53 protein-coding genes and 1 pseudogene (1 of these 54 running past the window's edge) are annotated in these 57,671 nt (G+C 39.7%); 12 read left to right on the top strand and 42 right to left on the bottom strand.

From position 1 onward, the window contains the following. The 18 genes and pseudogenes from HT696_RS00265 to HT696_RS00180 form a co-directional block, all read right to left on the bottom strand. Positions 1-818, bottom strand: partial view of a PhoH family protein gene (locus tag HT696_RS00265; protein ID WP_173282781.1) — the 5' portion only. It extends 187 nt beyond the left edge of the window; the window shows 818 of its 1,005 coding nt (coding positions 1-818); its start codon is at positions 816-818; its stop codon lies beyond the left edge, outside the window. Between the two features lie 84 nt (positions 819-902). Further along, a complete protein-coding gene (locus HT696_RS00260; RefSeq protein ID WP_001232084.1) occupies positions 903-1,118 on the bottom strand; it encodes a YozE family protein in 216 nt (71 codons plus the stop codon). An 8-nt stretch (positions 1,119-1,126) separates the two neighbouring features. After that, positions 1,127-1,981, bottom strand: a complete 855-nt coding sequence (cvfB, locus tag HT696_RS00255; RefSeq protein ID WP_001095435.1) for an RNA-binding virulence regulatory protein CvfB — start codon at positions 1,979-1,981, stop codon at positions 1,127-1,129. A gap of 59 nt (positions 1,982-2,040) precedes the next feature. After that, a complete protein-coding gene (gene frr / locus HT696_RS00250) occupies positions 2,041-2,598 on the bottom strand; it encodes a ribosome recycling factor (protein WP_001262225.1) in 558 nt (185 codons plus the stop codon). Positions 2,599-2,618: 20 nt separating this feature from the next. Next, on the bottom strand, positions 2,619-3,344 hold the full coding sequence (gene pyrH, locus HT696_RS00245; RefSeq protein WP_000002995.1) for a UMP kinase: 726 nt from the start codon (positions 3,342-3,344) through the stop codon (positions 2,619-2,621). Positions 3,345-3,427: 83 nt separating this feature from the next. Further along, on the bottom strand, positions 3,428-4,762 hold the full coding sequence (gene trmFO, locus HT696_RS00240; protein WP_173282780.1) for a methylenetetrahydrofolate--tRNA-(uracil(54)-C(5))-methyltransferase (FADH(2)-oxidizing) TrmFO: 1,335 nt from the start codon (positions 4,760-4,762) through the stop codon (positions 3,428-3,430). A gap of 285 nt (positions 4,763-5,047) precedes the next feature. Continuing rightward, a complete protein-coding gene (rsmI, locus tag HT696_RS00235; protein WP_173282779.1) occupies positions 5,048-5,926 on the bottom strand; it encodes a 16S rRNA (cytidine(1402)-2'-O)-methyltransferase in 879 nt (292 codons plus the stop codon). Positions 5,927-5,928: 2 nt separating this feature from the next. Further along, on the bottom strand, positions 5,929-6,246 hold the full coding sequence (gene yabA / locus HT696_RS00230) for a DNA replication initiation control protein YabA (RefSeq protein ID WP_000358227.1): 318 nt from the start codon (positions 6,244-6,246) through the stop codon (positions 5,929-5,931). 39 nt (positions 6,247-6,285) lie between these two features. Then, on the bottom strand, positions 6,286-7,176 hold the full coding sequence (locus tag HT696_RS00225; protein ID WP_173282778.1) for a DNA polymerase III subunit delta': 891 nt from the start codon (positions 7,174-7,176) through the stop codon (positions 6,286-6,288). Continuing rightward, positions 7,173-7,811, bottom strand: a complete 639-nt coding sequence (gene tmk / locus HT696_RS00220) for a dTMP kinase (RefSeq protein ID WP_173282777.1) — start codon at positions 7,809-7,811, stop codon at positions 7,173-7,175. Before tmk ends, HT696_RS00225 begins: the two co-directional genes overlap by 4 nt. Before the next feature lie 219 nt (positions 7,812-8,030). Then, positions 8,031-8,828: a pyrroline-5-carboxylate reductase gene (gene proC, locus HT696_RS00215; RefSeq protein ID WP_173283023.1), complete on the bottom strand. Its 798-nt coding sequence runs from the start codon at positions 8,826-8,828 to the stop codon at positions 8,031-8,033. Between the two features lie 3 nt (positions 8,829-8,831). Next, positions 8,832-10,094 carry a glutamate-5-semialdehyde dehydrogenase gene (locus HT696_RS00210; RefSeq protein ID WP_173283021.1) on the bottom strand — a complete coding sequence of 421 codons (1,263 nt, stop codon included), beginning with the start codon at positions 10,092-10,094 and terminating at the stop codon, positions 8,832-8,834. 9 nt (positions 10,095-10,103) lie between these two features. After that, the gene (gene proB, locus HT696_RS00205; protein WP_240147146.1) at positions 10,104-11,213 is read right to left on the bottom strand and encodes a glutamate 5-kinase; all 1,110 of its coding nucleotides are present in this window, start codon (positions 11,211-11,213) and stop codon (positions 10,104-10,106) included. Positions 11,214-11,312: 99 nt separating this feature from the next. Beyond that, positions 11,313-13,196, bottom strand: a complete 1,884-nt coding sequence (gene cbpE, locus HT696_RS00200; protein ID WP_173218247.1) for a phosphorylcholine esterase CbpE — start codon at positions 13,194-13,196, stop codon at positions 11,313-11,315. Positions 13,197-13,201: 5 nt separating this feature from the next. Then, positions 13,202-14,353 (bottom strand): annotated as a pseudogene (locus HT696_RS00195) (MBL fold metallo-hydrolase); the annotation flags it as partial. Positions 14,354-14,355: 2 nt separating this feature from the next. Further along, positions 14,356-15,243, bottom strand: a complete 888-nt coding sequence (locus HT696_RS00190; RefSeq protein ID WP_173218245.1) for an RluA family pseudouridine synthase — start codon at positions 15,241-15,243, stop codon at positions 14,356-14,358. Next, positions 15,233-15,694 carry a signal peptidase II gene (lspA, locus tag HT696_RS00185; protein WP_173218243.1) on the bottom strand — a complete coding sequence of 154 codons (462 nt, stop codon included), beginning with the start codon at positions 15,692-15,694 and terminating at the stop codon, positions 15,233-15,235. The genes HT696_RS00190 and lspA overlap by 11 nt, the downstream gene beginning before the upstream one ends. After that, a complete protein-coding gene (locus tag HT696_RS00180) occupies positions 15,691-16,599 on the bottom strand; it encodes a LysR family transcriptional regulator (protein ID WP_001025693.1) in 909 nt (302 codons plus the stop codon). Before HT696_RS00180 ends, lspA begins: the two co-directional genes overlap by 4 nt. Between HT696_RS00180 and HT696_RS00175 the strand changes: the two genes are divergently transcribed. Then, complete coding sequence (locus tag HT696_RS00175; RefSeq protein ID WP_173218241.1) at positions 16,592-16,789, top strand: AraC family transcriptional regulator; 198 nt, start codon at positions 16,592-16,594, stop codon at positions 16,787-16,789. The two genes, HT696_RS00180 and HT696_RS00175, sit on opposite strands and share 8 nt — an antisense overlap. Before the next feature lie 52 nt (positions 16,790-16,841). Here the strand turns inward: HT696_RS00175 and HT696_RS00170 are convergent, their stop codons facing one another. Together HT696_RS00170 and HT696_RS00165 are read right to left on the bottom strand one after the other, a co-directional pair. Next, complete coding sequence (locus HT696_RS00170) at positions 16,842-17,513, bottom strand: CPBP family intramembrane glutamic endopeptidase (RefSeq protein WP_173283019.1); 672 nt, start codon at positions 17,511-17,513, stop codon at positions 16,842-16,844. A 41-nt stretch (positions 17,514-17,554) separates the two neighbouring features. Continuing rightward, positions 17,555-17,776 carry an SP_0924 family bacteriocin-like peptide gene (locus HT696_RS00165; RefSeq protein WP_173218238.1) on the bottom strand — a complete coding sequence of 74 codons (222 nt, stop codon included), beginning with the start codon at positions 17,774-17,776 and terminating at the stop codon, positions 17,555-17,557. Positions 17,777-18,046: 270 nt separating this feature from the next. Between HT696_RS00165 and HT696_RS00160 the strand changes: the two genes are divergently transcribed. From HT696_RS00160 to HT696_RS00150, 3 genes are all read left to right on the top strand, one after another. Continuing rightward, positions 18,047-18,856, top strand: a complete 810-nt coding sequence (locus HT696_RS00160) for a Cof-type HAD-IIB family hydrolase (protein WP_173283017.1) — start codon at positions 18,047-18,049, stop codon at positions 18,854-18,856. 141 nt (positions 18,857-18,997) lie between these two features. Then, positions 18,998-19,906: an ATP-binding cassette domain-containing protein gene (locus HT696_RS00155; protein WP_173283015.1), complete on the top strand. Its 909-nt coding sequence runs from the start codon at positions 18,998-19,000 to the stop codon at positions 19,904-19,906. A gap of 10 nt (positions 19,907-19,916) precedes the next feature. Next, positions 19,917-20,669, top strand: a complete 753-nt coding sequence (locus HT696_RS00150; RefSeq protein WP_173283013.1) for an ABC transporter permease — start codon at positions 19,917-19,919, stop codon at positions 20,667-20,669. Between the two features lie 40 nt (positions 20,670-20,709). Here the strand turns inward: HT696_RS00150 and HT696_RS00145 are convergent, their stop codons facing one another. The 8 genes from HT696_RS00145 to HT696_RS00110 all read right to left on the bottom strand — a co-directional run bounded on the left by HT696_RS00145 (position 20,710) and on the right by HT696_RS00110 (position 29,147). Then, positions 20,710-21,588 carry a HAMP domain-containing sensor histidine kinase gene (locus tag HT696_RS00145; protein WP_173283011.1) on the bottom strand — a complete coding sequence of 293 codons (879 nt, stop codon included), beginning with the start codon at positions 21,586-21,588 and terminating at the stop codon, positions 20,710-20,712. After that, on the bottom strand, positions 21,585-22,286 hold the full coding sequence (locus tag HT696_RS00140; protein ID WP_173218228.1) for a response regulator transcription factor: 702 nt from the start codon (positions 22,284-22,286) through the stop codon (positions 21,585-21,587). Before HT696_RS00140 ends, HT696_RS00145 begins: the two co-directional genes overlap by 4 nt. Positions 22,287-22,475: 189 nt before the next feature. Next, complete coding sequence (gene aguB, locus HT696_RS00135; protein ID WP_173218226.1) at positions 22,476-23,351, bottom strand: N-carbamoylputrescine amidase; 876 nt, start codon at positions 23,349-23,351, stop codon at positions 22,476-22,478. Positions 23,352-23,360: 9 nt separating this feature from the next. After that, positions 23,361-24,446 (bottom strand): agmatine deiminase, encoded by a 1,086-nt coding sequence (gene aguA, locus HT696_RS00130; RefSeq protein WP_173283009.1) that lies wholly within the window; start codon positions 24,444-24,446, stop codon positions 23,361-23,363. After that, positions 24,443-25,570: a carboxynorspermidine decarboxylase gene (gene nspC / locus HT696_RS00125; protein ID WP_173283007.1), complete on the bottom strand. Its 1,128-nt coding sequence runs from the start codon at positions 25,568-25,570 to the stop codon at positions 24,443-24,445. Before nspC ends, aguA begins: the two co-directional genes overlap by 4 nt. Continuing rightward, a complete protein-coding gene (locus HT696_RS00120; RefSeq protein ID WP_173283005.1) occupies positions 25,570-26,829 on the bottom strand; it encodes a saccharopine dehydrogenase family protein in 1,260 nt (419 codons plus the stop codon). Before HT696_RS00120 ends, nspC begins: the two co-directional genes overlap by 1 nt. After that, entirely contained in the window at positions 26,826-27,686 is an 861-nt protein-coding gene (gene speE / locus HT696_RS00115) for a polyamine aminopropyltransferase (protein WP_000366713.1), read from the bottom strand. Before speE ends, HT696_RS00120 begins: the two co-directional genes overlap by 4 nt. Continuing rightward, entirely contained in the window at positions 27,687-29,147 is a 1,461-nt protein-coding gene (locus HT696_RS00110; RefSeq protein WP_173283003.1) for an aminotransferase class I/II-fold pyridoxal phosphate-dependent enzyme, read from the bottom strand. It abuts the gene before it with no gap. A 708-nt stretch (positions 29,148-29,855) separates the two neighbouring features. On the opposite strand from HT696_RS00110, the gene HT696_RS00105 reads away from it, so the two are divergent. Continuing rightward, positions 29,856-30,551, top strand: a complete 696-nt coding sequence (locus HT696_RS00105) for a VIT family protein (RefSeq protein ID WP_173283001.1) — start codon at positions 29,856-29,858, stop codon at positions 30,549-30,551. 41 nt (positions 30,552-30,592) lie between these two features. Here HT696_RS00105 and HT696_RS00100 read toward each other — a convergent pair whose 3' ends face one another. Further along, the gene (locus HT696_RS00100; protein WP_173282999.1) at positions 30,593-32,581 is read right to left on the bottom strand and encodes an ABC transporter permease; all 1,989 of its coding nucleotides are present in this window, start codon (positions 32,579-32,581) and stop codon (positions 30,593-30,595) included. 1 nt (position 32,582) lies between these two features. Further along, entirely contained in the window at positions 32,583-33,341 is a 759-nt protein-coding gene (locus HT696_RS00095; RefSeq protein ID WP_000173372.1) for an ABC transporter ATP-binding protein, read from the bottom strand. A 427-nt stretch (positions 33,342-33,768) separates the two neighbouring features. Between HT696_RS00095 and HT696_RS00090 the strand changes: the two genes are divergently transcribed. Further along, positions 33,769-33,966, top strand: a complete 198-nt coding sequence (locus tag HT696_RS00090; protein ID WP_173282997.1) for a hypothetical protein — start codon at positions 33,769-33,771, stop codon at positions 33,964-33,966. Positions 33,967-34,103: 137 nt separating this feature from the next. Here the strand turns inward: HT696_RS00090 and HT696_RS00085 are convergent, their stop codons facing one another. From HT696_RS00085 to HT696_RS00075, 3 genes are read right to left on the bottom strand one after another with little or no spacing between them, the layout of a single operon-like run. Then, complete coding sequence (locus HT696_RS00085) at positions 34,104-34,376, bottom strand: PspC domain-containing protein (protein ID WP_049487080.1); 273 nt, start codon at positions 34,374-34,376, stop codon at positions 34,104-34,106. A gap of 58 nt (positions 34,377-34,434) precedes the next feature. Then, complete coding sequence (locus HT696_RS00080; protein WP_173283074.1) at positions 34,435-34,884, bottom strand: SprT family protein; 450 nt, start codon at positions 34,882-34,884, stop codon at positions 34,435-34,437. Beyond that, the gene (locus tag HT696_RS00075; protein WP_173282949.1) at positions 34,871-37,000 is read right to left on the bottom strand and encodes a Tex family protein; all 2,130 of its coding nucleotides are present in this window, start codon (positions 36,998-37,000) and stop codon (positions 34,871-34,873) included. Before HT696_RS00075 ends, HT696_RS00080 begins: the two co-directional genes overlap by 14 nt. A gap of 335 nt (positions 37,001-37,335) precedes the next feature. On the opposite strand from HT696_RS00075, the gene HT696_RS10835 reads away from it, so the two are divergent. From HT696_RS10835 to HT696_RS00065, 3 genes are read left to right on the top strand one after another with little or no spacing between them, the layout of a single operon-like run. Continuing rightward, the gene (locus HT696_RS10835) at positions 37,336-37,467 is read left to right on the top strand and encodes an SPJ_0845 family protein (protein WP_000268685.1); all 132 of its coding nucleotides are present in this window, start codon (positions 37,336-37,338) and stop codon (positions 37,465-37,467) included. Then, on the top strand, positions 37,468-38,373 hold the full coding sequence (locus HT696_RS00070) for a permease (RefSeq protein ID WP_173217521.1): 906 nt from the start codon (positions 37,468-37,470) through the stop codon (positions 38,371-38,373). After that, positions 38,370-39,185 (top strand): TIGR03943 family protein, encoded by an 816-nt coding sequence (locus tag HT696_RS00065; RefSeq protein WP_173217523.1) that lies wholly within the window; start codon positions 38,370-38,372, stop codon positions 39,183-39,185. Before HT696_RS00070 ends, HT696_RS00065 begins: the two co-directional genes overlap by 4 nt. Positions 39,186-39,340: 155 nt before the next feature. Here the strand turns inward: HT696_RS00065 and HT696_RS00060 are convergent, their stop codons facing one another. The 4 genes from HT696_RS00060 to HT696_RS00045 form a co-directional block, all read right to left on the bottom strand. Beyond that, positions 39,341-39,652 (bottom strand): hypothetical protein, encoded by a 312-nt coding sequence (locus tag HT696_RS00060; protein WP_050252936.1) that lies wholly within the window; start codon positions 39,650-39,652, stop codon positions 39,341-39,343. Positions 39,653-39,791: 139 nt separating this feature from the next. Continuing rightward, positions 39,792-41,579, bottom strand: a complete 1,788-nt coding sequence (locus HT696_RS00055; protein WP_050252937.1) for a P-loop NTPase fold protein — start codon at positions 41,577-41,579, stop codon at positions 39,792-39,794. Positions 41,580-41,671: 92 nt separating this feature from the next. Then, the gene (locus HT696_RS00050) at positions 41,672-41,887 is read right to left on the bottom strand and encodes a hypothetical protein (protein ID WP_173262360.1); all 216 of its coding nucleotides are present in this window, start codon (positions 41,885-41,887) and stop codon (positions 41,672-41,674) included. A 12-nt stretch (positions 41,888-41,899) separates the two neighbouring features. Beyond that, positions 41,900-42,772, bottom strand: a complete 873-nt coding sequence (locus tag HT696_RS00045) for a DUF4300 family protein (protein ID WP_173262363.1) — start codon at positions 42,770-42,772, stop codon at positions 41,900-41,902. 661 nt (positions 42,773-43,433) lie between these two features. Here HT696_RS00045 and HT696_RS10590 point away from each other — a divergent pair. Then, on the top strand, positions 43,434-43,751 hold the full coding sequence (locus HT696_RS10590) for a S24 family peptidase (RefSeq protein WP_240150229.1): 318 nt from the start codon (positions 43,434-43,436) through the stop codon (positions 43,749-43,751). A gap of 569 nt (positions 43,752-44,320) precedes the next feature. On the opposite strand, the gene pyk is transcribed toward HT696_RS10590, so the two are convergent. The 3 genes from pyk to HT696_RS00025 all read right to left on the bottom strand — a co-directional run bounded on the left by pyk (position 44,321) and on the right by HT696_RS00025 (position 50,075). After that, positions 44,321-45,826, bottom strand: coding sequence for a pyruvate kinase (gene pyk / locus HT696_RS00035; protein WP_050224194.1), 1,506 nt, complete (start codon positions 45,824-45,826; stop codon positions 44,321-44,323). 58 nt (positions 45,827-45,884) lie between these two features. After that, the gene (gene pfkA, locus HT696_RS00030; protein WP_000820871.1) at positions 45,885-46,892 is read right to left on the bottom strand and encodes a 6-phosphofructokinase; all 1,008 of its coding nucleotides are present in this window, start codon (positions 46,890-46,892) and stop codon (positions 45,885-45,887) included. Between the two features lie 81 nt (positions 46,893-46,973). Then, on the bottom strand, positions 46,974-50,075 hold the full coding sequence (locus HT696_RS00025; RefSeq protein WP_173253396.1) for a DNA polymerase III subunit alpha: 3,102 nt from the start codon (positions 50,073-50,075) through the stop codon (positions 46,974-46,976). A gap of 345 nt (positions 50,076-50,420) precedes the next feature. Between HT696_RS00025 and HT696_RS00020 the strand changes: the two genes are divergently transcribed. After that, on the top strand, positions 50,421-52,694 hold the full coding sequence (locus HT696_RS00020; RefSeq protein WP_173253395.1) for a Xaa-Pro dipeptidyl-peptidase: 2,274 nt from the start codon (positions 50,421-50,423) through the stop codon (positions 52,692-52,694). Positions 52,695-52,712: 18 nt separating this feature from the next. Next, entirely contained in the window at positions 52,713-53,183 is a 471-nt protein-coding gene (locus HT696_RS00015; protein WP_173253394.1) for an arginine repressor, read from the top strand. A 519-nt stretch (positions 53,184-53,702) separates the two neighbouring features. On the opposite strand, the gene HT696_RS00010 is transcribed toward HT696_RS00015, so the two are convergent. Beyond that, positions 53,703-57,053: a DEAD/DEAH box helicase family protein gene (locus HT696_RS00010; RefSeq protein ID WP_173253392.1), complete on the bottom strand. Its 3,351-nt coding sequence runs from the start codon at positions 57,051-57,053 to the stop codon at positions 53,703-53,705. Between the two features lie 29 nt (positions 57,054-57,082). Then, on the bottom strand, positions 57,083-57,671 hold a 589-nt coding region (locus HT696_RS10585; RefSeq protein ID WP_173282995.1), incomplete at its 5' end, for a restriction endonuclease subunit S.

Here is a 57,671-nt window from a genome sequence, read left to right as displayed (position 1 = left end):
ACATTGCGTGGCAGGTCAATCTGACTAATATCTCCATTGACAATCATCTTAGAATGAAAGCCTAAACGCGTCAAAAACATCTTCATCTGCATGATGGTCGTATTTTGGGCCTCATCGAGAATGACAAAGGCATCATCCAAGGTTCGTCCACGCATATAGGCAAGGGGCGCAATCTCGATAATTTCACGCTCCATGAGACGAGTCGTCTGGTCTTTTCCCAGAATCTGATACAAGGCATCATAAACAGGTCGAAGGTAAGGATCCACTTTCTCCTTAAGATCACCCGGAAGAAAACCTAGACTCTCTCCTGCTTCCACCGCTGGACGTGTCAAGATAATTCGTTTGACTTGCCCACGTTTAAGTGCAGTCACTGCCAAGGTCACTGCAAGGAAGGTCTTCCCTGTTCCTGCAGGTCCGATTCCAAAGGTCACATCATGCTGTTTGACACTGTCCACATAAAGTTTTTGACCCAGTGTTTTGACACGGATAGGCTTCCCTGTATTGTCCTTGATAATTTCTTCTTCGTAAAGGGCGACAAACTTGTCGATTTCATCGTTTTTGACCATGCTAATCGCAGTCACCACATCTGGTGTACCGACAGTCATCCCACGATTTACCAAGACCATGAGAGCTTGGATAACCTGACGGGCTTCCTCACAGGCAGTCCCTTCTCCCAAAACCTGGACAATCTCCGTACGAGCATGAATCACCACATCGAGCTCTTCTTCCATCAAACGAAGATGGCGCTCATTGGAACCAAAAAGATGAAACAGGTCATCTGGATGACTCAGTTGAATGTCAATTGAATGTTCCTTCAAATAAAGAACCTCTCTAATCCTTTTATTTCTTTTTATTATAGCAAAGGGGCGGAGAAATTACTAGCCCAAACCCAGTGAATCATACTAGTGTTCTAAGTATTCTTGCCAGATGGCGTCAAAGTCTCCTAGGTTAAAAGAGAAACTGGCATGCTCCTCTAAAAAGCGACTCACCTCATCAAAATCATCTGTGTGTTTTGGGAAGGCTGACTCCTCAAAAGCGAGGTCTGCCAAGATAGCTTTAGGACTATTACTTTTAGGATTGCGCTCAGTCATGAGCCAAGTGTAAAATGATTTTCTCATATGCCACCCTAAATCAACTCTGTCCCAAACTGGTCTTGCTTGATTTTGCCAGCCTTCATCAAGCCACCAAGTGCCTTTTTAAACTGACCTTTAGAAATACCAAAAGTAGCCTTGATGTCGTCTGGAGATGACTTATCATTTAAGGTCATGAAACCGCCATTGCTTTCCAAGTAGGTTAAAATCATCTGAGCATCATTTTCCAACATCTCAAAAGAACGTGGTTTAAGGGAAAGGTTCAAGGTACGGTCCACTTCACGGAACCCAATAACACGCGCATCTAAGACTTGCCCCAAACGTGGCTCTGCATAGCGCTCGCTAGGATGGATAAAGCCAAGCATGTTATTTTCTGGTAGGTAGACAAAAGTTCCTGACAACTTGAGACGGTAAACAATGGCTGGCCAGTTTTGGTTCTGCATGTTGTTGTAGGCAGGACGAGCTAGACGTTGAAAGTCTTCTTGATAAGCCAAGAGGCCCCAGATACGATCTTTCTTGTCCACTTCGAGGCGAATATAGAGTTGGTCGCCCTTCTTAGGCCAGAGTTCCTTGAGTTCAGGGAGAATATCGAGTGACACAACGATTTCCTTGTCAGGAAGTCCTGTATCCACAAAGACACCCAAGTCTTTACGAACTTCCGTTACAGTTCCCCAACCAAATTGGTCCTGAGTGGCAGTCACTTCTATGGTTGTCAGGCGGAGTTTTTGCTTCATATCCGTGTAGGCAAAACCTTTGACCGTATCCCCTACTGTATGTTGACCTTCTTCCTTAGCAAGAGCATAGGTTTGACCATCCTTTTGCACAAAGTAAAAACGGTCGTTTTCATCGATGATCAGTCCAACGATAAAACTTGCAAGATTTGTATTCATATTTCCTTCTTTCGAATAAAACTCAGCCAGCAATGCCAACTGAGTTTTTCTGTTTATTTTTAGACTTCCAAAAGTTCTTTTTCTTTGTTGGCAGTCATGTCATCGATGTGTTTAACAGCATCGTCTGTTACTTTTTGAATGTCTTTTTCAAGAGTCTTCAGTTCGTCTTCAGTGATTTCTTTTGCTTTTTCTTGTTTCTTAGCTTCGTCCATAGCATCACGACGGATATTGCGGACAGCCACTTTAGCATTTTCTCCGACCTTCTTCACTTCTTTAGCAAGGTCACGACGGGTTTCTTCTGTGAGAGCAGGGATAACCAAACGAATAACAGAACCATCGTTAGCTGGTGTGATACCAAGATCAGAGGCATTCAAGGCACGTTCGATGTCTTTCAATGAAGACTTGTCAAATGGTGTCACCAACAAAACACGCGCTTCTGGAATCGTAATTGAAGCGATTTGGTTAAGAGGAGTTTCGACTCCATAGTATTCTACATGTACACGGTCAAGCAAACTTGCATTGGCACGGCCAGCACGGATACCACCAAATTCACGAGCAAGTGATTGGTGAGACTGGGTCATTCTCTCTTTAGCTTTTTCAATAATTGCGTTAGCCATAATCTTTCTTATTCCTTTTCTTAGATATTATTTGAAACTGTTGTTCCGATATTTTCACCAAATACGACACGTTTAATGTTGCCTGGTTGGTTCATGTTAAAGACAACCAAGTCAATGTCGTTATCCATTGAGAGGGTTGAAGCTGTTGAGTCCATGATACGAAGGCCTTTATTGATAACGTCACGGTGGGTCAATTCTTCAAACTTAACAGCGGTCTTATCTTTCTTAGGATCGGCATTGTAAACACCATCGACGCCATTTTTAGCCATAAGAATAGCATCCGCTTCGATTTCAGCTGCACGAAGAGCCGCTGTGGTATCTGTTGAGAAGTAAGGTGAACCAATTCCGGCACCAAAGATAACGATACGGCCTTTTTCAAGATGACGAAGGGCACGTCCACGGACATAAGGCTCTGCCACTTGTTGCATAGCAATAGCTGTTTGCACACGTGTATCAACCCCAACTTGTTGCAATGAATCTGCCATCACAAGAGCATTCATAACAGTCCCAAGCATTCCTGTGTAATCTGCCTGAACGCGGTCCATTCCTGCTTCTGCAGCAGGTTCACCACGCCAGAGATTTCCTCCACCAATAACAAGGGCAATTTCGATACCTAAGCTATGAACTTCTTGAATCTCTTTTGCGATTGTTTGAACTGTTTGGATATCAATCCCTACGCCACGTTCACCGGCAAGGGCTTCACCTGATAACTTGATTAAAATACGTTTATACTTGGGATTCGCCATTTTCACTCTCCTTTTTTTATCCTACCTATTTTATCACAATTTCTAAGATTTTTATAGTATCATGAGCAATTCTTTGAAAAAAATTAGACAGTCAAAAATTCCTCTAAATCACTGAGGGCACGCTCTGCAATTTTTTCATAACGAGCCTTCTTATCACGGATACGCTCGCCTTCCAACTCCTTGATGATTCCAAAATTGACATTCATTGGTTGGAAATGTTTGCTGTCAGCATGGGTGATGTAATGAGCTAAGCTTCCAATCGCTGTTGTTTCTGGGAAAATAGCTTGGCTTTCTCCCTTGAAAAGACGAGCCGCGTTAATTCCCGCAACTAAGCCTGACGCTGCTGACTCAACATAGCCTTCCACACCCGTCATCTGACCAGCAAAGAAGAGATTTGGTTGTTTCTTAGAACGATAAGTCTGCTCAAGAAGATTCGGTGAATCCATGTAAGAATTGCGGTGCATAACACCATAACGAACAAACTCCGCATTTTCAAGGCCTGGAATCATTTGGAAGACACGCTTTTGCTCTCCCCATTTGAGGTGGGTCTGGAAACCGACAATATTGTAGAGGCTACCAGCAGCATTGTCCTGACGAAGTTGCACAACCGCATAAGGAGTCTTAAATTCTCCATCACGAGGTCCTGTGTAGTCGTCTGGATACTCAAGACCGACTGGTTTCATAGGGCCATAAAGCATGGTTTTAATACCTCGTTTGGCCATGACTTCGATAGGCATACAGCCTTCAAAGTACTTTTCTTTTTCGAAAGAATTGAGCGGTGCTTCTTCCGCACTGACCAAGGCTTCATGGAAATCCATAAACTCTTGCTTGGTCATGGGCGCATTGAGGTAGGCTGCTTCTCCCTTATCATAACGAGACTTGAGATAGACCTTGCTCATATCGATAGTGTTGACATCGATAATAGGCGCTGCCGCATCGTAGAAATAGAAACCATCGCCATCATTAAGGGCATGAATCTTCTCAGCCAAGGCATCGCTGGTCAAAGGACCAGTCGCCACAACTGTAATAACATCTGTCGGCAATTCTGTAATTTCATCACGTACCACTTCAATCAAGGGGTGGTGGGCCACTTTTTCAGTCACCATCCGTGAGAAACCATCACGATCCACCGCAAGGGCACCGCCTGCAGGAACACGTGTAGCCTCAGCAGATTCCAAAATAACAGAACCCAAGCGACGCATTTCTTCCTTGAGAAGACCAACTGCATTTGTCAAAGCATCCCCACGAAGAGAATTGGAACAAACCAACTCAGCAAAATTGTCTGTTTTGTGCTGGGGTGTTGACTTGACACCACGCATTTCATAAAGTTTAACTGGAATACCACGTTCTGCAATTTGGTAGGCTGCTTCAGAACCTGCCAAACCTGCACCGATAACATTGATATAAGATTGAGACACGACACTAATACCTCTTTGGGAGTGTGAAGGCAAAATTCACATTGAAAAAGCCAACCGAACTCACTTCACTCTCGAGTTTCTTGGCTCAGGCTGAAAAAGTCCCCCGGACTTACTTCGCTTTCGAATTTCCTGGCTCAGGATGAAAAAGTCCACAGGACTTTCCTCGCTCTCGAATTTCTTGGCTCAGGATGAAAAAGTCCCCCGGACTTTTTCACTCCCACAAATCTTTCTAATTTTTTCTTCTACTAGTATAACAAAAAAAGGGAAGAAGGCAAACTTCCCTGTTTAGTTATTTTCTTGATTTTCTTCCCAGTCATGGTAGGCAGCGTAAAGCTGGCTTTTATTCCACTGGTAAATCTTTGCGACTTCCTTTATGGCTTGATTTTTCTTCATGCCTTGCTGGATACGGGCTTGGATTTCTGAAAATAAGTCCTCCTCATCTTTTTCCTCCACATCCTGACTGGCACCTTCAACGATAAGAAGGCATTCACCCTTGAGTGGCATTTCAGCTATGCTTTCCAACAATTCAGAGATCTTTCCTCTTTGGTATTCTTCATAGATTTTGGTCAATTCTCTAACCAAGACCACCGAGCGGTCACCATAGACTTCTAACATATTTTCCAACGTATCTGCCACACGATGGGGCGATTCATAGAAAATCTGAGTTTCAGGATAGTCTTTTTTCAAGTCGAAAAATTGCTTTTGCTGGCCTGATTTTCTCGGTAAAAAGCCGTAAAAGATATGTGGCTGTGGCGCTAAACCACTGGCAATCAAGGCAGAAATTCCTGCAGAGGCACCTGGAACAGTCACAACCGCAATTTCTTCCTCAATGGCTGCCTTGACCAAATCATGACCAGGGTCTGAGATGCTAGGCAAACCTGCATCAGAAACCTGAGCAATACTTTGCCCTGCTTTCAGGAAACTAATCAAATCAGGAATTTTTTCCTTGGCATTGTGCTCATGAAAACTGATTTGCTTGGTAGAAATGTCAAAATGCTTGAGCAATAGGCCTGTATTGCGCGTGTCCTCAGCTGCAATCCAATCTACTTCTTTCAAGGTCTGGATAGCACGAAAGGTCATATCATCTAGATTGCCAATCGGCGTTGCCACTAGATACAGCTTGCCATAGGGAGACTGCCCCTTAAAACTTTTTTGAATCTGCATGCTTACTCCCTGTATAACAACTCGTCACAGAACATACATTCCTCGTCCTGCTCTCGACGTTGTCCATAAAAATCATTACATACGTGAAAACCATCTTTATAAATGCGACGGACACTTTCACGAACATGCTTAGCCTTGACAGGAGCGTCTGCTTCCACCTCACCCAAGCGTTCTCGTAACTTACTATTTTCCAAACGAAGAGCTGTATTTTCTTCTACCAAGCTCTTGAGATTTTTCTTGATGGCTTCCACATCGGCCAAGGTTACCAATAACTGTTGGGAAAAATCATCCAGCGCGTCAAATAATTCTTTTTTGTCCATAAAACAGCCCTTTCCTTTCTTTATCATTCATTTTTGAGTCTATATTTCTTTCAAGACCAGATATTCCATGGCATTTTGAAAGCTGACATTAGCCTGCCACATTTTTCTAGCTTCTAGCAAATCTTGTAGAATCACTCTTACTCTTGCTTGTAGGATATCTTGCCCACAGAGAACTTCAAGAATCCGTAAAACCTGATCTTGTTTTTCCTTGTCATCTGCTAAGTTGGCTAATTTAGCAACTTGCAGATAACTTTCTTTTTTCTTAGCTAATAACCAGGTTAGCAGGCGTTCACTTTCATCGACCAAGGTCCAAAAACTTGCCTGATTAGCCAACTTTTCTGCCTCAGCTCGCGATTGACTAAACTGGGCTAAGAAAGTTGCTTTCTTCTTAACTAGCCCCATTTGTTCTAAGAGCAAGATGAGTTGTTCTTCTTGCTTTTTAAAGTGGAAAATCTGGGTCCGACTGCGGATTGTTGGTAAAATCTTTTCCTCATCGCTGGTCAAGAAGAAAATATAAACCTCACTCTGGGGTTCTTCGATGACCTTGAGCAGAGAATTGGCTGCATTAGGATGCATTTTCTCAGCTTGCTCGATAATAAAGACCTGCTGCTGGTTTTCAATCCCTGCTTGGGAAAACTGCCCCACCAATTCTCGAATACGTTCTGTCTTGATGACCTGATTGACTGGCTTAATCAAGGTAACATCTGGAAACTCTTCCTGTTCAATCAGCTTACAATTTCGGCATTTCTCACATGGTAAAACACCTACTTTATCCGTACAAAAGAGACTTTTAGCCAAAAATTGCGCCATTTCCAAGCTTCCAAAGAAACCTGAAAAGAGATAGGCGTGATTGAGCTGCTCTTGTTCTAGGATACGGACAAAGCGGTCAAACTGGGCTGGTTGCCAAGCCTTTAGTTGATCTTGTTTCATCTTGCCAAGCCCATTCTGTCAAACAAGACAGCCTTGGTAGTTTCCACAACTTGCTCCAAAGGAAAACTAGCATCAATCTTGACAATACGATTTCCTTCTTTGTCCAGAAGAGAAAGGTAGCCTTGACGAACTTTTTTATGCAAGTCCAACCCTTCCAAGTCCAGACGATTGACCTCGCGGTCACTATTAGCAGCAATGCGAGCTAGTCCTTCTTCCACCTCGATGTCAAAATAGAGTGTCAAATCGGGTTTAAGGCCATCTGTCGCAAAGTGATTGAGCCAATCAATGGCGTCAATATCCAAGCCACGACCAAATCCCTGATAGGCAAGAGAACTATCGATGAAGCGGTCCATAATGACCAACTTACCAGCTTCAAGTGCTGGAAGAACTTTTTCCACCAAGTGCTGTCTGCGACTGGCGATATAAAGAAGCAACTCTGTCTTCACATCCATCTGAGTATGACTTGGATCCAAAATCACTTCCCGAATCTTCTCCCCAATCAAGACTCCGCCAGGTTCACGGGTCGTCAGCACCTCTACCCCTGTTTCCTCTAAAATTGGGAGCAGAGCCTCTAAAACACTGGTCTTTCCTGCTCCCTCTGGTCCCTCAAGAGAGACTAAAAATCCTTTTGACATGTCTAACTCATTTCTTTTTTACTACTTCTATTCTATCAAAAAAATAGGGGTTTGTGACAATCTTTTTGTTTTCTCATTTCATACTCAATGAAAATCAAAGAGCAAACTAGGAAGCTAGTCGCAGGTTGCTCAAAACACNNTGCAGATGGAAGCTGACGCAGTTTGAAGAGATTTTCGAAGAGTATCAACCACCATAAAAGAGGCAGACAAATCCACCTCTTATTTACCTAGTTCTTGTGTTCGTTTGTAGGCTTGACCAACTGCATCCATGACTGTTCCTCGAAAAGCATGCGCTTCTAGGCTTGCTACACCAGCGATAGTCGAACCGCCTGGGCTACAGACTTGGTCTTTCAATACTCCAGGATGTTGCTGACTTTCAAGGACTAATTGCCCAGCTCCTACCACAGTTTGAGCTGCCATTTTCAATGCTATTTCTCGTGGTAATCCTGTCTGAACACCTGCATCTGCCAAGGCCTCAATAAAGAGATAGACAAAGGCTGGCCCACAACCTGCAAGACCTGTCGCCGCGTCGATTAATCCTTCTCCCAGTTCAACCAAGAGACCAGCCTTAGTTAAAAGCTGACAAAAGAGCTCACTGTCCTCAACCCTGCAATTAGGAGACAAGGCATAGCTAATCACTCCTTGACCGATAGAAGCAGGAGTATTTGGCATCATACGAATCATTCGGTGTTGACTTGGAAGAAGACTAGCGAGTTTTTCCAAGGTCAATCCAGCTGCCATGGAAATCAAAAGAAGACTTTCTCGTTTTTCAAGGATGGTATGATATTGAGAAAGCAAGTCTGAGAACTGAGCAGGCTTCACTCCTAGAAAAATCACATCTGCTTCTGCAAAGATTTCGTCATTGCTAGAAGCCTGACCGCTAAAGTCAGCAATGAAAGCATCCACCTTAGCTTGACTACGATTAGCAAGGAGAATCTTATCTGACGGTCTAGCCTGCAAGACAGACTTGGCCAAGCTAGCTCCCATATTCCCCAAACCGATAAATCCAATCTTCATCTCTTACTCCCTTATCTGTCCGTCACCAGTAACCACATACTTGTAGCTAGTCAACTCTTTCAAGCCCATGGGTCCACGCGCATGCAATTTCTGAGTTGAAATCCCCATTTCACAACCCAGACCAAATTGGCCACCATCTGTGAAACGAGTCGAGGCATTGACATAGACAGCTGCAGAGTCCACTTGATCTGTAAAGTAAGCTGCAGCTTCAGCATTTTCCGTCACAATGGCATCCGAATGATGGGTACTGTGGGCTTCAATATGCGCAACCGCTTCTTCTAAACTGCTCACAACCTTAACAGCTAGGACATAGTCCAAAAACTCGGTGTCAAAGTCTTGATCATCAGCTGCGTGGCCTGAAACAAACTGACTTGCTTTACTATCTAAGCGGAATTGAATTGGTTCCAACCCAGATTCTTTTCGATCTGCAACCAGCACTTGCTCCAAGCGAGGAAGGAAGCTTGCTGCCTTGTCTTCATGAACAAGTAGAACCTCCATGGCATTACATACAGAAGGACGACTGGTTTTGGCATTGTTGATGATAGACAGAGCCTTGTCTTCATCTGCATCCTTATCCACATAGACATGGACAATCCCAGTTCCTGTCTCGATGACTGGTACAATAGCATTCTCAACTACGGCATTGATCAAACCAGCTCCTCCACGAGGAATGAGAAGGTCTAGATAGCCCTTTGCCTTCATCATGGCATAGCTGCTTTCTCGGCTGGTATCTTCCACCAGTTGAATCACATCTGGGTGAATAGTAGTCGTCTCCAAGCCCTTCTTCAAGGCTGTGACAATAGCATGTGCTGTTTGATAGGCATCCTTACCACTACGAAGAACAACTGCATTTCCACTCTTAAGAGCCAAAGCAACCGCATCAGACGTCACATTTGGACGGCTTTCATAGATTATACCGATAACACCCATGGCCACACGTTTCTTGGTGATAACCAAACCATTTTCAAGCTGACTTGTTTCTAAAACTTCACCGATTGGATCTGGTAAAGCAACCACTTCACGAATACCAGTTGCCATCGCTTCTATACGACCTGCATCCAAATAAAGACGATCCAGCATCACATCTGAGATTTTACCTTTGGCCGCTTCCATATCAAGGGCATTGGCTGCTAAAATTTCCTCTGTAGCAGCTACTAAGTGATCAGCCATGGCTAGCAAGGTTTGGTTTTTCACGTCTTCACTAGCTGTATTGATTGATTTTTTAACAGCCTGTACCTGTTCAAATTGTTCTTGTGTACTTACCATAGTTTACCTCTAAAATTCTGTAAAGAGTAGTTGGATTTCAGGAGTAATGGAAATCCAGTCATCACGGTGAATCAAGACCCCCTTGGCTTTTTGAAAACGCAACATATCCTCCAAAGCAGATGCACCAAATTGCACACGCCCTTTTCCAAGTGATTTTCCACTTTCCTTGTCAAATACTGTCACGATATCACCGTAAGAAAAGGCTCCTTCTGCTTCAACAACACCAGATAAGAGAAGACTCTTTCCATGTTGGGAGAGAGCTTCTGCAGCCCCTTTATCAACCCAAATAGAACCTTGACTCTGAGCATAAAAGGCCAGCCATTGTTTCTGGGTACGAAGTCCTTTCTCTTGAGCAACAAAGTAGGAACCATCCTTGGTCTCCTCAGCTGCCTCAATCATGGCATCTGACTTCAAGGATGAGCAGATATAAACAGGAACTCCTGATTCCGTCGCGATAGTTGCAGCTTTGATTTTGGTTAACATGCCCCCTGTACCATTAGACGAACCTGCTCCACCGGCCATATCAATAATCTCACGATTGATAGTCTCGATTTTCTCCAAGCGTTTTGCTCTTGGATCTGAATTAGGATTTCCTGTATATAGACCGTCTACGTCTGTCAAGAGGACCAAAAGATCTGCTTGGACCATAGCTGCTACCTGGGCACTTAGAGTGTCATTGTCCCCGACCTTGAGCTCATCAATGACGACACTGTCATTCTCGTTAATAATAGGAATCGCCCCACGGCTAAGTAGAACTGACAAGGCTTGATGGGCATTTTTATAACGACGCTTATCCACAAAGTCGTCCTGGGTCAGCAAGATTTGTGCAGAAACGATTTGGCGCAAGAGAAGATTGGTCGTGTATTCTTCCAACAAAAGCCCTTGCCCTACCGCTGCTGAAGCCTGCTTATCAGCAATCTTAGTCGGACGCTTTTTAAATCCTAAGGCCCCAAAACCAGCCGCAATGGCACCTGACGACACCAAAATCAATTCATGACCAGCCTCGTGCAACATAGCCAACTGCTGGGTAATAGCCTTTACCTTACTACGTGATAAACTTCCATCCTCATTTGTCAGAGAAGAAGTCCCCACCTTAAAGACAATCCGTTTGTATTTCATAGTCTCACTCCGATTCTTCATATTCATCCATTATAACATGAATGACAGGAAATAGAAAAGAGTTGATAGAAAAAGAAGGCCCTAAAACCTTCTTTTTTACTACTGTTCTGATTCCGATTTGTTTGTACTCGTCTCAGAGCTTTTTGAAGTTGATGAAGTAAAATCTTGCCTAGTTGATGAACTTGCAACACTTTCATGTTGACTCGTTTCTTGATTTTCAAGATCCTTTTTCACTACTTCTTTAGATTCTTTTATTTCTGAATTACTTGTAGTTTTAATTGTAGCAGATTTCTCTACCGGAACATCCACTAACCAGGCACCACTTGAATCAACAGTATAGCCTTCTGGTGTCTTACCGTTCACAAGCAATTGACCATTTTCTTTCAAGAAGTACCATTTATCCTTGTCCTTGATCCAACCCACAGCTCGTGAACCGTCTTCCTTATAGAAATACCAATCGTTTGCCTTTTTAAGCCAGCCTTGCTTCATAGCTCCTGATTCTTCTAGATAGTAATGTTGACCTGCAACTTCTATTTCACCTGTCTTCATAATACCAGTAGAATTCATATAGTACCAAGTTTCTTTATCTTTTACCCAGCCCGTTTTCATTTCTCCTGATTGAGCAAAGTAATACCATTGCCCCTTATATTGAAGCCAACCTGTTTGCAGCGAACCATCCTTGGATAAATAATAATTCTGACCTCCAGTATTTACCCAACCAATTTCCATCTGATTTTCTTTGTTGAAATAATACCAGATTCCATCAATTTTCTTCCAATTTTTAGAAGAAGCACCAGAGTCTGTCAAATAGAACCAATGATTGTTCCATTTTTTCCATTGATTCTGTAACAAGATACCCGTTTGGTTAAAGTAATACCATTCACCTTCGATTTCATTCCAACCGACAGCATACTCTCCTGTAGAATCAGGTGCTTGATACCACCAATTCCCATACGCACTCTTATGCCAACCAGCTTGAAAACTTGGAATCGGCTTGTAGGAAGTTGAAATGTTTACTAAACCGTCTTTTCGAATATCAAAAACTGTTGCATCATAGTCTTTGCTGGCTGCGTTGATCCTCTCAATTCCTCGTTCTTTGAGCCAATTAACATACTCACTATCAACACCATTTTTCCAAGGTAGACTATCCGAAGTTTGAACAATCAAACTCGGACTCAAATTTTTAATGAAATCCTTGGTATTTGATTTGTTTGTATCATGGTGATGATTAAACTTCATCAAATCAACTTTTCCAATAAGAGGTCCATACTTATCTTCCGCTCCATGCACATTATCTAAGTCGCCCCCAAGGTAAATTTTCTTGCCATTGACTTTCACTACACTAATCAGGGAATTGGAATTGTCATCCCAAATTTTCTTTAATTCACCTGATGAATCAGTTTCATTTTCATAGTTATAGAGTTGAATATCCATGTCCCCAAACTGAAAATGAGCATCTTCCTGTGTGATGTTTTGAATAACTGAAACACCTTTTTCTGAAGCAGTCTGTAAAACCTTATCATAACCGTACAGATTATCCCATAGACGTTCAGAATTAGTAATACGACTATCACTATATTTTTTAAGATAGACTCGGTCAACTGGATAGGTAGACAGTAATTCATCAACATTTCCAATATGATCACTGTGGGTATGGGTCACCAAAATAAAATCAAGTTTTTGAACACCCAATTCCTTCAAACGACGAAAGACACGGTCTGTTAGAACATGCTTATAAGACGTTTCAATTCCTTCTCTCCATGGATAACGAGAATCACTTCCATCTGGGAAATCATAATCTTCTCCTGTATCCACCATGGCAAAATGTCCATTGCTTTCAAGAATAATCGCATCACTGCCACCTTCTTGAACATTGATAAAGTGAATTTTATTTCCTGAACTTTCTTGAGCTTGAACATTTCCATACCATGACAAACCTAAAAAAGCGCCTGCAAGTGCTAAACTAATCAATTTCTTTTTCATTATTGCTCTATTAGAATTCCTTTTTGATTAAAATAATATCTTTTTCCATCAATTTCGTTCCAACCGATAGAATAATTTCCTGTAGAATCTGGTGCTTGGTACCACCACTCGCCATTAGATTTCTGATGCCATCCCGAAACAAACGATGGTATTTTTTTATATTGTTTACTTATATCAACTATGCCATTTTGTCTAATATCAAAAACAGTTGCATCATATTCTGTACTAGCTGCATTTATTCGCTTTATCCCTAAACTATCTAACCATGCTATATATTCAGGGTTGTCTACAATAGGACTATCATAAAAACCTGGAACAGCATCACTTGTCTGCACTATGATTTCTGGAGATAGATTTAATATAAAGTTTTTTGTATTTGATTTTTCGGTATCCTTATGATGATTAAACTTCATCAAATCAACTTTTCCAATGAGAGGACCATACTTGTCTTCTGCTCCATGAACATTATCTAAATCGCCCCCAAGGTAAATTTTCTTACCATTGACTTTTACCACGCTAATCAAGGAATTAGAATTATCATCCCAAATTTTCTTTAATTCACCCGATGAATCAGTTTCATTTTCATAATTATAGAGCTGAATATCCATGTCCCCAAACTGAAAATGAGCATCTCCCTGTGTGATGTTTTGAATAACTGAAACACCTTTTTCGGCGGCAGTCTGTAAAACCTTATCATAACCGTACAGATTATCCCATAAACGTTCAGAATTAGTAATACGATTATCACTATATTTTTTAAGATAGACTCGGTCAACTGGATAGGTAGACAGTAATTCATCAACATTTCCAATATGATCACTGTGGGTATGGGTCACCAAAATAAAATCAAGTTTTTGGACACCCAATTCCTTCAAACGACGAAAGACACGGTCTGTTAGAACATGCTTATAAGACGTTTCAATTCCTTCTCTCCATGGATAGCGAGAATCACTTCCATCTGGGAAATCATAATCTTCTCCTGTATCCACCATGGCAAAATGTCCATTGCTTTCAAGAATAATCGCATCACTGCCACCTTCTTGAACATTGATAAAGTGGATTTTATTTCCTGAACTTTCTTGAGCTTGAACATTCCCATACCATGACAAACCTAAAAAAGCGCCTGCAAGTGCTAAACTAATCAATTTCTTTTTCATTCTTACTTCCTTAATTTCTCCAAGGTTTCCTTAAATATCTCTGGGATATCTGCTGTAAATTCCAAGGTCTCACCTGTTCTCGGATGGGTAAATCCTAGAGTCTTGGCATGGAGAAACTGTCCATGCCCCTTAAGTGTCTTGCGTGGACCATAGACTTCATCACCAGCGACTGAATGGCCAATATAAGCCATGTGAACACGAATCTGATGGGTGCGCCCTGTCTCCAGTTGCAACTCTACTAAGCTATAATCACCAAAGCGTTCCAAGACGTGAAAACGGGTAACTGCAGGCTTACCTTTAGCAGTCACAGCCTGTTTCTTACGGTCTTTTTCACTACGACCAATCGGTGCTTCAATGACACCGCGATCATTGGGCAAATTTCCATGAACAATCGCCCAATATTTGCGGAGAGACTTTTTATCCTTGAGTTCTTGGGCAAGTGCTAAGTGCGCCTCATCATTTTTAGCAATCATGAGAAGACCTGACGTATCCTTATCAATACGGTGAACAATTCCTGGACGCAGAACCCCATTGATACCCGACAAGTCCTTAATATGGTACATAAGGGCATTTACCAGAGTTCCACTAGTATGACCAGCACTCGGATGCACCACCATCCCCTGGGGCTTGTTAACGACAGCAACGTCCTCATCTTGGTAGATGATTTCTAGTGGAAGATCCTCAGCCACATACTCTAAAACCTCTGGCTCTGGCACATGGTAAGTGACGACATCGCCCTCTTGGACAGTGTATTTAGCTTTCTTGACTTGGCCATTGACCAAGACCTGTCCTGATTTAATTTGTTCATTCGCGAGACTGCGTGATAATTCTGTTAAATCCGACAAAGCCTTATCTAAACGCAGGCCACCAGTTTCAATTTTAATTTCCATTTATTTCCTCTTTTAGCATTGCAATCAATAAAATAATCACTCCAACCGTCAGATAGCTATCTGCCACATTGAAAATTGCAAAATTGATAAAGTCAAGGTGGATCATATCCACAACAAATCCCTGACTCACCCTGTCAATAAAGTTTCCAAGACCACCTGCGATAATCAAGGTCAAACCCAAGACCATCCAAAGTGAGTTCTCCATGTGTTTATGTAGATACCAAATGGCACCTACCACGACAACCAGAGTAATGACAGCGAATAAGAACTGCTGATCTTGTAAGATAGAAAAGGCTGCCCCTCGATTTTGCAGGTAGGTCAAGCTAACGAAATTGGGAATCCAAGAACGAACTTCACCCAGTGGAATCTGTTGGACGATATAGGATTTAACCAACTGATCCAGACCAATCAAAAGCAGTACAATGACTGCCACTATTCCTCTTTTTTTCATGATTTCCTCTTCTGATCAAAATATTCTTGCATGACTTCTACGAAGAGAGTCCCAGCTTGACTCAGCTCCACTTCTTCACGTTTAACATAGACCATGCGATTATCTAGGTTATCCTTGAGACGAATAACTGTGATGCCATTCACACTGTCACTATCTAAAAATCCAGAACCTGTTGCATAAGCATCCGTCCGCTCCAAAATGCCATTTAAGGTGGCACGGTCTGTCACATTGAACATCTGCGAGCTCGCACTAGTATCAACAAAGTTCTCTGAATAATAAAGGTACTCATCTTTCTCTTGAGTGAAACGAACCGTTGGTAAATCCGCTAAATCCTCCATGACTAATTCCTCTTTCTGGGCTAAAGGATGACCCTCACGGAGATAAATATGGGTATGGAAAGGAATCAATTCAATGACCTCCAGACCTAGCTTTTCAACCCGTTGCATAATCCCCTTTTTATTTTGATTGTTGAGGTAGATAATCCCAATCTCACTATGCCCTTGCGCTACTTCGTCTAAGATTTGAACAGTAGTTGATTCAAAAATACGAAAGTTCTTATAATCAGGATAGCGCTCTGAAAAAGCCGTAATCGTCGGTGGCAAGAAGTCATAGTGCTGACTAGCAATGGAAAATTCATCTTTTTCTTCCTCAGGATTGGCATACTGATTTTGAAAAATATCAAATCCTTTAACCAATTCTTGCGCTTTTTCATAGAATTCCATACCACGACGGGTCAAGAAAGTCCCTGAACTGGTCCGACGAAAAATCTTAAAGCCCAATTCTTTTTCCAAATCACGAACAGAAATAGACAGACTCGGCTGACTAACATACATCTTTTCAGCAGCTTCACGAAAAGTACCGCTATTGGCAATGGCAACAACATAGCGTAATTGTTGAATGTTCATCTTCTACCCCCAACTTCTTTATCTTTTCATTATACCATATTTTAGAAGTTTTCCAAAAAGTAAAAAAGAACATCCTATTCTTCTTAACTATCTTCACTATCTGCCTTTCTCAAGCCAATCTTATTTTCAAAATCAATTCAAAAAAATAACTGGATACACACCACTCCAATATCGAAAAGAAAAACGTTGACTATTTGTGAAAAAAAGAAAATGCCGGAAAGTTCCGACATTGTTTTAGTAAGCTAACTTCCTGAAAATAGGAGTAACCATACATTCCAGAAGGCAGTGATATTGATGAGAATATGAACTAGTATTGGATAGTAGAGATTTTTTGTCATGAGATACAGTAGAGCTAAAATGAGACCTCCACTAGCATAAATGAAAAAAGCAAGAGGTGTTAAAGCAAAATTGATATGAATATAACCGAAAATAATAGCAGAAAGCAAGACATCTCCGTACCAAGGCGAGTTTTTGAAAAAGGTTGTCATAAGCACACCGCGGTAAATCAACTCCTCAGCAATAGGGCCGATGAAGCAAGCTATGAGCAAGAAATAGGGTAATTCCTGTCTCCCCATCATTTCTATCGTTTCATTCAAAGAAATTTGATTTGAAGACGAGGGTATGAAATAAGACAAGAGGAAGTCAGACATATACAAAATGATGTAACCCAGTAAAAGGTAGATAAAGTGCCTCAGCTGCCATTTGAAATGAAAAGTCTTCTTTCCTGCAAAAACTAGTAGATAGATGACCGCTAATAAAAGACCTCCACTCTCCATCCAAAGCAGAATCTGAAAAAATTCACGACTTGCTGGTAGATAGGGCTTTGCGAGGTGATTGAAAATTCCCCAAAACCAAGTTGATTTGTAAAAAATTAAGGATAATGCTAGTAAAATCTGAATAATCCGTTTTTTCATATTAAATCCTCTGTTTTCTCCATATTCCTAATAAATTTTACTTAAAATCTCACAGGACTTCCTTTGCAAAGATGATTGCCTCCTCCAATATATCCTAAATCATAGGTTCCTCTGGGACAAAATCCATGAACCGGCATAGTTAATACCGGCTCTATTTGCCAAGGAAAATAACCATTAGGTTCTTTTCCATAGGGATCTGCTCCACCTTGTATCAGTTCTAATTCTTCATTTGTTAGATTTATATTTTTTGTCATTAAAATCATGATATATTTCCTCCGTTATTGTTTAGATTAGTTGAGTAATCTGATACTCATACCTACTTACAAAAAAACTATTTTAAGCTAGTTTTTTTATGCTTGTCTAGTTGCAACATTGACAATTTTAGTATAGCATATCTTGGCCAAATATCCTCTTCAAATCATGAATTGTTATCAAAACATCCTAAACTGTAAAATCAATTAGCCCCAAGCTTTCTATCAATTTCTTCTCCAAAATATGCTATAATAATACCAAAAGATAAAGAAGGAAGTCTTATGATTAAACTACTAGCCTTGGATATGGACGGAACCCTCCTCAATGAAGCCAAGGAAATCCCACAAGCTCATATTACTGCTATTCACCAAGCTATTGAAAAAGGTGTCAAACTGGTTCTCTGTACAGGTCGCCCGCTTTTTGGTGTCCTCCCCTACTATCAAAAACTGGGGCTTGATCTCCAGAATGAGTATGTGATTGTTAACAACGGTTGTTCAACTCACCAGACAAGTGATTGGGGGCTAGTCGACTGGCAAGAACTCAGTCCAGCTGACATCGAATACCTCTATGAGCTTGCTGAAAAAAGTGAGGTTCAGTTGACACTTTTTGACGAGACTCATTATTTTGTCCTCGGTGGCAAGCCTAATGAAATTGTTCAAAATGATGCTAAACTAGTCTTTTCAGACCTGACTGAAATTTCTCTTGAGGAAGCGACTAGTGGCAAGTACCGGATGTTCCAAGGGATGTTTTTGGGCACCAGAGAGCAAACAGACGATTTTGAAGAGCGTTTTGCTGGGGAACTCTGTCAACGATTTAGTGGAGTTCGTTCACAGCCTGTTATTTATGAAGCCATGCCACTTGGTACGACAAAGGCTACTGCTCTTTCTCGACTAGCAGATATTTTGAAGATTGATTCCTCAGAGATTATGGCTATGGGCGATGCTAATAACGATATCGAAATGCTCCAGTTTGCAGGGCTTGGTATTGCTATGGGAAATGCCAGCGATTATGTCAAATCTCTAGCTGATGATGTTACAGCCAGCAACGAAGAAGACGGCGTTGCGCGTGCCATTGAGAAATATATTTTATAATCAAGAAGCCCAGTTCATATCAACTGGGTTTTGATATTTAAGAATTCCTAAAACTTTAGAAACTCTTTAGAAATGCTTGAGCTTTCTTTGATTTCTATGCTTTATACTAAAATTATCAAAATAAATCAAAAGGAGAGAATCATGAAAACAGTACTTGACATTCATGGATTGTCCAAAAACTTTGCCAAACAAGCTATTCTTCAGGATCTTCATCTAACCATAAGAGAGGGAGATATTTATGGACTTATAGGAAAGAATGGAGCTGGGAAGACCACCTTGATAAAAATTATTACGCAACTACTTTTTGCGGATAAAGGAACTGTTTCCCTCTTCTCCAGCAAAACGGAAAATGAGTGGAGCAAGTCTCTATCTCGAGTAGGTTCTGTTATCGAATCACCTGTAGCTCATAATCACTTAACAGCTTATCAAAATCTGAAATATTACTGTATGATTCGGCATATTCCAAATGCTGATCAAGTCATTCGTGAAACCCTGGACTATGTAGGTTTGGCAGATACAGGTAAAAAATTCTTTCGTGATTTCTCGCTAGGAATGAAACAAAGACTTGGGATCGCCATTGCCCTCCTATCCAAACCAGACTTCCTGATTTTAGATGAACCTATCAACGGTCTCGACCCAATCGGTATCAAAGAATTTCGACTCATGATTCAACGGCTCAATCAAGAGAAAGGGATCACTATTCTCATCTCTAGCCATATCTTGTCAGAACTCTATCTCCTAGCTAATCGCTTTGGTATTTTAGATCAAGGCAAGGTTATCCGTGAAATCAGCAAGGCTGAATTTGAAACACTAAGTGAAGATTATATTGTGCTTAAGACAGCTGATCAAGAGAAAGCTTGTCAAGTATTGAAAGAACAAATCCAGCTCCAGTTCAAGGTTGTTAATCCTGAAAATGAAATCCATATCTTTGGTCAGGAACAAGATGTCAAACAGATTCTCAAGGAATTAACCTTGGCAGATGTTGCCATTGACGAGATTTACTATGCTCGTCAAAACCTAGAAGAATACTTCACTCAATTGGTTCAATAGGAGAAAAATTATGATACATACCATTCAAGCAGACTTTTACCGTCTTTTCCGTTCCAAAGGATTCTGGATTACAGAGTTCATTCTCTTTTTACTCATGTTAATGGGGGCTATTTTTGGGGCTACGGGTCAACTAATGGCAATCCAGACAGAAGAACCAGATATACCAATCCAAGGTTGGAATGGTATACAAGCCCTGATCAACGCATCTAGTCAAGGTTCAAACCTCATTTTTCTCTGCATCGTCCTAGCCTGCCTCGTGCTTGGAGTTGATTTAATCGGTAAACTCTATAAAAATAATTTAACAGTGGGTGTTTCTCGTACCGAGTTTTTCCTTGCCAAAGCCTTTGTATTGACTTGTATTGCACTTTTGCAAGTCATCATCTGTCTTGTGATTGCCTTTATTCCAGCAACTATCTTAAATGGATTTGGAACTATGCCTGATGGCTTTATTGGAAATCTACTGATAACCATTTTCCTTCAATTATGTTGCCTCCTTGCTTGGCTTTCCATTGTTTCCTTTATTCTCTATGTGAGTCATTCTTATCTTGCAGTATTTATTGGTTATTTTGTCAGCTCTATCTTACTTTCTATGCCAATGCTCATCTTCCCAAGTATCAAAATTTTGCCATATTTGTCCTTGCAATTTACCTATGCTATGACTGCTAATAGTGAATCCATTTTCTATACACTTATAGGTAGCTTAGCTGTTATTGTAATCTTTAATCTAAGTGGATTGACAGTTTTCAAAAAGAAAAGTTTATAAAAAATGACCTCCTCTAGCCTACAGAGGGGGTTTCTTTTCGTTAAAAGTAAATGAAAACCGACAACCATTGCCCATCTGTGCTTAGTTTCATCTCTGCACCGAGAAGATGACATAATTCCTCAGTGATATAAAGGCCTAAACCAGAGGATTCTTCCGTATCAGATAGATTTTCAGAATAAAAACGGTTGCTGAGATTTTCTATTTTTTTGATGGGCTGTTTGACAAGGTTTGCAATCTCTAAGACAAGCTGTCCCTTTTCCTTTCTCAAAGATAGACGCGCTTCTTCCTTGCCATGTTTGAGGACATTTCCAAGCAGATTTTGTAAAATTCGATCCAGCAAGTCTTCATCAGTTCTCATTTTTAAATCATCTTCAACCTTAAAATCAAGCGTGATATTCGCCGCTTGAAAAACATCATAATAAGCCAGAGTCTTTTTGGTGATAAAAGTTGAAAAATCCACTTCTTCCAGTTTCGGTTTGACAGCCCCTTCCATCAAACGACGATATTCTAGGAGTGCCTCCAAACGTTTGGAAACTAAATCAAGATGATTGGCAATTTTTTGTAGGGTTTCTGCTTGGTTTTCAGGAGACTTTATCAATTGTTGCGTGTAGCCTGAAGCGATAGTCAAAGGCGTCCGAATATCATGGGCGATATTGCTGATGGCCATATCCAGAGTCTGTTTTTCCCTTTTCATAACCAATCGAGATTGTTCCACTTCCTGAAATAGATTATCAATCTGCTGGTAGAGATGTAAAAAATGTTTGGAAAAAATGCTGACTCCGACTCTTTTCATACTACCTGTGAGAATCTTGTCTTCAATCTGTTGACTCAAGTTTTTAAGTGCTAGATGGTAGCGAATCAATGCAATCGATAAAATAATTAGGAGTACTAGTAGGACAAAAATTATCATGTAGGTCATTGCTTGTCTCCTTTTAATCTTACCCCAACGCCCCAGATGGTTTCAATATATTCTTGATTTGGGTCAAGCTGGTTTAATTTTTTACGAAGATTACTCAAATGCGTATTGAGGGTATTATCTCCAGGTAGGTAGCTCTCCTCCCAGACCAATTCATACAGTTCTTCCTTGGTGAAAATTTTCTTAGGATGTTTAAGGAGAGTTTGGAGAATCAAGCATTCTTTCTTGGCAAGGCGAATCGTTTCCTGGTTATTTTTGATTTCAAAACTTTCTGCATCAAACTGGATATTTTTCAAGTTTTGTGGCAGATTTTCAGTTTTTACTATTTCCACAGGCTGTTTTTCTGCACTTTGGCGTAACTGAACAGTAACTCTAGCAAAGACTTCATCCAAATCAAAAGGTTTCACTATGTAATCATTGGCACCATCTAAGAGATATTGACTGATTAGCTTCTTATCGCTCAAAGCCGTTAGCATAATGACTGGAGTTTGACTTTGTTCCCTGATGGCTTTTAAAACCTGATCCCCATTTTTCCCAGGAAGCATGATATCTAGCAAAACGAGCTCAATCCCACCTTGGTCAAAACGCATGATTCCTTCTGTACCGGAAAAGGCTTGAATTACCTCATGCTCCTCAGTAAGAAGTGTTCGCAAAATCTCTTGAATGTCACTATTGTCTTCAATAACCAATATCCTAGCCATAAATACCAACCTTTCTGCAACTATTATAGCATGTTTTATTGATAAAGCTTAAATAGAAAAGCTCCTCGCATTAAAGCGCGAGAAAGCCTTAGAGGGTTAAAATGTAAAATTCACTTGCTAGATGACCTAGTATCTTATAGTTGCTAGTAAAAACGAGTCTAGCATAATAAATCTCTCATTTCTCCCCTACTAGTCCGTAATTCGTCGATACATTTCTGGTCTTCTATCTCGAAACAAGCCCCAGTTTAGGCGTTCGCCTGCTCCCTTGTCAAGATCATAAGTAGCTAACAGAACAGCTTCTCCTTGTCTTTCAGCTCGCTCTAGAATAGCTCCTGTTTCATCCGTCATAAAGGAGGAACCGTAGAAGTCAAGACTGGAACTCTGTCCACCATTTTCCTCACTAGGAGTGACTTCCTCCAAACCATAACGATTGGCTGCAATAACTGGGACAATATTTGCTGCTGCGTGTCCTTGCATGGTACGTTGCCAATGACCACAACTGTCCGTATCTAGGATAGGCTCAGAGCCAATAGCAGTTGGATAAAAGAGCAATTCAGCACCATTCAATGCAAGACAACGGGCTGTTTCAGGGAACCATTGATCCCAACAGATACCGATCCCAATCTTAGCATAGCGAGTATCCCAGACCTTGAAACCTGTATTGCCAGGCGTGAAATAGAATTTTTCTTGATAGTAATGGTCATCTGGTATGTGGGTCTTTCGATAAACGCCCAGCACTTCTCCATCTGCATCAATGACGGCAATAGAGTTATACAAGACATTGCCATCTTTTTCATAGAAACTGATTGGTAAAACAACTTTTAGTTCCTTAGCAATCACCTTAAAATGCTGAATGGCTGTATTGTCTGTCACCGACTGGGCATGTTGGTAGTAGTCATACTGACGTTCCTGACAGAAATAGGGACGTTCAAACAATTCGGGTAAAAGGATAATTTGTGCACCTTGTTCTGCAGCCTGACGTACTAAACGCTCCGCTGTTTGAATATTTGTTGCCACATCCTTGGCACATTGCATCTGAATGGCTGCAACTCTTACATTTCTCATCTTTTTCTCCTATTCTGGGATTTGTTGGGTGATACAGTGAATATTGCCACCACCTAAAAGAATATCTCTGGCTGGAATTCCGACAACTTTACGGTCTGGGAAACACTTACTGAGGATATCTAAGGCCACTTGGTCGTTTTTATCCTGAAACTGAGGAACTAGGACAGCCTTGTTGGCGATATAAAAGTTTACGTAGGAAGCTGCTAGTCGTTCACCTGCATATCGCTCTTCTTCTCCTTCTTCATAGATGTAGCCTGGCAAATCCTCTTTGGTTACAACTTGATGAAGAGCTGGAATTGGAAGTTTATGAATGGTGAAGGGACGACCTTTTGCATCTGTTTCCTTTTCTAAAAGCTCTAAATCAGCTGCTGACATGGCATGCTGAGGATCACTTTTGTCGTCCGTCCAAGCTAAAACAAGCTCTGCAGGACCAACGAAGGCAGCAACATTGTCAACGTGTTCATTGGTTTCGTCCTGATAAATACCATAAGGAAGCCAGATAACTTTTTCAGCACCAAGGCTGTCTAATAAGGTATTCTCGATTTCCTCTTTAGTCAGGTTAGGATTGCGACCAGGACTAAGCAAGCAACTTTCAGTTACGAGAATGGTTCCTTGACCATCGCTATGAATGGCTCCGCCTTCAAGGACGAAAGGCTTAGCATCGTAAACAGGCATTTCCAAGGCCTCAGCAAAACGACTGGCTACTTGGTCATCATCTTCATAATCTTGATAAAGACCGTCCACAACGCCACCCCAAGCATTGAAAGACCAGTCTACTGCCAACTTTTCCCTTTTATCATTAAGGAGAATGGTTGGGCCAGTATCACGCGCCCAGGCATCATTGGTGGGAATGTCTAAATAAACAACCTTGTCTCCAAGATAAGATTGGGCTTCAGATAGATAGTCTTGCTCCACCAAAAGATAGACTCTTTCCCCTTCTGCTATGGTCTTGATAATCTGGCTAAATGCTGCTTTAGCAGCTTTTCCTTGAAAAGGCCATGAACCTGGTCGAGTCGGCCAGATCATGAGAGTACCATGATGGGGCTCGTATTCTGCTGGCATGCGATAGCCTAATTTTTTGGGACTGTCCATCATGATAATCTCCCTTTAAAATCTTGATAGCCAAAGGATTTGACTAAGCTACAGTCTCCCTGTTCGTCCATAAGATAGAGACTTGGCAATCCAATACCATTAAAGGTATTATTTTTGACAAATGAGTAAATAGCCATGTCTTCGAAATAAAGTCTATCACCGATTTGGACTGAATTTTCAAAGCTATAATCACCAATCACATCGCCCGTCAGACAAGTATTGGAAGAAAGTCTATATGTATGGACTTTTTCCTGTGACTCAAAGCCATTTCTCAAAGGTGGACGATAGGGCATCTCAAGTACATCAGGCATATGGCAGGTCGCAGAGGCGTCTAAAACCAAGATTTCCATACCGTTTTCGACAATATCCAATACTTCAGTTGCTAGATAACCCGCATTGAGCGCAATGGCTTCACCTGGCTCGATATAGATTTCAAGATTGTAAGTTTCTCGGATACGCTTGATTTCTGAAATCAGCAATTCCACATCGTAACCTTCTCTTGTGATGTGGTGTCCGCCCCCCATATTGAGCCATTTGACCTCATGTAAGTACGAACCAAATTGCGCTTCTACTGCTTTCAAAGTTGTCTGTAAATCATCTGAACCTTGCTCGCAAAGGGTGTGAAAATGAAGACCATCCACCAAATCTAGTAAATCACTCGGAATCTTGTCTAGAGTGACTCCAAAACGAGAACCAGGTGCACAAGGGTCATAGAGCGCATGGTCACCCTGTGTTGAACATTGAGGATTGAGACGTAAACCAACACTGATACCAGCCTCCTGACAACGCGAACCATGCTTACGCAACTGTCTCTCAGAATTAAAAACGATATGGTCCGTTATCTCCAGCAATTCCTCCAAGTCCGCATCCTTGAAAGCAGGCGCAAATACATGGACTTCTCCTGGAAATTCTTCTCTAGCTAGCTTGGCCTCGTATAGACCACTTGCAGTTGTACCAGATAGATACTGGCTAATCAAGGGATAGGTTTTGTAGAGGGAATATGCCTTTTGAGCTAGCAAAACCTTGCAACCAGCCTCTTCTTGTACATATTGCAAAATGCGGCAATTGGCTTCTAACTTGGCTAAGTCAATGACATAAGCTGGTGTTGGTACTTGTTCTAACTTCATCAGTCCACCATTTGTGGATTTTCAACCACAACCCAAGGTAAACCATACTCATTCAAAGCTTCCATGAATGGATCTGGATCCAATTCTTCAAGGTTATACACTCCAGCTTGTTTCCAAGTTCCGTTCATGACTAATTTTGTCCCAATCATGGCTGGAACGCCTGTCGTGTAAGAAATGGCTTGTGAACCAACTTCCGCGTAACATTCCTGATGGTCACAAACATTGTAGATGTAGATGGTCTTTTCAACACCGTCTTTGACACCTGCAAAGATACAGCCGATATTGGTTTTACCTACAGTACGTGGGCCAAGGCTGGCTGGATCTGGAAGCAAGGCTTTCAAAAATTGGATTGGAACAATTTCTTGACCGTTAAAGTTAATGGTATCCGTACGAAGGAGACCGACATTTTCCAAACATTTCATGTGCGTCAAGTATGATTGACCAAAAGTCATAAAGAAACGAATGCGTTTAACGCCTGGAATGTTCTTAGCCAATGATTCGATTTCTTCGTGGTGGAGGAGATACATGTCTTTTTGTCCAACTTGAGGGAAATCATACTCGCGCTTGATAGACATGGCTTCAACTTCGACCCATTTTCCATCTTCCCAGTAAGAACCTGGCGCAGAAACCTCGCGGAGATTGATTTCTGGGTTGAAGTTTGTCGCAAATGGATAACCGTGGTCACCACCATTACAGTCTAAAATATCTATATAGTGGATTTCATCAAAATAGTGTTTCAAAGCATAGGCAGAAAAGACGCTGGTCACACCTGGATCAAATCCAGAACCAAGCAAGGCAGTCAGGCCTGCTTCCTTGAATTTTTCTTGGTAAGCCCACTGCCAGGAGTAGTCAAAGTAGGCAGTAAAACCAAGTTCCTTGCAACGTTTCTCATAAATAGCACGCCATTCAGGATCTTCTGTATCCTCAGCCTCATAGTTGGCGGTATCGATATAGTGGACTCCTGTTGCCAAACAAGCATCCATGATAGTCAAGTCTTGATAAGGTAAAGCTACGTTCAAAACAGCTTCTGGTTTGTAGCTTTCAATCAGGGCAATGACTTCTTGAACATTATCAGCATCAAGAGCAGCTGTCTCAATCTTTGTACTTGTTTTGCCTTCCAGCTTAGCCTTCAAGTCATCACATTTTGACTTGGTACGGCTAGCAATCATAATTTCTGTAAAGGTTTCGCTATCTTGGCAAATCTTTGAAATAGCAACTTGGGCAACGCCCCCACATCCAATAACTAATAAACGACTCATTTTTTTCCTTCCTCTTCTTCTAAAATGTCCTCAACATACTTGGGCAACATAAAGGCTCCCACGTGTAAGTTTGCAGTATAGTATTCTGTGAAAAGCTGGCGTTTTTTCCAGCCTTCCTTGTCAAAATCTTTGACAGGGTGATATTTTTTCGATGCAAATCCAAACAACCAATAGCCAGCTGGGCTGGTTGGAATATGTGCTTGATAGACCCGACTGATTGGAAAGGCTTGATTGACCTTGCGGTGCATGCTTCGGCAAGCTGACTCATCCTCATCAAAGAAGGGACTCCCATGCTGGTAAATCATGATACCGTCTTCCTTCAGAGCCCTATAACTATTGCCGTAAAATTCCTTGGTAAAGAGCCCTTCCGTATGTCCAAATGGATCTGTCGCATCGTTGATGATAATATCATAGTCATCTTCGCAGTTTCGCAAAAAGCGTAGCCCATTTTGGTAGTAAATGGTAACACGAGGATCGTCTAGCCCTGCGGCAAAATCTGGGAAATACTCACGACAAACCTCTACCAACATTTCATCAGGTTCTACAATATCGATTTGTTCCAATTCAGGATAGAGTGTTAATACTTGGGCAACACCGCCGTCACCACCCCCAATAACCAAGACTTTCTTGGGATTTGGGTGGACAGCCATGGGAACGTGGACGGTCATTTCATTGTAGACAAAATCATCCGCATCTGAGAACAAGACGTGCCCATTTAAAATCAAAATCTTTCCAAAAGCTGGTGTATCCAAGACTTCGATATCCTGCCATTCACTTTTACCAGCGTAGAGTTGCTTGGCTGTTCTCAGGGACAATTTCACATCTGGAGTATGAACTTCAGAAAACCATAAATCCATCTAGTTCTCCTTTCTCTTAATGACGTTGATGTGATTGACCTCAGGATCTTCCGTCCCTTGGAGGGAGCAACCACGTTCTTTGGCAAATTGGATATAGTCTACAATTTCTCGTGTAATGCGTTCACCAGGAGCCAAGATAGGAATCCCTGGAGGATAGCACATGACAAATTCTCCACAGACCTGTCCAACAGATTCATCCAAGGTCAAACTTTTTCTCTCTGAATAGAAGGCTTCTTGTGGAGATAACACCAACTCCGGTTGGATATATTCTCCAGCTATCAAGTCCTTCCCATCTCGTGAATAGAGTCTCTTGATATCAGCAAGAGCACCAACCAAGCGCTCGATGTCTTGGATGCGGTCACCAATCGAAATATAGGCCAAGATATTGCCAATATCACCAAACTCAATCTGAATGTCGTATTCGTCTCGTAGGAGGTCATAAACCTCGATACCTGTTAAGCCAATACCCTGGGTGTAAACTGACAGCTTGGTTACATCAAAATCACAGACCGACACACCATCTATTAACTCTTTTGAATAGGCATAGTAGCCACCAATGGCATTGATTTCACGACGAGCGTACTCGGATAGCTCAATGACCTTCTCAAACGACTCTTTACCTCGAAGAGCCAAGTTGCGACGCGAAATATCCAGACTAGCCATCAACAGGTAAGAGGCGGATGTTGACTGGGTCAGGTTGATGATCTGACGAACGTATTCAGGATTCATCTGCTCCCCGATTAAAAGAAGCGAACTTTGGGTCAAACTCCCACCAGACTTATGCATGGAGACTGCTGCCATATCAGCACCTGCATCCATAGCAGAAATTGGAAGTTTATCAGTAAAATGTAAGTGTGCTCCGTGGGCTTCATCTACTAAAACCATCATGCCAGCTTCATGAGCCATTTCTGTCAAACCTTTTAGGTCTGAACAGATGCCGTAGTAAGTGGGGTTGTTAATCAAAATGGCCTTGGCATCTGGATGGTCCTTTATGGCCTGTGCTACTCGGTCATTTTCAAGACCTAAAGCGATACCAATCTTAGGATCTACACTCATCTCGATATAGATTGGAATGGCACCACATAGAACCAACGCATTAATAGCAGATTTGTGGACATTACGTGGCAGAATAATCTTATCTCCTGCCTTGCAGGTTGACAGAATCATAGTCTGCACCGATGAGGTTGTTCCCCCAATCATGAGAAAGGCATGACTAGCTCCAAAAGCATCAGCTGCCAGCTCCTCTGCATCCCGAATAATCGAAATGGGGTGACCAAGATTATCCAAGGGTTTCATCGAATTAACATCAATGCCTACACATTTTTCTCCTAAGAGTTCGACAAGTTCTGGATTTCCTCGTCCACGCTTGTGACCTGGAACATCAAAGGGAACAATCCTTTTCTTGCGTAACTTCACCATGGCCTCATAAATTGGGGCTTGGTTTTGATCTAACTCCTTCAAGACATACTCCTTTCAATATTTTTAGGACCTTATGAAAACTAAGGAACTAAAGGTTGACTCATGAAAAAAGAACAGGTTTTCACCTGCTCTGCAATCTTCTGACGTTTTTTTGTTTGTTTCTTTTGAGTATGTCTGTTCCCGATGTTTCCTAACTCTCTAGTAGCAAATATTACGTACTTTATTGATCGTTTCACAAGATGACGTGTGCTTTCACCACACTAAAAATTTATGAATTAGGACAAGTGTCCTAACATCAACTTATAAAAGTAGGCTTTTAACCCTATCAATAATGTGGTTTTTCAACCACGCTTCGGCATTCAACCCTGCCTGTCCGTAGGCATTTTTTACTCGGGTTTATATTTGCTAGAAAACATCATCTCATTTTCTAAGCTTTATTACTATATCATGTTTTTAAGAACTTGTAAAGCCTTTTACGAAAAAAATATAAAAAAGTTCGCAAAATAGTTGGATTTTATTTGATTTCACACTAATTATTCTCTTGTAAACGATTATAAAGTGAACAAAATGTTTATCATATTTAATTTAAAATTTTTTATGCAATTCTATACTCAGTACCCTCGGTGTTTGATTTAGCAGAGAAGATGTCGACATTTTTATATCATTAAAATCGTGCAACTTTTTTCAGATACTTTTAAAAGATTGATTTCATTACCTGTTTCCTTTATACTGGATAAAAAGGAGATTAGTATGTCAGAAACAAATCACGAAATTGATTCAAATTTTGCAGGTCGTTTAAATATCCTGCGTGCGGGTGTTCTTGGTGCTAACGATGGAATTATTTCCATTGCTGGTGTGGTTATTGGAGTTGCTAGTGCTACGAGCAATATCTGGATTATCTTTTTATCAGGATTTGCAGCTATTTTGGCCGGTGCCTTTTCAATGGCTGGTGGAGAATATGTATCTGTTTCAACTCAAAAAGATACCGAGGAAGCAGCCGTTGCACGTGAGCAAATCTTGCTAGACCAAGATATGGAACTAGCCAAAAAGTCCCTCTATGCTGCCTATATTCAAAATGGCGAGTGTGAAACATCAGCCCAACTTCTCACCAACAAAGCCTTTTTAAATAATCCGCTCAAGGCTTTGGTAGAGGAAAAATATGGGATTGAGTATGAAGAATTTACCAATCCTTGGCATGCTGCTATCTCTAGCTTTATTTCTTTTTTCCTTGGTAGCTTACCACCCATGCTTTCAATTACCATTTTCCCAAGTGAATACCGCATTCCTGCTACTGTCCTTATCGTCGGTGTGGCCCTTCTTCTCACTGGTTACACTAGTGCCAGACTTGGAAAAGCCCCAACCAAAACAGCTATGATTAGGAACCTAGCTATTGGGCTCTTGACTATGGGAGTTACCTTCCTGCTCGGACAACTTTTCAGCATTTAGAACATAAGAAATACCTCGATTTTGAAGTCGAGGTATCTTTTTTACATTTGTACAATCTTGCGATAGCTTCTTGAAGTAATCATAAAAATCAAGATATAGGCGATGAGGAAGATAGCGCAGATAGACAAGGTCACAATCAACATCATAGTCGTATCTATTACACCAATCACTTTTAAAATCAGACTAAGCATATGGTAGGCAAAGGCGAGATGTATGAAGGCAAAGAGCAAAGGAAGGAAGAAAACAGTTAAAACCTGTTTGTTGATGGTTTGCTTGATTTGCTTTTGATCCAAACCGACTTTCTGCAAGATAATAAAGCGTTCACGATCTTCGTAGCCTTCAGAAATTTGTTTGTAGTAGATGACCAGAACAGTTCCGACCATAAAGATAATGGATAGGAAAATACCGATAAAGAAGACACCACCAAAGAGGGCACTCATCTGAGCACTAGCATCTGATAAATTACTACCATACACATAGCTACCTTCCGTGTTTAATTGAGCATTAAATTGATCGAGGTATTTATCATATTCTTCAGCGACCTTGAGTTGTTCTTCTTCACTGGCATTTACATTTATGCCACCGTAAAACTGATTATAGATAGCCGAATCTGGGAATTGATCCAAAAAGGCTTGTAAATCAGGTACAACAAGGTAATTGTAATCAGCAGTCAAAATATTAAACTGATTTGGGACATGGTTGACAATGAAATCTTTATTAAATTCTTCTTTGACAGAAAATTGATGATCATTCAGAGTTAGAGTTTTCTGTTCTTTAACTCCCTCATTCTTTGCAAAGAGTCCGACCTCATTTCCTGATAGAGACAGTTTTTGACCAGTCATATTTTCATAATCTTTTTGGTCAAATACCATGAAAACTGTTGTGGGTTGGACACGATTTTGTCCTTTTTCAAAAAGGGTTAACTTATTTCCTTCTTGGGTCGCAACACCAAAGTAAGTGTAACGAATCACTTCTTTCTCTTTAATCTTATAACCTTTGTCACTTGCAAACTGGCTCAAGAGTTTGTCCAAGTCTTCTTTTTCAATATTTTGCCCTGAAACTCCAAAATCATGAGGATTTAGAACTTTTTTAAAGGATTCTGCGGAATTGAAAATGCTTGTCGCTGCTGACATGGTTACCAAAACCATTGTTGACAAAATAGCGATGGTTGCTAGTCCAACTGCATTTTTCTTCATACGAAAAATCAAGTTGGAAACAGAGATGAGGTTATTTGGTTGGTAATAGTATTTCTTGTTTTTCTTTAAGATTTGAAGGAAAACGGTAATTCCTGCATTAAACAATAGATAAGTACCAAAGATAACCAGTAAAACAGCTAGGAAGAAAGTTGTTAGGGCTGTAAGAGGATCTTTTACCGTAAGGGCAAGATAATAGCCAATCCCTAAACTTATGGAACCAAGAATCGTTTGGAGAGGTAGGAAACGACCTTTTTTCTCTCCGCTTGCTTTCTCACGCGAGAGCTGGAGAGCATTCATACGAGCGATTCGAAGGGCATTTAGGAACATGAGTCCTATGAAAATCAAACCGAAGACAAGAAGTACTGCAATGACAACTTTCATCTGGAAGGTAGCGACCAGTTCAACCTTCAATTTCATCAGTTTGAGTAGCAAAGCGAAAATCAACTTGTCAAACAAGGCTCCAATACCGATACCTGCTCCAACAGTTAGAATCCCAAATAGCACTAACTCCTTAAAGGTCATACTGATTAGATGACGCTTCTCCAAGCCCAACATGCCATAAATTCCTAGTTCCTTGGAACGGTTTTTCATAACAAAACTATTAGCATAGAGGACGATAATGGCTGACGCAAGGGTGACAACAAACATACCAAATCCTAGAGTAGCTTGAATGGTGGATCCTCCACGGATTTCCGCAATCTTAGGATTGAAGGTTAGGGAATAAAAGAGATAAGTGACGGTGACTGCCAAGAGAACAGCCAGCGCAAAAGGATAGTAGAGTTTGCGGTTTTTAATCAAGTTCGATACCGCTAACTTATTGGTTAATCGAAACATACTAATTCACCTCGCTTGCCATGACAGTCAAGGTATCAGAGATCTCTTGGAACATCTGACGTTCTGTCTTCTCTCCACGGTAGATTTGGTTGTAAAGAATGCCGTCTTTGATAAAGAGTACACGTTTAGCTCTGCTAGCTGCTGCTGTTGAGTGGGTTACCATGAGAATGGTTTGGCCGCGCTCATTGATTTCATCAAAAACATCAAGTAAGGCTGCAGATGACTTAGAGTCAAGGGCACCTGTTGGCTCATCCGCAAGGAGAATTTCAGGTTCTGTGATGATAGCGCGGGCTACTGCTACACGCTGTTTCTGACCACCAGAAATCTCGTAAGGGTACTTCTCTTGCAATTGGTTGATACCTAGATTCTCAGCTGTCACCACCAATTTCTTCATCATTTCTGTAATGGGTCTTCTTGACAAGACAAGTGGAAGCAAGATATTGTCCTTAACAGAGAGCGTATCTAGTAAGTTAAAATCTTGGAAGACGAAGCCCAACTTTTCACGACGGAAGCTAGAAGCCTGTGAATTTTTAATGGTTGCGGTGTCAGTTCCATTTAAGTAAACCTGCCCACGAGTCGGTTTATCCAGCATAGCTAGAATATTGAGAAGAGTTGATTTACCAGAACCAGACTCACCCATGATGGCAACGTAGTCACCTTTTTCCACGGTAAAGTGAATATCCTTGAGGGCCTCTACTTGGTTGCCCTGAAAACGTGTTTTATAAATTTTTTGAACGTGTTTTACATCTAAAAGTGTCATGAGAATCTCCTTTCTTAATATCCCATCAAATGAAATGTTGCTTGCATCATAGCGCATCCCAGCTGAACGCGCTCGATATCTTTGTGGCTTGGTTTTCTTGTTTTCTTATGTAAGATTTGTTTCATGATGTTACTCCTTTGTTCTTTATGAGTCTAGTTTACATCAAAAAAAGACCGCTTGCCATAACCTAACCTTACAAAAGAGACTTTAATCTTACATTTTTGTAAGATTGGGGGAAATGTAAGCAAAATTACTTATAAAATGATTTGATTTCCTATTTTTAAAGTTGTAAAATATAAGTGTGAAAAGGCTTACTTTAGAAAGGAGGAAGCGGGAACTAACATTTGAGTAAGCTTACCTAGATAACATACCATTAAATTGAACACTTGCAAGTCGTTCAACCTATAAGGAAAGAAGGTGCGCTTTAATGAAACATAAAGAACATATACTCATCGGATTTCTCTATCTGCTCTCTCCATTCATCGGTCAGCTCTTAGTTGAAAAAACATACTTTATCGGTACAGAATTTACAGGTACTGCTTATGCTATTTGTTGGCTATCAGTTGTTATCAGCATCCACCATTTTTCAAAAAATGTATTGTCTCAGCATAAAAAATCAGATTAGAAACATGAGTTCAAAAACATGATTTTAGTTTGTAGAAGAAGCTGGAAAAATATTATTAAAAGTAAAAAAGCTTTAAATCAAGCAGTTTAGACTATTGATTTAAAGCTTTTTGCATATTCCAAATCTTCTGTAGAACCTCACCAAAACCAGCCTTCATTATCATCAATGGCTTGGGCTTCTTTGCGTTTACGTGGGCCTGTTCCGTACATTTCTGCTTCGATTTCTTCCTTGGTAGGCATGATAGAAGCTAGGATGATATAGATAATCACGCCAAGTCCAAAGTTTGCGACTGTAAAAATGGCAAACAGAAAACGAACAAGGGTAACATCAAAGTTCCACTTGTCTGACAGACCTGCCAAAACTCCTGAAACCATGCGATTTCGTCTCATTTTATAAAATTTACTGTTCATGATATTTCCTCTTTCTGCTAGGTTAGACATAGTATATCACGGGTAGGCTCGGCTTTCATCAGTCCTCAGGCTGATTTATTAGTAGCAATTTACCTCGACAAAGTCCACAGCGATAGCGTTTAGTATCAATCCTTCGTTTGCGCTGATAACTTTGCTGGCAGGATTGACAACGATAAAGCTTGAGTGGTTTGGAGTTGCTATTTGACAAGGTTGGTACAAAGCGTAATCCATCCACTGCTTTCAAAAGTTCCTTAAAATCCCGATCTTTATGTTGATAACCCTTCCCTTGAAAATAGAGGTGATAGTGACAGAGTTCATGTCGGACAATTTTCCTAAAAACGTCCAACCCCAGTTCCTGATAAACCTTGGGATTAAAATCCAGATGTCCATCTTTTGGGAAAAATCGTCCACCTGTCGAACGTAGACGCCTATTCCACTGAGATTGATGGATAAAAGGTCTGCCGAAGTCTTCTAGTGAAACCTGCTTAACGTAATCAGTCAGTTTCATTTGGAGCGAGGAGCGACAGATTGACTTTTTCACGTTCAGTATCAATTTTCTTGACCCAAACGGTCACCAAATCTCCAACTGACACCACTTGACTGGGATGTTTGATAAATTTGCGACTCATGTGGGAAATATGGACGAGACCGTCCTCGTGAATCCCAATGTCAACGAAGGCACCAAAGTCAACGACGTTACGCACAACACCCTCTAGCTTCTGACCAACCACTAAGTCTTTGATATCTAGGACATCTTGGCGAAGCACAGGTGCATCAAAGGAATCACGGAAATCTCGACCTGGTTTGAGAAGGTCGGCAATGATATCTTTAAGAGTTTCTGTACCAAGGTCTAGCTCTTGCGCCATTTCCTTGACTGAAAGCGACTTGAGTTTGTCTTGGGCTTCTTCATTCAGGTCTTTGATGTCCAAGCGTTTGAAGAGTTCCTTAACAGCAGCATAGTTTTCTGGGTGAACTCCTGTATTATCAAGGATATTGCTACTTTCTGGAATACGGAGGAAACCAGCTGCCTGCTCAAAGGCCTTGGCTCCCAGACGAGGAACTTTCTTGATTTGGGCGCGTGAAGTGAGTTTTCCTTCTTCCTCACGATATTTAACGATATTTTCAGAGATGGTTTTATTGAGTCCAGCGACATGGGAAAGAAGAGCTGGGCTGGCTGTATTGATGTTGACACCGACTTGGTTCACCACGGTATCCACGACGAAATCCAGACTTTCAGACAGTTTCTTTTGGCTAACATCATGTTGATATTGACCGACACCGATTGACTTAGGATCGATTTTGACCAATTCAGCAAGGGGATCTTGCAAGCGACGGGCAATAGAGATAGCAGAACGTTTTTCAACGGTTAAGTCTGGAAACTCCTGACGAGCAAGTTCACTGGCAGAGTAGACTGAAGCACCACTTTCATTGACGATGACATAGCTGACTTCAGGGAAATCTTTCAGAACTTCCGCCACAAAGGCTTCACTTTCACGACTAGCAGTACCATTTCCGATGGCAATAATTTCCACGCCGTATTGACCAATCAAGTCTGCCAGATCTTTCTTAGATTCTTCGATTTGACGAGCTGACGCTGGTTTGACAGGATAAATGACCTGAGTTGTCAGCATTTTCCCTGTTGCATCCACGACAGCTAGCTTGGCACCTGTACGAAAGGCTGGGTCAAATCCAAGAACCACGCGCCCTTTCAGCGGAGCAACCAAGAGGAGATTGCGCAAGTTGTCAGAAAAGAGTTGGATAGCCCCTTCTTCTGCTTTTTCAGTCAATTCTGTACGAATACGGCGCTCAATAGCAGGCAAGACTTTCTTTTTAACAGATTGCTGAACTACTTCATCAATATAGGCGTTTTTCACCTTGAAACGAGTAGCAAAGAAAGCTAGGATGCGGTCCGTCGCATGTTCAAAACCGACCTTCAAGACACCTAACTTCTCCCCACGATTGAGGGCCAAGGTTCGATAGCCTTGCATATTGCCAACCGTCTCTGAGAAATCATAGTAAATTTGAAAAACCTGCTTTTCATCAAGACTTTCATCCTTGACTTGAGAAGTGAGTTTAGAGTGTCTCAACACTTCCTGATAAGTCATAGAACGCAAAGTCACATCTTCTGATAAGGCTTCAACCAAGATATCAACTGCACCAGCCAAGGCTTCCTTACCAGTCGCAAATCCTTCACAAACAAACTTTTCAGCCTCTTTTTCTAAGTCCGCTACATTTTGCAAGATTAAGCGAGCAAGTGGGAAAAGTCCGGCTTCACGGGCAATGGTTGCCTTAGTCCGACGTTTTTCCTTGTATGGAAGATAGAGTTCTTCAACGTCTGCTAATTTTTCGGCAGCTAAGATAGCTTCCTCCAATTCCTTGGTCAACTTGCCTTGTTCTTGAATCTTAGCTAAAACAGCTTCCTTACGGTCGTTGAGGTTGGTCAGACTTTTATCCAAGTCAATAATGGCCTTAATCGCCACCTCATCCAGACTACCAGTCATGTCCTTGCGATAACGGGCGATAAAGGGAATAGTCGCCCCTTCAGCTGTCAAACTTAGAACGGTATCGATTTGCTTTAAAGTCACTCCCAAATCCTGGGAGATTTTTTCATATTTTTTATCCATGAAACTATTATACCATAAGCTGGAAGGCTTTCTCCAATCCTTTTCATACTCAATGAAAATCAAAAAGCAAACTAGGAAGCTAGCCGCAGGCTGCTCAAAACACCGTTTTGAGGTTGTGGATAAGACTGACGAAGTCAGCTCAAAACACGGTTTTGAGGTTGTGGATAAGACTGACGAAGTCAGTTACCTATACCTATGATATATACGGCAAGACGAAGCTGACGTGGTTTGAAGAGATTTTCGAAGAGTATCAACTATCGAAAACAAATTAAAAAACTCCCTTTTCCTTAAAATAATAGTATAATAGAGGTAGAATTTAGAATCGAGGTACACCTATGGCTGTAAAATTTACAAAACGAGACGACTTGGACAAGATGTTTGAAGAGTTTGCTAAACTCCCTGATTTGAAACAAGTCACTTTCCCTGATGACAAAGAGAAAAAAGCCAAAGCAGAAAAGAAAAACTAGATGACTGCTTTCCAACAACTCCCATCTAGTGTGCTTCAAACTGGAGCCATTTTTCTCTCCATTATCATTGAAGCCCTTCCCTTCGTTCTGATAGGAAGCATTGTCTCAGGGCTGATTGAGGTTTATATCACACCTAACAAGGTTTATCATTTTCTCCCTCGAAATCGTTGGGGGAGAATCTTTTTTGGGACCTTTGTCGGTATACTTTTCCCTTCTTGTGAATGTGGAATCGTCCCCATTATCAATCGTTTTCTGGAAAAGAAAGTTCCCAGTTACACGGCTGTTCCCTTTCTCGTAACAGCACCTGTCATCAATCCCATTGTTCTTTTTGCGACCTATTCTGCCTTTGGTAATTCCTTCCACATCGCCCTGTTACGAGCTCTGGGTTCCATCGTTGTGGCTGTAATACTAGGAATTTTTCTGGGATTTTTCTGGCAAGAACCGATTCAGAAAGAAAATCGGTTGGCCTGTCATGAGCATGATTTTTCTCACTTAAGCCCTGCAAAAAAGGTTTTTCAGGTTTTTGTGCAAGCAATTGATGAATTTTTTGATACGGGACGTTATTTGGTATTCGGCTGTCTCTTTGCCTCTGTTATACAGGTCTATGTTCCGACACGGATTCTGACCTCTATCAGTGCGACCCCTCTTTTTGCCATCTTGCTCTTGATGCTTTTGGCCTTTCTTCTGTCGCTCTGTAGTGAGGCGGATGCCTTTATCGGTGCCTCTCTTCTCTCGAGTTTCGGTTTGGCACCAGTTCTGGCCTTTCTGGTGATTGGTCCAATGCTGGATATCAAAAATATTCTCATGATGAAAAATTACTTGAAAGCACGATTTATCAGTCACTTCATTACGATTGTAACTCTTGTCGTCTTAGTCTATTCTCTCTTGATTGGAGTCATCCTATGATTCGATTTTTAGTTTTAGCTGGCTATTTTGAACTGACCATTTATCTCCATCTGTCGGGCAAATTAAACCAGTACATCAACATGCACTATTCCTATCTGGCCTATATCTCCATGGTGCTTTCCTTTATTTTGGCAATTGTTCAACTGTATATCTGGATGAAGCAAGTCAAAACCCACAGTCATCTGAACAGCCGATTGGCCAAGATGACGAGTCTTGCTCTTCTGGCTATTCCACTTGTCATCGGCTTAACTTTCCCAACTGTTAGCTTGGATTCCCAGACCGTTTCAGCCAAAGGCTATCATTTCCCCCTATCGGAAGGAACGGATCTGGCCATTCAGACAAGTGAAGGGACGACAAGCCAATATTTGAAACCAGATACCAGTTCTTATTTCTCAAAAACAGCCTATGAAAAGGAGATGCGAACGACGGCGGATAAATACTTGTCCCAGGATAACATTCAGATTACCAACGAAAACTATATGGAAGTCATGGAGGCTATCTACGACTATCCAGATGAGTTTGAGGGCAAGACGGTCCAATTCACAGGCTTTGTCTATAATGACCCCAGTCATGCCAATAGTCAATTTCTGTTCCGCTTCGGCATTATTCACTGTATCGCAGATTCTGGTGTCTATGGATTACTGACCAAGGGAAATACCCGTCAATATGAAAATAATACTTGGATAACAGCCAAGGGAAAACTGGTCAATCACTACCATAAAGAACTCAAACAAAACCTTCCAACCTTGGAAATCGAAAGCTTTACCAAAGTCGATAAACCAGAAAATCCCTATGTTTATCGAGCTTTTTAAGAAAATCAAGATAAAAACGAACAAGTTCTCTTCTGAATAACAGAAAAAGAGCCTGTTCGTTTTTTGTTGAGTATTGTATAGTAGAATATAAATTGCGATTTTTAAAATGATATATAACTAGTGAACAATTCACAAATCAAATACATTTTCATTCTCTACTTAATACTATGCTTATTCATCTTTTGTTCAAAAATAGTTGTGATAATCTGACGTAGTTCTTCTCGTTCTTTTTCTGGGATTTCACCACTTGTTTGAGCTGCAGCGTAAAGCTCAGGGTGTTCAACTGAAATGCGTTTAATCGTACGTGTCGTAGCATGTTTTCTGACGAAAAATGGGATTCGCTTAATCAAGTCTTGTGGGACAAGCGCAAGAATCTTCTCAGCAGTTTCCTTGTCACTAATCTTAGACGTCGTCAGCCCATTCTTTATCATTTCCTGTTCTTTTTCTGTAAAATCTTTTAATTCCATCTGATTAGTCCTCCTATTTTCTCTAAATTAAATTATATACTAATACAGATGAAACTACAAAGAATAAACTTTAAGAAATCTTCTCACTGATAAGATTTTAGCATTTAGTCAACTAATAAAAGTAAAATTCACTAAAAAGTTAAATATAATTTTTTACATTTTCCAAGAGCTTAAAAAAATCATTTATAAAAGTTTTTTCAAATTCGTCATACTTTTGAGGATTCTCTCGTAACATTTTAGCGTTAAAATGTTTATAAGTATTTCTATTTATCTTTCCTACTAGTTTCTTATCAACATAAATTTGTATACCATCATTATTTATATTTCCATAAGTATCACCCGATATATAAATAGAATTTGATTTATTATTTCGGGAATAGATATTTAAGCCTTGTCCTTTCCCTTGTGTTAATCTAACAACATTATATTCATTAGCTATTTTTATAAAATCTAATGAAATTGACATTTCGCGTTCTTCCTTATTCTCTTTTCCAAAATACTCTGGTTTTGAAAGGTCGAAATGATTAGTATTAACCAGTGTATTAAATAATTTACGAATAACGAACTGAACATCTTCATTCGGTGAATGATTTTGAGTTGATGTTTTATCTATATCTAAGTTTCCAGTTGAAATTGTACTTGAAGAACTCATTTTTTTCATCAAATTCTCGAACTCTTCAACTTCTAATTTATCAACATTATATCTAAGTAATAATTTCAAAGTATTAAAAAATTTTCTGAAAGATTCTAATTCCTTTTGGTTTTTAAAACTAAAGATACCATAACGAAATACAAGAGAATTATAATCAGCATCATCAGGTATTTCAAATGAATTTTCAAGTAAATCAATAAGAAAATATTTTGTTTCTTCCGAATCTTCTGGACTATTGTTATATGAAGTTAATAAATAGTCATAAGCTTCATTAAAGCGTAATTGAAAACATACTGTAGATATGATTAGTAATTTATCATCATTGTCTAACTCATTATTTGGATTTATAATATGCATCAAGAGACTAACAGAATTGAATAATCTGTTAATACTGCGAGGATTATTTCCTATTGAATCTCTAATTAATTGAGTTATATTCTTTGTAACATCATTATCAAAAGAAAAATTAATTTTTTTCAAAGATACATTAACAAAGTTCTCCATATGATAATTTGCTACCGGTACAGTAAAAGGTACTTGAATTATTTTCTCAAAAAAAGCTTTTCCTTTTTCATTGTCCAAATCATCACCATACTTACTTTTTGTTCCTCTTAAAACAACATTATAATCAATAGCTAAAACAAAGACACAATTTCTACAATCTAAGAAAAGTTTTAAAATTTCTAGGAATTCAATCGCTTTTTGAGGGAATAATCTGTCAAGGTCATCTATGAAAATTACTATCTTTTCATAATTATTTTCTTTGACAGACTCATCAATCATATTTTGTAGATTTTGTTTTAGATTTTTTAGGTTATTAGATTTCTCTTCATTGCTTATAAATTTTAGAAGTTGATTATTAATTTTTTCAATATTTAAGAGACCAAAATCTAGTTTAAGATATTCCATACTTTTTGTAATAACTGCCAAAGATTTTTTTAAGTTTTCTATTTTATTTACATCAGTTACTTCTAATTCATCAATTAAATCTGTGATTAACGTGACTGCTAAATTCTTATCCATATCAAATTGTGAATATTGCCAAGTATTAAAAAAGATTGTTTTAATTTTTCCTTTTGAATTATTGAAAGAATTTTCTTTAAGTTTTTCCTCGACCTGATACATAATACTAGTTTTTCCAGTTCCCCAATCACCTTGAATAGCCAGTGTTAAAGGAGTCTCACATCCTGAAATAAAATTTGATAATCCAATAATATATTCGTCAATCTTAAATTCATCTTTTACTGTTGGAACATCTGAAAATGAATTGTACATATAATTTCCTTTCAAAATATTTTATTTATAGTTTATTAAATTTAGAATAACATTCAATTTATTTTGTGTTAATGACATTAAATTTTAAGGTTCTAAAAAGCAATGATTGTTAGAGATATTTTACAAAACATCTTATCTTCCTCCTCAGTCACTTCCCATAGTTCTGATTGACAGCCATTCCCATCAATATCGTATCTTTGGATATAGCCAATAAATGTTTCATTTTTTCGTGGTTTCTGGCTATTAACGATTGAAATAACCCACCAACTCATCAAAAATAGAAATAAAAGTCCTAGGATTACTGTCATATCATACCACCATTAAAGTTTAACCCACTTATTATTATCCATGATAAAAGGCTTAGCCAGTCCCTCGCCTGTATAGTCCGCATACTTGGTGCCTAAATACTTGTAACAATCTTCCTTGCTGGCAAATTTAATCGCTTGGTAGGGCTCTTCGAAAGTCAATTTCTCTACAAATAAGAAACCGTCATCAGCAGGTACTAAGACGCCAACGTGTCCAATAAACAGATACTCGCCATCCAGATTATCGTGCAAAACTACAGACAGCATTCGAGCTTTGTCGTTGAATTGAAATTGTGAGAAGAATGTTTCCATCTTTTCAACGTGAACCTTGACATCTGTAGTTGCCTCAGTTGGAACTCTCGAAAATAGAATATCAAACTCTTCCTTATCTTTGGAATCCAAGACCTTTCCTTTATCAATCGCATCATTATCTAGGAAAAGCAACTGGTCATTCTTTTCAAGCTTTGGAATGGTGACTGAATTTTTCAAAAGGGCATAACTGTTAATACGGCAGTTGGTTCCAACAAAATCACCCTTCTTTTGATTCCAGAGATGACTGATTTTTTCAACATCGTATTCGGTGTGAGTAAAGGAAGTGAAATCTCCTGATAAGCCAGTTGATCCGACAATGGTATTGTAATCATTAACGAGATTAAAAAAGGTATCAACACTTTTTGGATCCAAATGGGCTGATAAGAGAGATTTGACCTCTTCTGTACTTACCTGATTGTTTAGGTTGGTGTATGAAGCTTTCCATGGCACTTTCGTTGAACTACTTTGCCTTTGACTCGTCCCATTCGAAATTGTAGCATCTTGTTGACAAGCAGCCAAGCCTAAAAACAAGATTGAACAGATTCCTAGTGTAGCTAATTTTCTTGATTTCTTCATCTTTTTCTCCTAAATGTCTTGGATTAAAGTTTCTTTAACTACTGCTTTACAGATATTGATTACTTTCTCATTTAATATGTTCATCGTCTTTCTCTCTGATTTGTTTTTTTGTTATTTCCTTAAACTTGATTTAATTATAGTAGGCGTTTCGTGCTCTGTCAACAAATTTTTTATGAAAACACAACAAAGTTTTCATTTTCTTGGATTTCGTGTGATGGTTTACTTATAAAAACAGAAAGCGGTTTTATTCGTGGATAAAGAAGAGATGGCGATTGTTACAGGCTAAAAATAAAACAATATAGACTAGTAAATAGTTGGACTCAATAATAATTGGGTACTAAGATAGGTATAAATAAAAACGCCATTGGAGATTATGAAAAAAGGTTAGGTCTACTAAGAAAAATACTATATTTGACTTAGCTAAAGTATTCAGTAGCTTGATTGATGCCCTCTTTCCTCCAGTTCAAAAGGATTCTCCTAGCGATATCCAATCTATCTACGATCAACTGGCACCACCCAGACAAGGTAAAGTCCTGACCTATGCCGAGAGGCAACTGTATGAGCAGAAAAACGAAGTATCGTAAAAATCATCAGACTGGACGACTATAGACAGACTACTTACTATCGTGTTAGGTAGTTTATCTCTGCAGGTAGCCGCTCGATGCAGGACGACGATTTAGATATGGAGTTCCCATTCTATGAGGATGAAATCCCAGACGACTACGACGCAATCGCTTATGTCGTCAGCAAGTCCATGGAGCCAAATATAAGAAACGGCGACTACCTATTTATCAAGAATCCCCCACAGATTGACTATAATACCATCGGCATCTTCCAAGTAGACGGTGCTAACTATGTCAAGAAACTCCGCCAAGGCTACCTCAAAAAACTCAATCCCGAATACCCCGACATCCACCTAGACGAAAGCACCCATATTCGTACCATCGGGAAAGTTGTCAGGCTGTATAGGGAGAATTAAAAAGGGGGAGAATGGCGATATAAAACAAACAGATTTTAAAAGATTCGAAAAAGTTCATTCTACATTTCAAAAAAAGAATAAGTGAGCTAAAGCAGATTAGATTTTGTTAAACACTAGTGATATGTCAATTTAGAGAAAGGGATTTAAGATCACTTTGCAAAATGCAAATACTAAACTAGCGAAACCGATAAATCAGCCCCTTAGTTCCCATATTTTCAGGCATACACTCCTTAGTACACTAGCTGAGAAGAATGCTATAATGGTTAGAGTGAAACACAAAGACGCTAAAACAATAAATAACATCTACACTCACGTAAGTAAAAGAATGGAGCAAGCTGCTTTGGAGGTTTTAAATACCATATCATTAAATCGAAAATATATCAGATCGAATCTAGACAAGTAGATTGCGATTGCTAAAACATTTATAGAAATTCATTTGACTTTCCTAATCAATTTGTGCATATCTTACTTCAATCGATTATGAAAGTTTTGCCTCTTTCTTACCCTCTATACAAAAAAGCCTATCACACAAGCTCTAAAGCTGGATATGATAGGTTTTTATATTTTTCTTAACGTACTGTGCGGATACGCATTGTGTTTGTGCGAACAGCTTCTCCTACTGGTACACCAGCAACGATAACAATATCGTCACCAGATTCTACAAGACCTGCTTCAACTGCTTTACGTTCAGCAATTTCGAACATATCGTCAGTTGAAGATGGAGCATCTGTTAACATTGGGATAACACCCCAGTTCAACATCAAACCACGTTCTGTCAATTCGTCAAATGTCAATGCTAAGATGTCAGCATTTGGACGGTATTTAGAAATCAAACGTGCAGTGTGACCTGTCTTAGTAAGAGTTACAACCAATTTAATGTCCATTGAGTTAGTCGCATCTTTAACAGCTGAAGCCATTACTTCTGTCTTAGAGTTACGTTCGAATGAATCTGAATCCAAACGTCCGTATTCATTAAGAAGAGTTTGAGCATTCTTGTCGATTGTAGCCATTGTAGTTACTGACTCGAGTGGGTATTTACCGTTTGCAGACTCGCCTGATAGCATTGTAGCGTCAGTACCGTCGATAACAGCATTAAATACGTCTGATACTTCTGAACGAGTTGCACGTGGTTTTTCAGTCATTGTTTCAAGCATGTTTGTTGCAGTGATAACAACTTTACCTGCAGCATTGACTTTCTTGATAATCATTTTTTGGTAAACTGGAACCATTTCGAATGGTACTTCGATACCCATGTCACCACGAGCGATCATGATACCATCAGCTGCTTCGATGATTTCATCCAAGTTATCGATACCTTGTTGGTTTTCGATTTTAGCGAACAATTGAACATGTCCGTTTCCAGTTTCTTCACAGATTGCACGAACTTCGTTCACATCTTTTGCAGTACGTACGAATGAAATCGCGATGAAGTTGATACCTTGTTCAAGACCGAAACGGATATCGTCGTTATCGCGTTCAGCAAGAGCTGGGAAAGGAATTTTAGTGTTAGGGATGTTCACACCTTTTTGTTTAGCAATTACGCCATCATTTTCAACTTCAACTTCAAACTCACGAGTTGCGTCATCTTTAGCAACAACACGAAGACCAAGTTTACCATCGTCAACCAAAACTTGACGACCAACTTCAACATCATCATAAATATCAAGAGCACCAGCAACGTTCAATGCAATCACTTCACGAGTTGATTTGATTCCTTGTTTAGTTGCAACACGGATTTTTTCACCAGTTTTGTATGAATATTCTTTAGCTTCACCTTCGAACAATTCTGTACGGATTTCTGGTCCTTTTGTATCAAGAAGGAAACCAACTTTTTTACCTGCAAGTTTTTCAGCAAGTTTAACAGTTGCCATACGCTCACCTTGTTCTTGGTGGTCACCGTGTGAGAAGTTGAAACGGAATGTGTTAGCACCAGCTTCAATCAATTTAGCAATGTTTTTAGCTGAAGCTTCAACATCAAGTTTTTCACCCCAGTATCCGTCATCACCGAATTTTTTACCACCACGGATTTCTACCGCAGGACCCAAAGTTGCAACGATTTTTACACGTTTGTTCATGATTTTTTGTGACTCCTTTATATATATGACCTTTTGGTCTTATTAACTAAATTATGAATTATGACAAGCAATTGTTCAATTGTGACAGGTCAAGATCAGCTTTGTGTGGATTATTTACAATAATCTTACCGTCTGCTGCCAAACTAAACAATGCTCCTTCTTCTGCAGTACCAAGAATTGGGTTTTCAACCATTTTTTCGTTACGAATACCTACCGCAACACCACCGATACCTTTTTTAAGAAGTTTAACGGCATGGGCACCCATACGTGACGCCAATACACGGTCACGCGCAGTTGGAGAACCACCACGTTGAATATGTCCAAGTTCTGTCACACGAAGATCGGTCGTATCTCCTGCTTCTTTCAGTTTTTGAGCAAATTCATCTGCTGACATAACACCCTCTGCCAAAACGATGATATTGTGTCTTTTACCACATTCATAGCCAGCTTTGATACTTGCTACGATATCTTCAATTTTGAAGTCTTCTTCAGGGATGATAATTTCATCAGCACCAGTTGCGATACCAGCCCAAAGAGCGATATCACCAGCGTTACGCCCCATAACTTCGATGACAAAAGTACGACGGTGACTTAATGATGTATCACGAATCTTATCGATAGCGTCCATAGCAGTCGTAACCGCTGTGTCAAAACCGATTGTGAAGTCAGTACCAACGATATCGTTATCAATTGTACCTGGAAGACCGATAGCTGGGAAACCATGCTCAGTCAAACGCATAGCACCGTGGTAAGATCCGTCACCACCGATAACAACTACACCTTCAATGCCGTGTTTTTTCAATTGCTCAATCCCTTTAAGTTGCCCTTCAAGTTGAGCGAACTCTGGGTAACGAGCTGAGTGAAGGAAAGTACCACCACGAGAAATGATGTTTCCTACTGAAGCCGCATTTAAGGGATGAATTTCACCGGCAACCATACCAGCATATCCGTCATAGATACCAAACACTTCCATTCCTTCTGAAATTGCTTGACGAACAACTGCACGGATAGCAGCGTTCATACCAGGGGCGTCTCCACCACTAGTCAAAACAGCAATACGTTTCATATTGGTTATGCTCCTTTTTCTTTTAACATTCTTATTGATTATACCACATTTGATTTTAAAATTCTTCTATTTTCCGTATTTTTAGCGATAAATCGTTTTCATAACGATTTCATTCAACTTCGCTTCTAATTCATTGGATTTAGCTACAAAATGATGGGGAGAAACGATTGTTTTCTGTTCCTCTTCATACCTGATGATGACTGGGATTTGGCCTTTATATTGGTCTAAAATACGTGAAATTTCTTGATCCGAATCATGATTCTTCACCTGTATCCAAAAGCGTTCAGCAACTGCTTCTCTTATTTCTTGTGCAATCATTTGCAGACGGCCATCACGTGACTGGATTTTTCCTTTTATATAGTAGAAGGCTCCCTCTTTTATTTCCTGCCCAACTTGACGATATAAGTCTGAAAAGAGAGTGACATCCAATTTTTTCTTACTGTCATCTACCTGTAAGAAAGCCATATTTTCACCCTTTTTGGTACGAATTACTTTTATTTTCTGAACTTCAACCAAAATAATAGCGTAGCTATTTTCTGATAAATTTCCGATTGGGGTAATCGGGTAAATAGCTTTACTTGCGATAGTTTGTAGGGGATGTTTGCTAACACCTATCCCTAAAAGCTCTTGTTCCATATAGAATTTTTCTTGCTCTGTCCAATCTTCCGATTCCTGCCAACTATAAATAGTATCTCCAAACAAACTTCCTAACTCTTTCACAAATTCAAATAGATTAACTAAATTATTGAATACTTTTTGACGATTTCTTTCAAATAAATCGAAAAGACCAACTTTTACCAAAGGTTCTAGCAGAGGAAGTTTCAGATAATTCTCAGGTAATTTAGCTATAAAATCTTCAATGTTAGAATAGGGTCTGTTTTCAAGAATCCAAAGTGCCAAATCCTTGCTGACTCCCTTAATCGATTTCAATCCTAGATAGATGGACTTGTTGGCAATTTTATCGTGATAGGGAATGGTGTTGATGGACAGAGGCGCCACTTCAAAGCCTGCTTCTAAGGCATCTGTTAAGTAATCACTGTTGGCAGAATTCAACATGACCTGATAAAAAATGGCTGGATAATGCGTTTTGAAATAAGCCAACTGGAAAGCCAAGGCTGAGTATGCATAGGCATGAGATCGGTTAAAACCATAACCTGCAAACTTCTCCATGACATCAAAGACCTGCTCTGCCTTTTCCACAGTATGACCAGCTTCTAATGAACCTTGAATAAAGGAAGCCCTCATCTCATGCATGGCAGAGGCATCCTTTTTCCCCATAGCCCGACGCAAAATATCGGCTTTCCCAAGACTAAATCCAGCAAATCGCTGAGCAACCTGCATAACCTGCTCCTGATAGAGCATGATACCATAGGTTGGAGCCAAAATATCCTCCAGTACTGGATCCAGAACAGTCACTTCTTCCTGCCCATGCTTTCTTGCCACAAAATTATTGATGTAGTCACTAGCACCTGGTCGATTTAGGGAAGTAGTTGCTACGACATCTTCAAAACAAACTGGTTGGACACGCTTGAGCAAGCGAATGGCACCCGGTTGCTCAAATTGAAAGATACCTTTTGTATTTCCAGAGGCAAATAAAGCTAACGTTTCGTTGTCTTCCAAATCTATTTCTTCTATTTTCAGATGAATATCTTCTGTTTCAGCAAGCAATTCTTGCATTTTCTGGACAAAGGTCAAATTTCGTAGTCCCAGAAAGTCCATTTTCAAAAGCCCACTAGCTTCAACTCCATGAGCATCATACTGAGTCAGTGGAATTTCATCACCATGCTTTAGAGGAATGTAGTTGGTCAAATCTTGGTCACTGATTACAACACCAGCTGCATGGACAGAGGTTTGTCTTGGATAGCCCTCAATCTTGCAGGCAATGTCAAAGGCTTTTTGGTATTCTAACTTACTATTGATTTGCTGACGAAACTGGAGATTGCCCTCATAGGCCGACTTAAGATTGTCCCGAAAACTGATTTTCTTGGTAATTGCAGATAATTCATACTCGGGCACACCATAGCGTTTCAAAACATCTCGCAAGGCCTGCTTGGCGCCAAAGGTAGAAAAAGTAACGATTTGCGCCGCATGTTTACTACCGTATTTATTGCCAACATACCTGATAAAATCTGGACGATAAATATCAGGAATATCAATATCAATATCAGGCATGGTATAGCGTTCACGATTGAGGAAACGTTCAAAAATCAGATTTTTCTCTACTGGGTCAATTCCTGTAATGTCCAAGGCATAGGAAACCAAGCTACCAACTGCGGAACCCCGTCCCATGCCCATATAATAACCATTCAAGCGTCCAAAACGCAGCAAATCCCAGACAACCAAGAAATAATCATCAAAACCCATATCATGAATAACAGCCAATTCTTGGTCTAGTCGATCTTGATATTCTTTACTAGACAATCCCTTCTGGGCAAGCCCAAGCTCAGCACGTTCTCTCAACTCTTCTACTGCTGGTCTAGCTGGGTTAAAACGAGGCAGTTTCAAACTAGTATCCAAATCGTAAGAAATACCTGAAATAAGCTTTTCTAAGTTTTCCAAGGCTTGCGGAAATCGTTCTAGGAATAATTTCTCTAAAGAATTTGCTGATATAAAGACATCTTGTCGTGAACGCAAGGGAACTTCTCTGAGCGGTAGGTTTTCTTTAATTGCTGTTAAGACTTGCAGAACTTCTCTATCCCTACTTTCAAAGACATTGACCCGATAGAGGGGTAAGATAGGACGATAAAATTCGCTTACCAGTGTTTCCGGATAAACCCCTATATAGTAATCACAGCCTAGATTTAGTGATTCAAGCTCTTCAAAATAAGGCACAATTACCGCGATATCCTCTAGGTACTGAGACAGGACTGACCAAGTTTTCTCCCCCTGCATCTTGGCTGTTGAAAGCTTCATCAACTGCTGATAGCCCACACTAGATAGAGCTAAAAAGCGCAGATTCACTTCCTGAGCATCCACAAATACAGTCATTTCAAGCCCTAATAAAGGATGAATGCCATATTTTTTTGTAACCTCTAGAAAGTCAAAAGCACCATAAAGATTATCAATATCCATTATAGCCAGATGAGTGTAGCCGAATTCTTTAGCTGCTCTCACATACTTGGTGATTGAAATGACACTCTCCATAAAACTATAGACTGTTTTTGTATCTAGTTGTGCGATCAATTTACACTTCTCCTCTATCCTTCTCACTATATTATACCATTTTCACCTATAAAAGGCTTCTCTTGAGAAAAATTTCATCAGCGTACTAATTTACTTTTTATTCATTTGTGTTTTTGTCATTATTTTTTATATTTATACTATATTATATATAAAATAGAAAACATACAATATAAATCTCCTAGAATTTTTATATTATACCCATTACGTCTATTATTACACTGTTCTCTATATTGAATTTAGCACTTTATTCATTTTTATTGGATTATTTCCTTTTGCAGTTAACAATTCCCTTTCTGCTTTTTTTTTGATATAATAACCTTAACTATCATTCTATATGGAGGTTCTATGCGTTTTAATCAATATAGTTATATCACTTTTCCAAAAGAAAATATCTTATCTGAACTAAAAAAATGTGGCTTTGATTTACAAAACACAGCCAATCCCAAGGAATTACTGGAAACTTTTTTACGTCGCTTCTTTTTCACTTATGAGAACACCGACTATCCACTCTCCTGCTTGGCTATAGACAAAGAAACTAACATATTAACTTTTTTCAAATCTGATAAAGACTTGACAGCAGATATTTTTTATACTGTTACTTTTCAACTTTTAGGCTTTTCTTATTTGGTTGACTTCGAAGACAGTGAAGCTTTTCGTAAAGAGACTGGATTTCCTATTGTATACGATGACTTGATTGAAAATCTCTATCAGTTACTCAATACTCGCACCAAAAAAGGGAATACCCTGATTCATCAACTGGTAAGCGACGGTCTTATCTCTGAGGATAATGACTATCACTACTTTAACGGCAAAAGTTTAGCAACTTTTTCCAGCCATGATGTCATTCGTGAAGTCGTTTACGTTGAGTCTCGTGTCGATACTGACCAAAAAGGTCTTCCAGACTTAGTCAAGGTCAGCATTATTCGTCCTCGTTTTGATGGAAAAATCCCTGCCATCATGACAGCCAGCCCTTATCATCAGGGAACAAATGACAAGGCAAGCGATAAGGCTCTCTACAAGATGGAGGGCGAGCTTGAGGTAAAGCCTGCTCATAAGATTGAACTAGAGGAACCTCAACTCAATCTCGTCCAACCCCAAGGCCAAGCTGAGCTTGTGTCGGAAGCTGAGGAAAAGCTAAGCCACATCAACTCTAGCTATACTCTTAATGACTATTTCCTTCCACGAGGTTTTGCCAATCTCTATGTGTCAGGTATTGGTACCAAAGACTCTACTGGTTTCATGACTAATGGAGACTACCAGCAAATCGAGGCTTATAAAAATGTCATCGATTGGCTTAATGGCCGTTGCCGTGCCTTTACTGACCACACGCGCCAACGTCAAGTCAAAGCTGACTGGTCAAACGGAAAAGTTGCCACAACTGGACTTTCCTATCTTGGAACTATGTCCAATGGGCTTGCGACTACAGGCGTCGATGGTTTAGAAGTAATCATTGCTGAGGCTGGCATTTCTTCATGGTACAACTACTACCGTGAAAACGGTCTGGTAACTAGTCCAGGCGGTTATCCCGGTGAGGACTTTGACTCCCTTGCTGAGTTAACCTATTCTCGTAATCTCTTGGCTGGCGACTATATCCGTGGCAATGAAGCTCACCAAGCTGACTTAGAAAAAGTAAAGGAACAACTAGATCGCAAGACCGGCGACTATAACCAGTTTTGGCATGATCGCAACTATCTGCTCAATGCCCATAATGTAAAAGCAGAGGTTGTCTTTACCCACGGTTCACAGGATTGGAATGTCAAACCACTTCATGTTTACCAGATGTTCCATGCCCTTCCTAATCATATAAACAAGCACCTCTTTTTCCATAATGGTGCCCATGTTTATATGAATAACTGGCAGTCCATTGATTTCCGTGAAGCCATGAATGCCTTATTGACTAAAAAATTACTGGGACAAGATACAGATTTCCAACTTCCTACTCTTATCTGGCAGGACAATACAGCTCCACAGACTTGGCTATCACTTGATAACTTCGGTGGGCAAGAAAACTTTGAAACCTTCTCACTTGGGCAAGAAGAGCAAGCTATTCAAAACCAGTACCCAGATAAGGATTTTGAGCGTTATGGTAAGACCTACCAGACCTTCAATACGGAACTCTATCAAGGGAAAGCCAATCAGATTACTATTGACCTGCCTGTGACTAAAGATCTCCACCTGAACGGTCGCGCTCAGCTTAATCTTCGTATCAAATCCAGCACAAACAAGGGGTTCTTATCTGCTCAACTACTGGAACTTGGTCAAAAGAAATACCTACAACCTTATCCAGCTATTTTAAGTGCTAAAACCATTGATAATGGACGCTACCACATGTTGGAAAATCTCTGTGAATTACCATTTAGGCCAGATGCACAACGAGTCGTGACAAAAGGCTACCTTAATTTACAAAATAGAACTGATCTACTGTTAGTAGAGGATATTACTGCAGATGAATGGATGGATGTGCAATTTGAACTGCAACCAACTATTTATAAGCTAAAAGAAGGAGATACTCTTCGTTTAGTCCTCTATACTACTGACTTTGAAATCACAATCCGTGACAATACCGACTACCACTTGACTGTCGACCTCGCTCAGTCCACACTTACAATACCTTACTAAAAAAGGAGTTAAATTATTATGAATAAATCTGAACACCGCCACCAACTCATACGCGCTCTTGTTGCAAAAAACAAGATTCATACACAGGCTGAGTTGCAAGCCCTTCTTGCTGATAACGACATTCAAGTTACCCAGGCAACTCTCTCACGCGACATCAAAAATATGAACCTGTCAAAAGTCCGCGAAGAAGATAACGCTTATTATGTTCTTAATAATGGTTCCATCTCAAAATGGGAAAAACGTTTGGAAAACTATATGGAAGATGCCCTCATCATGTTGCGACCTATTCAGCACCAAGTCCTACTCAAAACTCTTCCTGGTCTAGCACAATCGTTCGCGACAATTATTGATGCTCTTGATTTCCAATATATTATCGCAACCCTTTGTGGTGATGATGTTTGCCTTATCATCTGTGAAGATACAGATGCTGCTCAAAAGTGCTTTGAAGAACTGAAAAAATTCGCCCCACCATTTTTCTTTGAAGAATAATAAATGACTACAACTAACAATTATGCTTTAAAAAAACCTGGTAGAAAGTCTTTAACATCAGAAAACGCATAGTATCAAGTGTTGAAAACCCTTGATACTATGCGTTTTGCTTTATCCTAGGAAGATTTATACTCTTCGAAAATCTCTTCAATCTCCGTCAACATCGCCTTGCCGTGGGTATGGTTACTGACTTCGNNAGTATTTTGAGCAGCCTGCAACTAGTTTCCTAGTTTGATCTTTGATTTTCATTGAGTATTCCTTCATTTTCTCCTGCAATTGAATTCTTGCTCGGCTTTTTGTTTTCTATTTCTTTAAAATCAAAGTAGCTCTTTTGTTAATAACTCGATCAACAAACATCGTGGTACAAGTATCTACTTTGAAATTTATCAGCCACTTAACAACTGATACTGTATTCTAGGAAAACGATGACATTCTTCCTAATAAAACTTCTCATATATAACATAAATTTCTACTCTTTTTAATTTTAAATGAGTCTCAGCATGGCAATCACTTTAGAATTTAAGCCACTTCTCCAGCTCGATTATTGATAAGTTCAATGGTTTGAACAATATTACGAAGTACTGGTAGTTGGTGTTGAAAGAGTAGCTGAACAGATCCATGAGATTTAAACGGCTCTTGCGTTAACACTTTCATCTCTAAGCAACCATTTTCTACAATGTAGTCTACAATCAATTTCACAAATGAAATCTGCCTAGCATTAAGATTCTCATCCGACAAAAATTTAGAAAAAATACGATTAGCAGACTTTCTATCTAAGCCAATAATCTCACGCACCAATCTCGGAATTGCCTTATTTTCATAATGATGTTGGTAGTCTGCTTTACTACCTAATTTTTCCCAGAGCAATTTTTCAAGTGCAAGCATATCATCAGATGTCAACTTTTTATTATGGTATAGCTTAGAAATGGACTCCTCATCCAGATGAGTTTTCAAATAATGCTCAACTTTTTCATTATAAGATCGAAGATCGTTGACCTGCAAAAATGCTGTGGTCTCGTGAACAGTAGAGAGTATACGATCTTCAAAGTTAACATAGTAGGGTTTACGGTCTGTTTTATCCAAAAACTGTAATAAATCTCGAATAGCAAGACGAATTTTTTCCAAATCAGACAAGCTAACTTCTTTCCAAAATTCAGGCTCCTGTACTTTCCTGATAATTTCAGCCTGCTCAAAAACCTGCGGAATATTACCAATAGCAGAAAGAGCTCTAGCCGTCTTCATCACTTGGGAAATATGAACAGCGGAAGATTTAGCTGTCAGTTGCCCCAACTGAATATGAAGCAAGCACAGATCAAATCTCCTCGCCATCTCATCTTCTTTATCTTCATCAAATAAAAGCGGAGAGAGATTTTTTTGAATGGTCTCACTTGTAACAGCAGTTAGATTCTGCCAACTTTCCAATTTCCTATAGCTATAAACTGTATCTAAAACCATACGAACCCTGAAGTCCAACTCATTTAAGCTCTCTATACGACCTTGAAGTTCTGAAACAAGCTCCTGACGGTATGCTCTAGCAAACTGATCTTCTTGGTATTGGAGTCCCTGAAGTTCTCGAATCAAGTCCACTTTGATATTAAATAAACGCTGACTCAACGAAACAATGTGACGCCCCTCTCCATCTCTTGGATCTGCACGAAAATAATCAAAATTGTCCCCATAATCAAATACCAAGAAGTTTTCCTTATCCTGCTCAGGTCCAAATAAATCTTTACATAGACGGGTTCCTCGACCAATCATCTGCCAAAACTTAGTTTTAGAGCGTACTTTCTTGAAGAAGACTAAATTAACAACCTCTGGTACATCAATACCTGTATCTAACATATCGACAGAAATCGCAATTTGAGGATACTTCTCCTTAATTTTAAAATCATCAATCAAGGTCTGATAATGCTTAATACTATAATCAATCACCTGAGCATAGTCGCTCTCTTTTTCAGGATAGCGGTTGTTAAAAATACCTCTGATATATTCCGCATGATCATGATTTTTAGCAAAAATAATAGTTTTACCAATTTCATCACCCGAGGCTGTCTGAATTCCTCTTGTCATGAGTTCATTTAAAACAATTTCTACTGTACTTTTATTGAAAATAAAGGAATTAAACACACTCCCATCAATATCTTTTTCACAGCTATCGTCTTCAAATTTGCTATCAAAATGTTCCTTTTCTTCTTCGGACAAATCATCATAATGTAGACCATCCGTAGGTAGTTTCAGTTTGGTTTCGATAGAATGATAGGCTACTAAATATCCGTCTTTAACAGCCTCTTCCAAATCATATGCATATGTTGGAACACCATTCTCCAAATTAAAGAATCCATAGGTGTTTTTATCTAAATCTTGACGCGGAGTAGCTGTTAAGCCTACAATCCTTGCATCAAAATAATCAAAAATGGACTTGTATTTCTGATAAATAGAACGGTGAGATTCGTCAATTATGATAAGGTCAAAATGCCCAACAGTGAAAGGACGTTGATTTACTTCTTCTTGACCACTAATCGCTCCAATCATAGTCGGATAAGTTGAAAAGACCATGCGACTTGATTGAGCTCCTTCTTTATCTTCTAAGAAGTTACAAACGGAAAGATCTGGGAGTAATTTCCTAAACGAATCATAGGCTTGCTTAACCAAGGAAGTTCTATCGGCTAAGAAGAGAACGTTTTTTACCCAGTTATGACGTGATAAGATATCAACTAGAGAAACTGCTGTACGAGTTTTCCCAGCCCCAGTTGCCATAACCAAAAGTGCCTGTCTACGATGATTAGAGAAAGCTTCACAAACGCTTGCAATCGCATGTTTTTGGTAGTGACGCCCGGAAATATCGTCCCTAATTTTACTAGAAATATCCTCAAGTGGTTTTTGAAGATGACGTCTATCCATCACTAATTGCAATTCTTCTTGAGAGTAAAAGCCTGCAATCTGGCGGCGGTTTGGACCATCAAGTATATAGTGCTTCAAGCCATTTGTAATAAAGCAAATTGGCTGATAGCCGATATATTTCTCCAGAGCTTCAGCATATTCTTTGACCTGTACTTCCCCTACTTCTGGATTGACAGAGGCTTTTTTAGCCTCCACAATCGCTAAAATTTTCCCATTTTTACCATAAAGTACATAGTCACAGTAACCAATTCCTGAACCGTGCTTGAGACCATCAACAGCTATCTCAACACGACAGTTTTCTTCAAATATCCATCCTGCTAGACGGAGATCGATATCAATAAAGAGCTTTCTTGTCTCTGCCTCAGATAATTGATCAATATGGAAAGGCACATCTTGCCGTTGCGCTGCAGTCTCACGTTTTTCAGTATAAGTCTCTTGAACTTCTACGGACTGAGCAGCCATCTGTTCATGAAAATCAGGCAGTTCTGGTAAACTGTCTTGTAACTTTATCATAGATTGTGGAGTTTCTCGGTATTTGATGTTTGCTGAAAGTGGTAAGCACTTCTCATCAAAATAACGCTCCACAAACTCATTGCTGTAACAATAATCGATAAAATTAACAAACTGATACAAATGATGCAAAGCTAAAATAGCTTCTCGTTCCTTAATTTCACCACCATGAGCAGCATGGTTTCCCCACCGAATCAACAGAACTATCTGCTTGTGGAGTTCAGAATCTACGATATCCCTAAAATCATCATCCCATACTAAAGAAGATAGAGTAGCACGATAGGGAGCTTCTAAATATGAATCGTGACTATATATCCAATGGACAGCCTGCTCTAAAGCACGACGCGCCATAAAGGCAGTAGCCACAGTTGATGTAGCAATCATATTCTCAGCTTCAATGCAAGGTTTTGAAAAAGATTCATATTCGTCATTTTTTAAAAGAAAGCTAAAATTTCCCATTTTTTTCTCACTTTAAACAAATAGTTTAGCTATATTATACTAAATTTCAAGCTATTTCTCCACACTTTTATAGCTATCTCACAAGCAAATTGTGATTTGTCGACTTGGGCTACAAAGTCTGCGAACTCATTTTGGAGGGCTAGTGGGGGGAAAATCAGTTCAAAATTTTTAATCAGTTGACCGTTTAAATTAGGTTGATTTCCTCCTCGTCCAAGTTCTCGTAATTCGCTATACCTTAGCATTAATTGATGCCAAATAAAAACTGGATTGTCTATTTTATTTGGAAATATAGCCCCACATGCTTGGTTGCTAGTAGATTCAACTTTGAGGATTGCACTTCTTCCTCTTGTTTGTCCTTGACCATACATAGCAATTAATATTGTATTAACTGGAAAAAGTTTAAGAGATGTATTTTCTAAAGCAAATTTTGTAATTTTTTCCTCAGTTTCCGTAATTTCTCTATTTATTACCTCAGTTGTTTTTACCCAATTAATCGTTCCGCTATCCCAATATAATTTATTATCTCTTGATGGTGTACTTCCACTAGAAACTTCAAATTTTTCACCTATTTTATATTTGGGGAATAATGTAGTATAAAAATCCCCAAACATCTCGTTA

Origin of the sequence: Streptococcus sp. 9903 (assembly GCF_013276625.1) — a bacterium.
Taxonomy (GTDB): Bacteria; Bacillota; Bacilli; order Lactobacillales; family Streptococcaceae; genus Streptococcus.
Note: the sequence above shows the minus strand (reverse complement) of the source record. Positions and strands in the feature narration are given on the sequence as shown.

Coding starts and splice junctions, on each gene's coding strand:
- proC (WP_173283023.1), bottom strand. CDS start 8,828: ATGAAGATTGGATTTATCGGTTTGGGGAATATGGGAGCTAGCTTGGCC.
- HT696_RS00065 (WP_173217523.1), top strand. CDS start 38,370: ATGATTCGATTTTTAGTTTTAGCTGGCTATTTTGAACTGACCATTTAT.
- aguB (WP_173218226.1), bottom strand. CDS start 23,351: ATGAGAAATGTAAGAGTTGCAGCCATTCAGATGCAATGTGCCAAGGAT.
- pyrH (WP_000002995.1), bottom strand. CDS start 3,344: ATGGCGAATCCCAAGTATAAACGTATTTTAATCAAGTTATCAGGTGAA.
- HT696_RS00160 (WP_173283017.1), top strand. CDS start 18,047: ATGATTAAACTACTAGCCTTGGATATGGACGGAACCCTCCTCAATGAA.
- lspA (WP_173218243.1), bottom strand. CDS start 15,694: ATGAAAAAAAGAGGAATAGTGGCAGTCATTGTACTGCTTTTGATTGGT.
- HT696_RS00260 (WP_001232084.1), bottom strand. CDS start 1,118: ATGAGAAAATCATTTTACACTTGGCTCATGACTGAGCGCAATCCTAAA.
- HT696_RS00105 (WP_173283001.1), top strand. CDS start 29,856: ATGTCAGAAACAAATCACGAAATTGATTCAAATTTTGCAGGTCGTTTA.
- HT696_RS00180 (WP_001025693.1), bottom strand. CDS start 16,599: ATGAACATTCAACAATTACGCTATGTTGTTGCCATTGCCAATAGCGGT.
- HT696_RS00170 (WP_173283019.1), bottom strand. CDS start 17,513: ATGAAAAAACGGATTATTCAGATTTTACTAGCATTATCCTTAATTTTT.
- HT696_RS00080 (WP_173283074.1), bottom strand. CDS start 34,884: ATGAAACTGACTGATTACGTTAAGCAGGTTTCACTAGAAGACTTCGGC.
- HT696_RS00145 (WP_173283011.1), bottom strand. CDS start 21,588: ATGACCTACATGATAATTTTTGTCCTACTAGTACTCCTAATTATTTTA.
- nspC (WP_173283007.1), bottom strand. CDS start 25,570: ATGAAGTTAGAACAAGTACCAACACCAGCTTATGTCATTGACTTAGCC.
- HT696_RS00165 (WP_173218238.1), bottom strand. CDS start 17,776: ATGATTTTAATGACAAAAAATATAAATCTAACAAATGAAGAATTAGAA.
- HT696_RS00095 (WP_000173372.1), bottom strand. CDS start 33,341: ATGACACTTTTAGATGTAAAACACGTTCAAAAAATTTATAAAACACGT.
- HT696_RS00020 (WP_173253395.1), top strand. CDS start 50,421: ATGCGTTTTAATCAATATAGTTATATCACTTTTCCAAAAGAAAATATC.
- HT696_RS00140 (WP_173218228.1), bottom strand. CDS start 22,286: ATGGCTAGGATATTGGTTATTGAAGACAATAGTGACATTCAAGAGATT.
- aguA (WP_173283009.1), bottom strand. CDS start 24,446: ATGATGGACAGTCCCAAAAAATTAGGCTATCGCATGCCAGCAGAATAC.
- pfkA (WP_000820871.1), bottom strand. CDS start 46,892: ATGAAACGTATTGCTGTTTTGACTAGTGGTGGAGACGCCCCTGGTATG.
- HT696_RS00120 (WP_173283005.1), bottom strand. CDS start 26,829: ATGAGTCGTTTATTAGTTATTGGATGTGGGGGCGTTGCCCAAGTTGCT.
- HT696_RS00060 (WP_050252936.1), bottom strand. CDS start 39,652: ATGGAATTAAAAGATTTTACAGAAAAAGAACAGGAAATGATAAAGAAT.
- HT696_RS10590 (WP_240150229.1), top strand. CDS start 43,434: ATGCAGGACGACGATTTAGATATGGAGTTCCCATTCTATGAGGATGAA.
- rsmI (WP_173282779.1), bottom strand. CDS start 5,926: ATGCAGATTCAAAAAAGTTTTAAGGGGCAGTCTCCCTATGGCAAGCTG.
- HT696_RS00175 (WP_173218241.1), top strand. CDS start 16,592: ATGTTCATCTTCTACCCCCAACTTCTTTATCTTTTCATTATACCATAT.
- HT696_RS00010 (WP_173253392.1), bottom strand. CDS start 57,053: ATGGGAAATTTTAGCTTTCTTTTAAAAAATGACGAATATGAATCTTTT.
- HT696_RS00085 (WP_049487080.1), bottom strand. CDS start 34,376: ATGAACAGTAAATTTTATAAAATGAGACGAAATCGCATGGTTTCAGGA.
- cbpE (WP_173218247.1), bottom strand. CDS start 13,196: ATGAAAAAGAAATTGATTAGTTTAGCACTTGCAGGCGCTTTTTTAGGT.
- HT696_RS00050 (WP_173262360.1), bottom strand. CDS start 41,887: ATGACAGTAATCCTAGGACTTTTATTTCTATTTTTGATGAGTTGGTGG.
- frr (WP_001262225.1), bottom strand. CDS start 2,598: ATGGCTAACGCAATTATTGAAAAAGCTAAAGAGAGAATGACCCAGTCT.
- cvfB (WP_001095435.1), bottom strand. CDS start 1,981: ATGAATACAAATCTTGCAAGTTTTATCGTTGGACTGATCATCGATGAA.
- tmk (WP_173282777.1), bottom strand. CDS start 7,811: ATGTCAAAAGGATTTTTAGTCTCTCTTGAGGGACCAGAGGGAGCAGGA.
- proB (WP_240147146.1), bottom strand. CDS start 11,213: ATGAAATACAAACGGATTGTCTTTAAGGTGGGGACTTCTTCTCTGACA.
- HT696_RS00070 (WP_173217521.1), top strand. CDS start 37,468: ATGACTGCTTTCCAACAACTCCCATCTAGTGTGCTTCAAACTGGAGCC.
- HT696_RS00155 (WP_173283015.1), top strand. CDS start 18,998: ATGAAAACAGTACTTGACATTCATGGATTGTCCAAAAACTTTGCCAAA.
- pyk (WP_050224194.1), bottom strand. CDS start 45,826: ATGAACAAACGTGTAAAAATCGTTGCAACTTTGGGTCCTGCGGTAGAA.
- HT696_RS00150 (WP_173283013.1), top strand. CDS start 19,917: ATGATACATACCATTCAAGCAGACTTTTACCGTCTTTTCCGTTCCAAA.
- HT696_RS00055 (WP_050252937.1), bottom strand. CDS start 41,579: ATGTACAATTCATTTTCAGATGTTCCAACAGTAAAAGATGAATTTAAG.
- HT696_RS10835 (WP_000268685.1), top strand. CDS start 37,336: ATGGCTGTAAAATTTACAAAACGAGACGACTTGGACAAGATGTTTGAA.
- yabA (WP_000358227.1), bottom strand. CDS start 6,246: ATGGACAAAAAAGAATTATTTGACGCGCTGGATGATTTTTCCCAACAG.
- HT696_RS00045 (WP_173262363.1), bottom strand. CDS start 42,772: ATGAAGAAATCAAGAAAATTAGCTACACTAGGAATCTGTTCAATCTTG.
- HT696_RS00190 (WP_173218245.1), bottom strand. CDS start 15,243: ATGGAAATTAAAATTGAAACTGGTGGCCTGCGTTTAGATAAGGCTTTG.
- HT696_RS00100 (WP_173282999.1), bottom strand. CDS start 32,581: ATGTTTCGATTAACCAATAAGTTAGCGGTATCGAACTTGATTAAAAAC.
- HT696_RS00015 (WP_173253394.1), top strand. CDS start 52,713: ATGAATAAATCTGAACACCGCCACCAACTCATACGCGCTCTTGTTGCA.
- HT696_RS00225 (WP_173282778.1), bottom strand. CDS start 7,176: ATGAAACAAGATCAACTAAAGGCTTGGCAACCAGCCCAGTTTGACCGC.
- HT696_RS00075 (WP_173282949.1), bottom strand. CDS start 37,000: ATGGATAAAAAATATGAAAAAATCTCCCAGGATTTGGGAGTGACTTTA.
- HT696_RS00090 (WP_173282997.1), top strand. CDS start 33,769: ATGAAACATAAAGAACATATACTCATCGGATTTCTCTATCTGCTCTCT.
- speE (WP_000366713.1), bottom strand. CDS start 27,686: ATGGATTTATGGTTTTCTGAAGTTCATACTCCAGATGTGAAATTGTCC.
- HT696_RS00210 (WP_173283021.1), bottom strand. CDS start 10,094: ATGGTAAGTACACAAGAACAATTTGAACAGGTACAGGCTGTTAAAAAA.